44 protein-coding genes and 1 other annotated feature are annotated in these 55,895 nt (G+C 46.5%); of the genes, 35 read left to right on the top strand and 9 right to left on the bottom strand.

Annotated elements, in window-relative coordinates; translation table 11 throughout:
* Both PUQ60_RS05865 and PUQ60_RS05860 read left to right on the top strand, forming a co-directional pair.
* Positions 1-330 (top strand): RloB domain-containing protein (locus tag PUQ60_RS05865; RefSeq protein ID WP_273379123.1); only part of this gene is annotated, 330 nt, incomplete at its 5' end.
* Between the two features lie 155 nt (positions 331-485).
* Positions 486-1,079 carry a YHYH domain-containing protein gene (locus PUQ60_RS05860; RefSeq protein WP_337955625.1) on the top strand — a complete coding sequence of 198 codons (594 nt, stop codon included), beginning with the start codon at positions 486-488 and terminating at the stop codon, positions 1,077-1,079.
* A gap of 74 nt (positions 1,080-1,153) precedes the next feature.
* On the opposite strand, the gene PUQ60_RS05855 is transcribed toward PUQ60_RS05860, so the two are convergent.
* The gene (locus tag PUQ60_RS05855; RefSeq protein ID WP_273379125.1) at positions 1,154-5,917 is read right to left on the bottom strand and encodes a hypothetical protein; all 4,764 of its coding nucleotides are present in this window, start codon (positions 5,915-5,917) and stop codon (positions 1,154-1,156) included.
* A gap of 113 nt (positions 5,918-6,030) precedes the next feature.
* On the opposite strand from PUQ60_RS05855, the gene PUQ60_RS05850 reads away from it, so the two are divergent.
* The 17 genes from PUQ60_RS05850 (at position 6,031) to glf (ending at position 27,190) form a co-directional block, all read left to right on the top strand.
* Positions 6,031-6,318 (top strand): type II toxin-antitoxin system HicB family antitoxin, encoded by a 288-nt coding sequence (locus PUQ60_RS05850; RefSeq protein ID WP_273379127.1) that lies wholly within the window; start codon positions 6,031-6,033, stop codon positions 6,316-6,318.
* A gap of 245 nt (positions 6,319-6,563) precedes the next feature.
* Complete coding sequence (locus PUQ60_RS05845; protein WP_117796560.1) at positions 6,564-6,752, top strand: hypothetical protein; 189 nt, start codon at positions 6,564-6,566, stop codon at positions 6,750-6,752.
* A 364-nt stretch (positions 6,753-7,116) separates the two neighbouring features.
* Positions 7,117-7,629, top strand: coding sequence for a transcription termination/antitermination NusG family protein (locus PUQ60_RS05840; RefSeq protein WP_273379129.1), 513 nt, complete (start codon positions 7,117-7,119; stop codon positions 7,627-7,629).
* 25 nt (positions 7,630-7,654) lie between these two features.
* Positions 7,655-9,001 (top strand): exopolysaccharide biosynthesis polyprenyl glycosylphosphotransferase, encoded by a 1,347-nt coding sequence (locus tag PUQ60_RS05835; RefSeq protein WP_273379131.1) that lies wholly within the window; start codon positions 7,655-7,657, stop codon positions 8,999-9,001.
* A gap of 25 nt (positions 9,002-9,026) precedes the next feature.
* A complete protein-coding gene (locus tag PUQ60_RS05830) occupies positions 9,027-9,974 on the top strand; it encodes a DUF4422 domain-containing protein (RefSeq protein ID WP_273379133.1) in 948 nt (315 codons plus the stop codon).
* A gap of 28 nt (positions 9,975-10,002) precedes the next feature.
* Positions 10,003-10,791, top strand: a complete 789-nt coding sequence (locus PUQ60_RS05825; protein WP_273379135.1) for an ABC transporter permease — start codon at positions 10,003-10,005, stop codon at positions 10,789-10,791.
* 9 nt (positions 10,792-10,800) lie between these two features.
* Complete coding sequence (locus PUQ60_RS05820; RefSeq protein WP_273379137.1) at positions 10,801-11,562, top strand: ABC transporter ATP-binding protein; 762 nt, start codon at positions 10,801-10,803, stop codon at positions 11,560-11,562.
* A 39-nt stretch (positions 11,563-11,601) separates the two neighbouring features.
* Positions 11,602-13,491, top strand: coding sequence for a DUF4422 domain-containing protein (locus PUQ60_RS05815; RefSeq protein ID WP_273379138.1), 1,890 nt, complete (start codon positions 11,602-11,604; stop codon positions 13,489-13,491).
* 38 nt (positions 13,492-13,529) lie between these two features.
* Positions 13,530-16,265, top strand: coding sequence for a glycosyltransferase (locus PUQ60_RS05810; RefSeq protein WP_273379140.1), 2,736 nt, complete (start codon positions 13,530-13,532; stop codon positions 16,263-16,265).
* Between the two features lie 217 nt (positions 16,266-16,482).
* The gene (locus tag PUQ60_RS05805) at positions 16,483-18,894 is read left to right on the top strand and encodes a sulfatase-like hydrolase/transferase (protein WP_273482869.1); all 2,412 of its coding nucleotides are present in this window, start codon (positions 16,483-16,485) and stop codon (positions 18,892-18,894) included.
* A gap of 34 nt (positions 18,895-18,928) precedes the next feature.
* Complete coding sequence (locus tag PUQ60_RS05800) at positions 18,929-19,843, top strand: sugar phosphate nucleotidyltransferase (RefSeq protein ID WP_273417102.1); 915 nt, start codon at positions 18,929-18,931, stop codon at positions 19,841-19,843.
* Positions 19,844-19,880: 37 nt separating this feature from the next.
* Entirely contained in the window at positions 19,881-20,819 is a 939-nt protein-coding gene (locus PUQ60_RS05795) for a glycosyltransferase family 2 protein (RefSeq protein ID WP_273379146.1), read from the top strand.
* A gap of 13 nt (positions 20,820-20,832) precedes the next feature.
* Positions 20,833-22,644 carry a DUF6020 family protein gene (locus PUQ60_RS05790; RefSeq protein ID WP_273379147.1) on the top strand — a complete coding sequence of 604 codons (1,812 nt, stop codon included), beginning with the start codon at positions 20,833-20,835 and terminating at the stop codon, positions 22,642-22,644.
* 221 nt (positions 22,645-22,865) lie between these two features.
* On the top strand, positions 22,866-23,219 hold the full coding sequence (locus PUQ60_RS05785; protein ID WP_273400908.1) for a hypothetical protein: 354 nt from the start codon (positions 22,866-22,868) through the stop codon (positions 23,217-23,219).
* Positions 23,220-23,257: 38 nt separating this feature from the next.
* Positions 23,258-24,457: a glycosyltransferase family 4 protein gene (locus tag PUQ60_RS05780; RefSeq protein ID WP_273379149.1), complete on the top strand. Its 1,200-nt coding sequence runs from the start codon at positions 23,258-23,260 to the stop codon at positions 24,455-24,457.
* A 394-nt stretch (positions 24,458-24,851) separates the two neighbouring features.
* Positions 24,852-25,679 carry a hypothetical protein gene (locus PUQ60_RS05775; RefSeq protein WP_273379150.1) on the top strand — a complete coding sequence of 276 codons (828 nt, stop codon included), beginning with the start codon at positions 24,852-24,854 and terminating at the stop codon, positions 25,677-25,679.
* A 398-nt stretch (positions 25,680-26,077) separates the two neighbouring features.
* Positions 26,078-27,190 (top strand): UDP-galactopyranose mutase, encoded by a 1,113-nt coding sequence (gene glf, locus PUQ60_RS05770; protein WP_273379151.1) that lies wholly within the window; start codon positions 26,078-26,080, stop codon positions 27,188-27,190.
* A 536-nt stretch (positions 27,191-27,726) separates the two neighbouring features.
* Here the strand turns inward: glf and PUQ60_RS05765 are convergent.
* From PUQ60_RS05765 to PUQ60_RS05755, 3 genes are read right to left on the bottom strand one after another with little or no spacing between them, the layout of a single operon-like run.
* Positions 27,727-28,827: an alginate O-acetyltransferase gene (locus tag PUQ60_RS05765; RefSeq protein WP_273379152.1), complete on the bottom strand. Its 1,101-nt coding sequence runs from the start codon at positions 28,825-28,827 to the stop codon at positions 27,727-27,729.
* A gap of 27 nt (positions 28,828-28,854) precedes the next feature.
* Positions 28,855-31,398, bottom strand: a complete 2,544-nt coding sequence (locus PUQ60_RS05760) for a HAMP domain-containing sensor histidine kinase (RefSeq protein ID WP_273379154.1) — start codon at positions 31,396-31,398, stop codon at positions 28,855-28,857.
* A 45-nt stretch (positions 31,399-31,443) separates the two neighbouring features.
* Positions 31,444-32,139 carry a response regulator transcription factor gene (locus tag PUQ60_RS05755; protein WP_022360531.1) on the bottom strand — a complete coding sequence of 232 codons (696 nt, stop codon included), beginning with the start codon at positions 32,137-32,139 and terminating at the stop codon, positions 31,444-31,446.
* Positions 32,140-32,458: 319 nt separating this feature from the next.
* On the opposite strand from PUQ60_RS05755, the gene PUQ60_RS05750 reads away from it, so the two are divergent.
* The 9 genes from PUQ60_RS05750 (at position 32,459) to PUQ60_RS05710 (ending at position 41,334) form a co-directional block, all read left to right on the top strand.
* On the top strand, positions 32,459-33,421 hold the full coding sequence (locus PUQ60_RS05750) for a beta-ketoacyl-ACP synthase III (protein ID WP_107000854.1): 963 nt from the start codon (positions 32,459-32,461) through the stop codon (positions 33,419-33,421).
* Between the two features lie 131 nt (positions 33,422-33,552).
* Positions 33,553-33,786: an acyl carrier protein gene (acpP, locus tag PUQ60_RS05745; RefSeq protein ID WP_022360533.1), complete on the top strand. Its 234-nt coding sequence runs from the start codon at positions 33,553-33,555 to the stop codon at positions 33,784-33,786.
* Positions 33,786-34,712, top strand: a complete 927-nt coding sequence (gene fabK / locus PUQ60_RS05740) for an enoyl-[acyl-carrier-protein] reductase FabK (protein WP_022360534.1) — start codon at positions 33,786-33,788, stop codon at positions 34,710-34,712. The genes acpP and fabK overlap by 1 nt, the downstream gene beginning before the upstream one ends.
* A 17-nt stretch (positions 34,713-34,729) precedes the next feature.
* Positions 34,730-35,662 (top strand): ACP S-malonyltransferase, encoded by a 933-nt coding sequence (fabD, locus tag PUQ60_RS05735; RefSeq protein ID WP_022360535.1) that lies wholly within the window; start codon positions 34,730-34,732, stop codon positions 35,660-35,662.
* A complete protein-coding gene (gene fabG / locus PUQ60_RS05730; RefSeq protein ID WP_270497291.1) occupies positions 35,656-36,396 on the top strand; it encodes a 3-oxoacyl-[acyl-carrier-protein] reductase in 741 nt (246 codons plus the stop codon). Before fabD ends, fabG begins: the two co-directional genes overlap by 7 nt.
* A 159-nt stretch (positions 36,397-36,555) precedes the next feature.
* Positions 36,556-37,800, top strand: coding sequence for a beta-ketoacyl-ACP synthase II (gene fabF / locus PUQ60_RS05725; protein ID WP_270497292.1), 1,245 nt, complete (start codon positions 36,556-36,558; stop codon positions 37,798-37,800).
* A gap of 30 nt (positions 37,801-37,830) precedes the next feature.
* Complete coding sequence (fabZ, locus tag PUQ60_RS05720; protein WP_022359380.1) at positions 37,831-38,253, top strand: 3-hydroxyacyl-ACP dehydratase FabZ; 423 nt, start codon at positions 37,831-37,833, stop codon at positions 38,251-38,253.
* A gap of 20 nt (positions 38,254-38,273) precedes the next feature.
* Positions 38,274-40,166, top strand: coding sequence for an acetyl-CoA carboxylase, carboxyltransferase subunit beta (accD, locus tag PUQ60_RS05715; protein ID WP_118468872.1), 1,893 nt, complete (start codon positions 38,274-38,276; stop codon positions 40,164-40,166).
* A gap of 61 nt (positions 40,167-40,227) precedes the next feature.
* Positions 40,228-41,334: a nitronate monooxygenase family protein gene (locus PUQ60_RS05710; protein ID WP_107000849.1), complete on the top strand. Its 1,107-nt coding sequence runs from the start codon at positions 40,228-40,230 to the stop codon at positions 41,332-41,334.
* A 117-nt stretch (positions 41,335-41,451) separates the two neighbouring features.
* Here the strand turns inward: PUQ60_RS05710 and PUQ60_RS05705 are convergent, their stop codons facing one another.
* Positions 41,452-43,326, bottom strand: a complete 1,875-nt coding sequence (locus tag PUQ60_RS05705) for an ABC-ATPase domain-containing protein (RefSeq protein WP_270497293.1) — start codon at positions 43,324-43,326, stop codon at positions 41,452-41,454.
* A 421-nt stretch (positions 43,327-43,747) separates the two neighbouring features.
* Between PUQ60_RS05705 and PUQ60_RS05700 the strand changes: the two genes are divergently transcribed.
* From PUQ60_RS05700 to PUQ60_RS05685, 4 genes are all read left to right on the top strand, one after another.
* Positions 43,748-44,389, top strand: coding sequence for a nucleoside recognition domain-containing protein (locus PUQ60_RS05700; RefSeq protein ID WP_270497294.1), 642 nt, complete (start codon positions 43,748-43,750; stop codon positions 44,387-44,389).
* 165 nt (positions 44,390-44,554) lie between these two features.
* Positions 44,555-45,079, top strand: coding sequence for a spore maturation protein (locus PUQ60_RS05695; RefSeq protein ID WP_118749161.1), 525 nt, complete (start codon positions 44,555-44,557; stop codon positions 45,077-45,079).
* A gap of 88 nt (positions 45,080-45,167) precedes the next feature.
* Entirely contained in the window at positions 45,168-45,629 is a 462-nt protein-coding gene (locus PUQ60_RS05690; RefSeq protein WP_107000846.1) for a MarR family transcriptional regulator, read from the top strand.
* A 105-nt stretch (positions 45,630-45,734) separates the two neighbouring features.
* Positions 45,735-46,268 carry a GerMN domain-containing protein gene (locus PUQ60_RS05685; RefSeq protein WP_118749162.1) on the top strand — a complete coding sequence of 178 codons (534 nt, stop codon included), beginning with the start codon at positions 45,735-45,737 and terminating at the stop codon, positions 46,266-46,268.
* 73 nt (positions 46,269-46,341) lie between these two features.
* Here PUQ60_RS05685 and PUQ60_RS05680 read toward each other — a convergent pair whose 3' ends face one another.
* Positions 46,342-48,186 carry a DUF885 domain-containing protein gene (locus PUQ60_RS05680; RefSeq protein ID WP_273400906.1) on the bottom strand — a complete coding sequence of 615 codons (1,845 nt, stop codon included), beginning with the start codon at positions 48,184-48,186 and terminating at the stop codon, positions 46,342-46,344.
* Positions 48,187-48,408: 222 nt separating this feature from the next.
* On the opposite strand from PUQ60_RS05680, the gene metG reads away from it, so the two are divergent.
* Genes metG through rsmA form a run of 3 tightly spaced genes read left to right on the top strand, consistent with a single transcriptional unit; the run spans position 48,409 to position 52,085 of the window.
* Positions 48,409-50,400 carry a methionine--tRNA ligase gene (gene metG, locus PUQ60_RS05675; protein WP_273379164.1) on the top strand — a complete coding sequence of 664 codons (1,992 nt, stop codon included), beginning with the start codon at positions 48,409-48,411 and terminating at the stop codon, positions 50,398-50,400.
* A gap of 21 nt (positions 50,401-50,421) precedes the next feature.
* A complete protein-coding gene (locus PUQ60_RS05670) occupies positions 50,422-51,189 on the top strand; it encodes a TatD family hydrolase (RefSeq protein ID WP_107000843.1) in 768 nt (255 codons plus the stop codon).
* A 38-nt stretch (positions 51,190-51,227) separates the two neighbouring features.
* Positions 51,228-52,085, top strand: a complete 858-nt coding sequence (gene rsmA / locus PUQ60_RS05665) for a 16S rRNA (adenine(1518)-N(6)/adenine(1519)-N(6))-dimethyltransferase RsmA (RefSeq protein WP_118522242.1) — start codon at positions 51,228-51,230, stop codon at positions 52,083-52,085.
* 91 nt (positions 52,086-52,176) lie between these two features.
* On the opposite strand, the gene PUQ60_RS05660 is transcribed toward rsmA, so the two are convergent.
* The 3 genes from PUQ60_RS05660 to PUQ60_RS05650 all read right to left on the bottom strand — a co-directional run bounded on the left by PUQ60_RS05660 (position 52,177) and on the right by PUQ60_RS05650 (position 55,158).
* Complete coding sequence (locus tag PUQ60_RS05660; protein ID WP_022358462.1) at positions 52,177-52,977, bottom strand: ATP-binding cassette domain-containing protein; 801 nt, start codon at positions 52,975-52,977, stop codon at positions 52,177-52,179.
* A complete protein-coding gene (locus tag PUQ60_RS05655; protein WP_022358461.1) occupies positions 52,971-53,891 on the bottom strand; it encodes a branched-chain amino acid ABC transporter permease in 921 nt (306 codons plus the stop codon). The genes PUQ60_RS05660 and PUQ60_RS05655 overlap by 7 nt, the downstream gene beginning before the upstream one ends.
* Positions 53,892-54,111: 220 nt before the next feature.
* A complete protein-coding gene (locus PUQ60_RS05650; RefSeq protein WP_273379168.1) occupies positions 54,112-55,158 on the bottom strand; it encodes an ABC transporter substrate-binding protein in 1,047 nt (348 codons plus the stop codon).
* A 189-nt stretch (positions 55,159-55,347) separates the two neighbouring features.
* Positions 55,348-55,598: a binding site (T-box leader), on the bottom strand.
* Between the last annotated feature and the right edge of the window lie 297 nt (positions 55,599-55,895).

Below are 55,895 nucleotides of genomic sequence, written 5' to 3'. Positions count from 1 at the left end.
TTATACTATGAAATCCTTGAGAATAGGCTGTCAACTTTATTTATACACCATCATTTCAATTATGCGGATACTGCGCTTCATAGGGATGATTGGTGTGAAAAACTCAATGAGATATTCAAGCAATATAATTTGGGGGATGGAATCTACCATAAAAATTGCGAAGAGATTTTCGATTTAGTAAATCAATATGACGGCGTCAATACAGCGATCAAAAATGCTAAGAGACGTATGGATGGATTTCGTGAGGGGAAAGATGTGCCATCAGAGTATGATCCAGGGACGACGGTGTATAAGGTGGTTGAGGAGTTGATGGGGTATTTGGAGGAGTGAGGGACAAGCTGTGTGCCGACTGTGTAATATCAACTGCATTGTGTTGTATGGCGAAATAAACACGATATGAGGGTGATTTCCTTGTGTTTTCTGTATGGAAATGTTACAATCAAATTGGAGAGCATTTCATTTTACAGTTACAAGGGGGAGTTATTATGAAACGTTTTAAAAAGTTTGGAACTGCGCTTTTATCCTGCATGATGCTGACGGCATCGTTCGCGACTGTCTCAAACATGACGATGATTACAGCTGAGGCGCATCCGGGACGGACGGATGCACAGGGCGGACATCATGACTACAAGAATAAGAGAGGTCTGGGAAGTTATCATTATCATTGTGGCGACCATGAGGCACATCTTCATCCAAATGGAGTCTGCCCGTATAAGAATGGGGCGGTTTCGAATGAAAATACGTCCGGTCAGACACAGACGCAGACTCAGACACAGTCCGCAGGTAATCAGAATCAGGTAACGGAACAGATGAACACGTATCAGCCGGTGTTTGATGCAAATTATTATTATATGAATAATCCAGATTTGCAGTCGGTCGTTGGCTCTGATTCGCAGAAGTTATTTGAGCATTTCTATACATGTGGTATGGCAGAAGGACGTAGGGCATCGGAGAACTTCGATGTTAGTGTGTATAAGGCAAATAACCCGGATCTGGTGGCAGTGTTTGGAGATGATTTGAAGGCTTATTATACACATTATGTGCAGAGTGGGCAGTTGGAGAATCGGGTTTGTAAATAAAAATAGGTGATGGAAGAGAAAACCATGTATTAGTCTCACAAAGACAATTGCATGGTTTTTCTCGCCTCATCCTTCTAAATCAACTCCCGCAAGAAAAAAGCAATCTGCGATCCCCGATTTACCATATACTCCAGCACCGTCTGAGTCTTCATAGCCAGTTCCACATTGTTCCTGAAATCTATGCGATGGCGTGATACAAAAAGACCGACGTACTCTTCCATATAATACAAGGTTTGCTGATAAAGCGGTAACTGGCAGTCAGGATCACGCGTGACCAATTTATACATCCAATCAATTCCGTTCTCAATATAAGGTTCCCGCCCAACGGTATAGAGCAGCCGGGAAATCGCGTAGAACAAGGCTTTGGGACTTCCCGATTTGTCGATAAAATCGTCAAAGAAAGCCGCTTTTTCTTCTGGAAGGAAGGCGCATCGGTGAACGCCGGATCTCCAGGGAGAATTGCCAAATAAATAGCTGATAATCACTTTATCCAGTCCATAAGGATGGCGGTCATCAAAAGAACCCTGTGGTTTGCTGCTTAATGCAAGAAGGTAAGGTTTCAGTAATTCCCATACATTCCAGAAAGTATCTGTTTTCCCGTTGATATCCTGTATCCGGATGAGCTCGGTGAGCAGATATCCTGAGTTATCATTTCGAGTCAAATCTGCATATTGGAAAAATGCATCGATCAGACCTGCTTGTTCTGCCTGTTCACAATGAAGCAGAACATCTGCCAGCCAGGAAACATAGTTTATTGTATATCCAGAAAGTTCCCTGCGTTCGGCGCGTAAATCCCTGTTATCTGTAAAAACAAGTTCCATGACAAGAGCTTTCGTTGCGTCCGCGAATTTAAATGCCTCTGTTGCTTGGGGAGAGACCAAGGAAAGAAGCGTGAAAATCGTCATATTCTGGAGCTTGGAAAAATCAAGGTCGGTTATATCAACTGAGTCTTTCGTGAGCGCACGGGCAATTACACCCTCATTCTGTTTGAAAAAGTCATCGCTGGAAAAAGACTCATTTTTCAAAAGCGCGTCTTCATATGAATCGGCGAGGAGTGAAAACAGATATAGGAAACGCCACGCAGCATTCTGGCTGTGCGCCCAGATGGTTGACGCGATTCCGTTCGCGATACGGCTGTTGTAACTCCAGTCATTCAGTGCCAGTTTAAGAAGCAGGTACAGAGGATTTCCGTCATTTGCAGCTTTTATATTATCTTCATTGCTTAAAAGAACCAGTCCAACGGCAACCGCATCGATCCCATTGCCAGCCTGAACAATTTCAAAGTGAGAAGCGTGTGCAAATAAATCGCCAATAGAGAAAATGATACTTTCGCATAATGTCTGATCTTCATGTGACAATGTTTCCTTAAAATCCCGAAGTAAAACAGCACTGGTGTAAGATGCGATCGCGGTAAAGCGGTGCACGATCACAGATATATCGTCGGAAGGGAGTTCCTCATTGGCAACTTCGGTGTCCATATACGCCCAGATTTCGTTCAGCTCCGAGCAAATGGTGCGGACATTCTCATACTTTTTATATTCCCGGAATTTAACATCATGATGGAATTTATAATCACTCCATAACTGTAAATCCATATATTTCACATGAGGTTCATAGGCGGCAGCGCTCTTCTGGCTTAATGCTTTCATGTCTTCTGTAAAATCAGGGAGAACCGTACAGAGTGTCTGCCCGTGCTCATTTTCCTGAACATCAACAATTTCCTGATAACGCCGTAAATCCATCCGGTAATAGGCAAATTTGTCATTGGATGACCAGGTATCGATATCGGCAGCCGCTCGGTCAATCGCCTGATACAGCGTTTGATTCCGCAAGTCGAAGGCTTCTTTTGATAGACCGCTGGCGTTGGTTTGATACGATAAAATAACCTCTTCCAGCCGCTTTTTTCTGAAGGAAAGGCGGTTACTCTCCAGCCGTTCTTTTTCAAGAAGATCTTTTCCGGACAACAAAAAGGAAGCTGAGGATTCGGCAGTAAAGCGGTACGAATCCAGATGAAACAGCTCTTTTGTGCGCAGAAGATCGCAGACAATCTCGAATAGTTTATCTGGATAAGCTTCCGCGGCGCTGACGATCACGGAAGTTAACATAACATTGCGGGACTTTTGCAGGATATAGCGGCAATAATTAACAACAATATGAGTTTCTGAATGCTCGATAACCATAAGAAGCCATTTTTCAAACCCCATCAAGAGACTAATCAGAAGATTTGGACCAACCGAAGTTCCGCGGTACATTTTCCAGAGTCGGTCAGATGCAATTTGTTCTACAGGTATATCGTTTACATAAATAGTAATGTTTGTACATTCCCCATAATCCTCATTTAAAGATGAATGTGCGTAGGAATTACCAGCTTGATTGCAAAAATCAATTAACCAATCAGTTACAAGATTTTGTTCGGCTTGCAGCAATGGGATAATTGGTGTTGCATAAGCGCTTGCGGTTTGATACCAAAAGTCCAGATGAGGATTTAAACCGAAATCTTCTTCAACATCCGGATGGGCGTAATGGGTACGAAGAGTCATATTGGAGCGAACCCATAATTTTGCCATCAGATGAAGCGTGATTTCAGGCATTGCAGCTGGAACCATTCCATAATGATAAATATCCGATACAGCACATTTTGCCAGGTCCGTATACATACGGGGAAGAGGAGGATGATTTTCATCGCCTTTTTTTTCATCTATTACCATTTGAAAAAGGGATTTTAAGGGTTCCTGAATCATCCATGCAGAATTTACCAATACATCCTGCAGCTTTTCTGCCTGCCCTTTTTCAAAGGTATACCGCAGATCCTTGTCATTGGCTATTTTTTGAAACAAAAATACTCCGATTTCTCCCGCCATGCGGGTATTTTCTGATTTGGCATGAGCGAGGTGTTTGGTCCAGGAATCCAGTACCTCAATGATGGTGGAAATCAGACGTTCATCCCAGAGAATTGTCTCTTTCTGCTCTAACAAAAAAGCAAACAAAGCCTGCCAGGCATAGCCGGACGGCTTGGAAAGGCGAAACGGAATCAGATTTCCAGTACTCCAGTATTGTTCCCAGTCCTTTGCGGCGCGGCAGCAGGTGTTGATTAAAATGGCAAGTTTTCGTAACAGCTCATAGTTGTTTGCAGCCATCTTTTGTGTCAGCTTTTGATAAACTTCTTTTAAAGATTCCGTGCTGATAACCGTTAAGAGAATCTCATCTTTCCATATCCGCTCTACCTGTTCGCAGTCGAGAAGGTGGAAAATAAGCTCCTGATGGGTTGGAACAGCGGCAAAATCAGCCAGCCATCCGCGAAATAGCTTTCGGATGCGGAGAGAAGGGTGGAAATCGGCAAAAAACTGCTCATTCAGGGTATCATGCCGGTAGCGTTCAGTAAAAATATGACCGACAACCAACTCTTCAAATACATCATGGCTGTGCAAATATCTTCTGGCATCGTCGCTCTGGAACAGCACACCACTTTTCTCCAGCTCAGAAAGTGCCTCGGAATCATCCTCTGCGAGAATCTCATAATAATAAATCTCATTTTGAAGCATTTTCGTGGTCAAAGAAATAAGAGCCGTTTCCCTTCTGGTTGGCAGATTGTCCTTCCGCTTCCGGTTGTTACGGATGATATCATTCCAGATCTTTTCCTCGAATGCCTCACGGTTCAAAGAACGCATCGATTCATCTTCGAGGTTTCCCAGAGCCAGATATAAGCCCAGATAGAAAGGCGCACAGAGCAGATCCAGCAGCCGCTTGTCCTGTGGCAGCTGAAAACCATAGGTATGGGATAAAGTGGACAGTTTATCAGAGTCAACCGGTTCGACATGATAGGTCTGAACCTTGCTACCGTGTAATAGGGAGTTTTGAAAAGGATCCCGGTACGCAGTTCGGAGTGTCAGAATGATTTTCCATCCAGCCGCCATAAAGCGGTTCAGGATATCCTCAAACGTTTCCTGATATTCACAAATAAAAAACTTTTCGGCTGCATCGATATAGAGCACACGTGTGTCAGCCATTTTGTATACATCGATCACTTCATCCAAATTTAATTCGCCATAACGCGTCAAAAAATTTAGAATATCATTCACATCCAGATCGGTGCTTTTAAAGGCAAGGAACGCGTAGTCACCTGTAAGTTCATTTGTAAGCTGTTTTACCAGAGCCGATTTTCCGGAACCGGCAGCTCCGTCAATGAGCAAAACGGATATATCTGAATTTAGAAACGCTCTAAGGTTCAGCTGTGTATGTTCCAGCGTAATATCGTTTCCTTTATATCTTATACTGGTGTGAATATGATCAAATATTTCTCGTTTATGTTTTTCAAGATTTTCACAGCAGGTCTGTACGGCAGAGTCTACCTGAAAAAACACATTGCGGCAAATGGTAAGCTGCTTATCCTGCATCAGCTGCGCTTCCAGGTTGCTGGGAACCCGCCAGACAAGCTCAATGCCAAGCTCTTCAGCGACTGCTTCCACTTTTTTCTGATAGGAGGGCATGATATCGTCCTTTTTAGAACGGGGAGAAAACTCACGGCTGATATAAAAATAAAGTGTTGTAATACCCGGATATCTCTGTGCAGCTCCCTTGACAGCATCGATCAGCTCCTGTTCCTTGGAAGACATGGTAACACTGTCCGCATAGTATTTCGACTGGAAACCAATATAGCGATCGCCCACATGAATGGGATTTGTCTCAATATGGGGCTGGTTGAAATAGCGGAAAATACCGTAGGGATGCTGGAACTCATGGCAGAAGAGGTAGTAGGTGAGGGATTCGAAGGCGTGTTGGGGATTGGTGGAGTATTTGTAGTTAAATGCGGTCCAGTTGACGGATGTTTGTGGGATCATGGGTGAGAGCCTCCTTTGGGTAATGTGATAAGAGTATTGTAGCATAGGGGGGAGGGAAAGGGGAATGGGAAAAGCGGAGATTTGATGGAGTTATTGAAGGAATCAATGATTATGTGGATTTTCAAACAAGTAATATTGCGGATGTAGAAAAAGAATTTCATTGTGCAGTTGACGATTACCTTATATTTTGTAGTGAAGTTGGAAAGGAACCTGAAAAGGAATATAAAGGCACTTTTAATGTCAGGATTAAGCCAGAATTACATAAAAAACTGGCTTTTAAAGCGTTAGAAGATGGCGATTCTTTAAATAAAGCGGTAGAAAACGCAATTGCTGTTTATTTATCGGATGGCAGAGCAAATGATATAAATAAAGATATAAAAGAATTTGTGAAAATGCGATAAAAGAAAGCAATATTAATAATGCACAAAAATACCCAAACAAGATTATAGACTTTAAAAATTCTACTAGCATAAAGAAGGGATAGAAATGACAATGTTTAATGAATACTTTACTGGAAATTGTTCTATTTCGCTAGAAAATGTTAAGTATGAAAAGATAAATGAATTTGGGGGGAAATCAAATATATAATCGAATAGTAATCTCTTGCAAATAAAAAGAAGTTTATGTGTTAAAAAGGAGTATTGTAATGGCGGCTAATAAGAAAAATAATATTAATGTTGATAGACCAATAATTCAATCAAGTGGATACAATGGAAGTGAGCCTGTTCGTATTTGTCCGAATTGTAATAAGCCAAAACCAATCAGCGAATTTGGTTTCCGTAAAATGGGAAATGGTCAAATTAGAAACCAGTCCTGGTGCAAAGACTGTAGATAAAGCGGGATGAAAACTCCGCTTTTATCTTATTAAATTAATTTAAGAATTTCCTAAACATTCCTTCCCACAAACTTCTATTGAATCCCCCCACAAACCGTAGTATAATAAACTAGACTTCGCATAGGCACAAATCCTCTAAAATCAGGGCGTGCCGGATGCGGACGCATGAAAGCGCGTTAAGAGGCGCAGAATAAGAATCAAAAGCACGTGGAGTAAGCTGCCTGTGATCAATGTCATGGTCAGATGAAAGATGGAACATAGGATGGATCGAGATCGTATCCGGGCAGCCAGAAGGCGGCTCCGGGATGGCGAAGCATACCCATTGTGCACCTGAAAGCAGAGAAAATGCAAAGGAGAGTGCGATATGTGGTATGTGATCCAGACACAGACAGGCAGGGAACAGGAACTGACAGAAAGCATCGAACGCGTTTTGAAAGGAAATGGGTACCGCGCCTGTTTTGTGATCGAGCAGGAATGCGTCTGGCGCAATGCCGGGGAACTTTTGGAATACCAGAAACCGCTCTTTCCATCCTATGTCATCGCGGACACCGACACGCCGGAGGAATTCTTTCTGGTGTTAAAGCGGGTCCCGAAGCTTTCCAAACTCCTGCGGACGGACTGTGAATTCTGGTCGATTCGGGAAGAAGAGAAGAAACTGCTCTGCCAGATGATGGAGTTGGATGAATGTCTTGTCCGCCGCTCCTTTGTCACCCTCGACGAAGACGGCAACATCCTAACTGCCCAGGGACCATTATCCTTCTTTCTGGAAAAGATTGTACGCAAGCGCATCCGCAAGCGGATCGTGACGGTGGAGGTCGAGCTTCTGGGAGAAAAGCGCAGGATAGAACTGGGGATCCGTCTGCCGGAAGATAAGTAAAAGAAAGGAACCAAAACACAAAAGCATGAATCAATTTGAGCAATACAAGCGCCTGATCAAGCTGGGATTTGCCCTGATATTGGTTGCGCTTCTGACAGGACTCTATGGTGTCATCTGGATCAATTGGTACAACAAGATTATCTGGGCGCCGTTCTTCCGCAGGGGTAACTGGATGATGATATTCATCTATGGACTCCTGCTTATTTTCTTTATGCAGCTGTACGGCGGATTTAAGATAGCGCTCCTGAAACGGGGCAATCTGATCTACTCGCAGATACTGGCGGTGGTAGTCACCAATATCATTACGTATTTCCAGATCAGCGTGCAGGATAAGAAATTCACGGCACCGGCGCCACTGGTGGTCAATCTGATAGGGGCGGTTGTCATCATCCTCGCGTGGACGATGACATTTCTCTGGCTGTACCGGGGCATGTTCCCGCCGAGAGAGCTGCTGCTGATCTCCGGCGATCACTCGGATTATCATTTGATTGAAAAAATGAATGCGCGGGAAGATAAATACATAATCAGCCAGATTGTCAGCTACCACGAAGGACCGGAACGCATCAAAGCGGAGATCGCCAAATACGACAGTGTGATTGTCGGAGATATACCGGCGCATGAGCGAAACTATATCATCAAATATTGTTTCGGCCAGAATATCCGGACATACAGCGTCCCGAAAATATCGGACATTCTGCTTCGCAGCTCGGTGGAACTGAATCTGTTTGATTCGCCGCTACTTCTGTCGCGGAATAATCAGGGACTGCAGATAGAGCAGGAAATTATGAAACGGATCATCGACATCGTCGGATCACTCATCGGAATCGTTATCACGATTCCGATTTTTTTGATTGTAGGAATCTGTATTAAGATGACCGATGGCGGTCCGGTGATTTACCAGCAGACGCGCCTTACAAAAAACGGAAAGAAATTCCAGATATATAAATTTCGTACCATGGTGCAGAACGCGGAAGCAGATGGAAAGGCACGGCTGGCAAGCGAGGGAGATCCGAGAATCCTGCCGATTGGCCGGATACTGCGGGCAACCCGCCTGGATGAGCTGCCGCAGATCTACAATATCTTAAAAGGCGATATGTCCATCGTAGGTCCGCGCCCGGAACGCCCGGAGCTGGCGGCCGAATTGGAAAAAGAGATACCGGAATTTTCATTCCGCCTGCAGGTCAAAGCCGGTCTGACCGGCTACGCGCAGGTGTATGGAAAATATAACACAACCCCTTATGACAAGCTGAAACTGGACTTGACATATATACGCAACTATTCAGTGCTGGAAGATCTGAAGCTGATTATCATGACGCCGAAGATTATGCTGATGAAGGAAAGTACGGAAGGGGTTAAGGAAGAAACTCATTAAGAAGGAAATAAACAGGAAACCAGATATGGAAAAAAAACCAGATATACGTATATTTATTGCCTGCCATAAGCCGACCTATGTGCCGGAAAATTCATTGTTCTATCCGGTTCAGGTCGGAGCAGCTCTGACGAATAAACGGTTTGAGCATATGGCATATCGTGACAATGAGGGAGAACATATATCCGAAAAAAATCCGGATTACTGTGAATTGACGGCACAGTATTGGGCTTGGAAAAATATAGACTGTGATTATTATGGATTCTTTCATTACCGCCGCTATCTGACGTTTCACAGGGTATGTCCGGTGACGGAGAGTGGAAAAATCCTTGGAAAACGCCAGCATCCGTATATAGAGCTGGATTCCGTCTGGGACGATTTGACACCATATTGGATGGAAGCCGAGTGGATGGCGCAGCAGATCATGAAATACGATCTTCTGACCGTTTACCGAGAGCGGATCAATACGACGGTATACCGCCAGTACTGCCAGTATCATGAAGCAGAAGAACTGAATCATATGCTGGAGATTGTAAACCGGGTTTACCCGGAATATACAGATTCGGCAAAGGCATATATGAGTTCCAAAGATATTTATTATATGAATATGTATATCATGAAAAAAGAGCTGTTCCATACCTATATGGAATGGCTTTTTACACTTTTAGATACATTCGAGCAGGAGAGAAAAGAGATAAACAAACCGCAGGAACCAAGGCTGTATGGCTATCTTGCGGAGCGGTTGTTTGGTATCTTTTACTTTTACCAGAGGAAGAAAGGCATACAATGTGCCGAGCTTCCTTATCTTAAATTCTATCATACTGAACCGGGAAAGGAGGAAGAAGTATCGAATATACGGGAGTTTCGTTTAAAACCGACCAACTTAAAAATTAAAATAGATATGCGTAAGTTAAACCGTCTGTTTCCGGCAGGAAGTTTCTGGCGGGTATTGCTGCGCGGCTTTTTTTTGAAATAAAAGCAAAATCGAAGAAAGAGGAAAAGATATGAATTTGTTTTTAAAACGACTGGGCGGATTTTATAAGTACCGTTTCCTGATGCAGCAGCTTGTAACAAAAGATATTAAGCTGAAATACCGGAGAAGTTTTCTGGGATACCTGTGGAGTATCCTGAATCCTCTGATGGTTATGGTTATCATGGTGATCGTATTTTCCAATATGTTCCGGTCTGATATTGTCAATTTTCCGGTATACCTGATTATCGGACAGACGCTTTATAACTTTATGAGTGAATCAACCACACAGGCGATCTTCTCCATTATCGGAAATGCGTCATTGCTGAAAAAAACCTATGTGCCGAAATATGTATTTACCGTATCTAAAATTACAAGTTCCTTTGTAAATATGGTATTTGCACTGGGGGCGCTAGTGATCGTATTTGTAGTATGCCGGGTCGTTCCGAATGTTTTTTATCTATTTATTCCGGTAATTCTTCTGCAGGAATATCTGTTCTGCCTGGGACTGGGAATGCTCTTGGCGCAGGGGTGTGTATTCTTCCGCGATATACAGCATATTTATAACGCAGTATTGACCGCATGGATGTATCTGACTCCATTATTTTATCCGATTACCCTGCTTCCGGAGGCGCTGCGGAAACTGGTTATGACGTTAAATCCGATGTATTTCTATATCACGCAGTTCCGTCAGATCGTGCTGGAATGCCGGATGCCGGATCCGTACCTGATTCTGGCTGGATTTGTGGCAGCCGGAGTGGCACTTCTGGTTGGAGTGTGGGCATTCTTAAAGACGCAGGATAAATTTATCTTATATATCTAGGAGGCAGAAATGGCATCGGACAAAGACACAATCATAAAAGTAACAAATGCGGCGGTCCGTTTCAATATGGCTTCCGAGCGCATTGATAATTTGAAAGAATATTTTGTAAAACTGATCAAACGCGAGCTGATGTTTCAGGAATTTATGGCTCTGAAAGATATCAATTTTGAGGTAAAACGCGGCGAGGCATGGGGGCTCATCGGAACGAATGGTTCCGGTAAATCGACACTTTTAAAGCTGATCTGCGGTATTCTGAAACCGTACCGCGGCACGGTAGAAGTGAGAGGAAGCATTGCACCGCTGATTGAGCTGGGTGCCGGATTCGACGGGGAACTGACGGCGACGGAAAACATTTATTTAAATGGCGCCGTTCTCGGTTACAGCAAGGAATTTATGGATGCGCATTATGATGAGATCGTCGAATTTGCAGAACTCAAAGATTTCATGAATATGCCGATCAAGAACTATTCATCCGGTATGGCGGCGAGACTGGGATTTGCGATCGCGACGATCGTGCAGCCGGAGATCCTGATCGTCGATGAGGTGTTGGCTGTCGGAGATGCGGCATTCCAGGAAAAATGCCAGGAGCGCATGCATCATATGCTGGAAAATGGAACGACACTTCTCTTTGTCTCCCATACGATGGCAACCGTGCGGCAGCTCTGCGATCATGCGATCTGGCTGAATAAAGGTGATGTGGTGATGCAGGGAGAAGCGGAAGGCGTGTGCAATGCCTACATGGAAAGTCTGAACCTGCCGGACAACGCTTAAAACAACGCAGACGATACAGAGGAAAGGAATTTAAGATACATGGAAAAACAGGTAGGACAAACACCGGATATCAAGATATATGTGGTCTGCCACAAGCCATCCTATGTACCGGAGAATCCATATCTTTATCCGATACAGGTAGGAACCGCCCTGAATGGAACGAAACTTCCGGGCATGCGCCATGACGATGAAGGCGACAATATTTCCCAAAAAAATAAAACATACTGCGAACTGACTGCACAGTATTGGGCGTGGAAAAATGAAGATGCGGACTACTATGGATTCTTCCATTATCGCCGTTACCTGGCTTTCGATCCATCACTGAATAAAGATGACGGATGGGGAAATATCGCTTACGATCGCATCTCCGAAGAAGCAATTCAGGAGATGAAACTTCAGCCGGAAGTCATGCGGGCTCTTATTACCAAGTATGATGTGATTAGCGTCAGAGGCCGCCGCTATCCGCGGGTCAAGACAGAAGGAAAAGCGATGGATGTGTACCATGAGTATGGTATGGTGCCGTTCCAGCACCGGGAAGATCTCGATATAACCCTGCAGATCTTAAAAGAGAAATATCCGGAATACGCACAGACGGCAGATGAATATATGAAATCCGGAAGTGCCCATGAGTGCAACATGTTCATCATGAAAAAAGAGGTCTATCGGAAATATTGTGCCTGGCTTTTTGATATCCTGTTTGAGGCGGAAAAACAGATCGATACGACCTGGTACAGCGTAGAAGAATACCGCGTCATGGGATATCTGGCGGAACGGCTCTGCGGCATTTACTATGAATACTTAAAAAAACAGCCGGGAATCCGGGCGTGCGAACTTCCTAAAACACTGTTTAAAGATACAGCACCAAAAGCCGTATTAAGACCGGTATATCCAGCGGGTGTGCCGATTGTATTGTCGGCAAATGATAAATTTTCACCGTATCTTGACATTATGATTCGTTCCATGATTGCGAATACATCACCGGAACGGGAGTATGACATCATTATTCTGTATAACGACATTTCTGAGAAAAATCAGCATCTGATTTCCATGGCAGCAAGGGACAAACAGAATATATCCATCCGTTTCATCCGGGTATGTGAATACTTTGATGCAGGAAAACTCTTCGTCGATCAGCATTTGTCTGTGGAAACCTATTACCGCCTGATTATCCCGGAGATCATGCCTGATTATTACAAGATCCTCTATCTGGACTGTGATATGGTAGCCGATCACGATGTGGCAGAACTTTACGATCTGGATCTGAAAGGCGCTGTGATCGGTGCGGCGAAAGATATCGATGTGGCAGGACAGTTAAACTTAAATCAGAATAACTGGAAAAAATATGCCATCGAGACACTGGGCTTAGACAGTCCTTATGATTATTTTCAGGCAGGCGTCCTGATTTTGGATCTGGATGGACTGCGAAAAACGATGAGTTCTGAGGATATGATTCAGATAGCACTGACGCATTCGTACCGCTGCCATGATCAGGATATCCTGAATATCGTGTGTAAAAATAAAGTGACCTATCTGCCACAGCAGTGGAATACCCTGATGGACTGGCAGGAGATAGGCCGGAGCCGTATGGATATCCTGAAAATGGCGCCGAGAGAGCTGTATGAAGAATATACAAAAGCTAGAAAAAATCCATATTTGATTCATTTTGCAGGTTATCAGAAACCGTGGGATACCGTGGACTGCGACTTTGCGGAGTATTTCTGGGAGTATGCGAAGCTGTCGCCGTATTATCCGATGATTCTGCGGAAGATCAAGCGGTGCCTGATGGAAGAGCAGGAGGCAGAGTTGTCAAGGATTGTGAAGATGGAGCAGAACGCGGGGATTCGGAAGATAGCGAATAAGATCCTGCCGATTGGGAGTCGGAGGAGAGAGTGGGTTAAGCGTTGCATACAACAAGTTAAGAAAAAATAGAAACAATTATATTGACAATAGATGGAAAGGAAAGAAAAGTGATAAATTATAAAAATTTTCTTTTTGGGGAAGAAGAACAGACAATAGATAACTTGAGAGAACAAAATGAGCAGTTAAAAGAGATTCTTAGTATAAGAGAACAACAGTTATTAAGTTTAGTAAATGCAAATAGCTCGTATTCAGAACGAATGGAACATTATGTCGAACTGGCTAAAAAGGCTGATGCAGATAAAGAGATGATTCAAAATTCAGAGTTTTGGAAGATGACAAAGCCGGTGAGATTATTAACAGATATCTTAAAAAAAGATAAAGTGTCTCGATTTCCGGAAAAAATACAGTTTTCTGCTACAATTCAAACATTTGAGGATATTGTTAAGTATTTTGAAAGGGGCGATCGGAAAATCATAGGGAAAAAACAATTGATTGCTTATGGAAAAAAGGAAACAAAAAAAGTTTTATTAGTTACACATGAAATGATGTTAACGGGAGCACCGATAGCTCTTTTTTATTTTGCTAAAATGTTAAAAGAAGAGGAAATGTGTCCAGTTATTTTGGCACCAAGTGGAGGCATGTTAGAAGATGAGTGTAAGAGATATGGTATACCAGCTTTGATAGACCCTTCGCTTTATAAAGAAAAACGGTATAAACTTTATATTAATTTATTTGATATGGTAATTGCTAATACAATTGCAAGTGCACCAGTGATTAATGGATTGTCTGAGAGTAGGATTCCTGTTTTATGGTGGCTTCATGAAGCAGAAGCATCTTACCAAGATGAAAATTTTTTTAAAGCAATGCCACAGCACATCCCAGATAATGTGACAGTTTATACAGTTGGGGATTATGCTAAGAAGAGATTGCTTTACCATAGACCTTTATATAAATCTAAAGAATTATTATATTACGTTCCCCAAAATAATGTAGAAGGTAAAGATGTAACATTTAAACTTCCTAAAGAAGCTAAAGGAAAAACGGTTTTTGCATTAATAGGTGTCCAAGAGTATAGAAAAGGATTTGATATTTTAATTAATGCAATTCGGAATTTGAATGAGGAAGAAAGAAAAAAGAGTTACTTTGTATTCGTTGGAAAAAAATATTATAAAACAATATATGAAGACATTGATCAAATTTGCAAGGATTTTCCGGAAAATACATTATATATTGAAAAATTAGATCGAAAGGAAATTAACGATTTATATAAAGAAATTGATTGTTATATTTGTGCTTCAAGAGATGATCCAATGCCGATTGTAGTAACAGAAGCAATGCAAAATAATGTAGCAGTTATTGTTTCAGAAAACACAGGAACGGCGACGATTGTAAAAACAGAAAAGTGTGGGTTGACTTATAAAAATAACAATGTTGAAGAACTTACTGAAAAAATTATTTATATGCTCAATAATAGTGTCGACAGAAAAGAATTTGGGAAAAATGGATATAAAGCATATTTGAAATATTTTGCTAAAGAAGCGTTTTATGAAAATGCTAAAAAGGCGATAAAAGATACATATAAAAATGCAGAACAGAATAGACAAAAATCACAGTTCTATGATTGTCAGAAGCAAATATCGATTGTAATACCAACATATAATGCAGGAATTCAATTTGATCAAATGCTGGATAGATTAAGAAATCAAAGGTATATAAAGCCTGTTGAGATTGTAATAATTGATTCGGGAAGTACGGATAACACTTTGAAAATTGCTGAAAAACATAAAGCACATATATATAAAATTAAGCATGAAGACTTTTCACATTCATTTGCCAGAAATATGGGAGCACAAAAGGCAAGGGGCGAAATTATAATATTTATGACCCAGGACGCTTTACCAATGGGGGATTCTTGGATTTCAAAAATTGTAAAGCCACTTGATGAGTGCAAGGTTGCAGCTGTAAGCGTTGCAGAGTTATGTCCTGAAACAACTGAACTTTTCTATAAAGTGGCGACAAAAGAACACGCAGAGTTTTGTAGAACAGCAGAGGGAAATCAGTTTAATTGTCTAAATGATGATGATGATGCACTGGAGCTTAGAAAAAAAGCATCTTTGACAGATATCACTTGCGCAATACATGCAGAGATTTTTAAAAAATATGCTTATAGATTTAATTATGCGGAAGATTTGGATATGGGAATACGTTTATTGCGTGATGGATATCGAATAGCTTTATTAACAGATGTAAAGGTTCTTCATGGACATAACAGAAGTTGCGGATATTACATAAAAAGGGCTTTGGTAGAACAGATTTCTTTTGATAGTATATTACCGCAGTGTGCTACGAAGCCGGATGAAGTGAATAATGTAGCACTCCGCATTGTTTCAGCGGCGGAAGCTGTGGAAAAAACGTTGCAAATTGTAAGGCAGAAATTGGAAGTTGAAGAAAAGACAATAGCTGAATATTTAGATAGTATAATAGCTGAATTTGATAAGTATATGAATAATCAAAGATATTTTGCGGGGAGACCTTTAAAGAGTAAAGATGAGGTTGTTAACGATTGTGTACAAAGATGTCAAAAATATTGTATGGTTAATTATAAAGGAGATTATTCTATACTGGAAGGATTAAAAGAATATATAAGTACTAGTCTAAAAAATTATTTTGAAATTAATGAGTACACAAAAGGAAACAGTGACAAAATAGAAAAAGAACTTATTGAAAGTATCAATGATTGTATCGAAAAGCAAATGTCAGTTTGGTTTGGAGTTGAATTGTCAAGATTAAGATATAATATATGTTTATATAATGAGTTTGGAGATCTTTTAATGGGTGTTTGATGGGAAAATGAAATAAATATAAAAGAATATAAGAATAATAAGTGAAGTGGAGTTATAGAGTAAATAACAAGAATTTTAATGAAAACAGGTGAATTTAATTGTATTATAGTTAGATGTTTTGTTTAATATTGAAATAAGAAGTAAAACAAATTATGAAAATAAATGTAAATTTCAAAATGAATCTATATAAAAAAGAGTAAAGCTATTAATAGCGTTAATGATTACGTTTCTTTTTTCATGCACGATTTTTAACAATATATTTATAAGTGCTCTAAAAAAGGCAAACGTTGTGGTCACTGCCACAGCAGATCATAATATAAAATCCGGTGGTTCAGACATAAGAATCGTTCGCATCCTTTTGGATGGAGAAGAAATATCTTTTGATTCCATCCAAAAAGATGGAGATTGGTTGCATGCGGATGGGGTATGGATGGTGGTAAACCCGGACAAACCCTGTATTCTCACATTTTCTGCGAATGATGTGAAAAGTCTCCAGATCGATTTTCAGAAACATGATGGCTCAGGGATTGTAGAAGTAGCTGTAAATGGGAAAAAATTTCGGAAAATCGATTTATATTCGCCGCGTTGGGATACCTATCATTTTCAACGAGAGATTGGCCTGGTTTCTATATTCAACAATCCGGTGGCATTTGTATGTGTACTGATTGTAGTTATGTTTTCACTGCATGGGTTGATAAAACTGTATGAGGACATGGAGAAAAATGGATCTATTCAAAGAAACATAAAGATTTTGATAGTTGTGTACGCCATATTAGTGCTGATTTCTACTATGTATCATACGGAAAAATTAGGACTTCAATGTGGGGCAGTGGCGATTGTTGCGGGTTCGTCAGGAGCAAGTATAAATGCATGGGGAAGGCGCAAAAAGGATAAAAGAGATTATCGGATTTTTGTGGAAGGCGTCTGGCTGCTGTTAGCAGCCTTGGTTACATATTATCTGGTGGAATTGGTAGATCAGAACCTGGAAAATATAAAGTTTATATATGCGTGCGGAAATGTGGCAGTGTATTTTCTGATTTTGTTATTAGCATATATGCTGATACGAAGAGTTACCTATGCGGTATTTATAGTTATGCTGGTCATGTATCTTTTTGCAGTGGCAAATTCGTTTGTATCTTCATTCAGAGGCACACCGATTGTACCGGGAGATTTCTTTTCAGCAGGAACGGCAAAGAATGTATTTTTGAATTACCATTATAATTTGACAGGGACAATGCTTTTGGCGCTGTGGATGGCAGTGATGTTTTGTTTGTCAACGTTTTATTTTTATGGAAAAGAAAAACTGAATAAAAGTTATGTATTAATATGGTCACTTCCATCGGTAATTCTTCTTGGTTTTTTTATAGAAAGTATATTTTTTGCTCCGGATATGAATTTTTGGAATCAGAAATTAAATATACAACAATACGGAATTGCAGTCAGCTTTATTTCCAATATCCGTCATATGCGAATGGATCCACCGAAGGGATATTCTTCGAGGGATTCGGAGACGATGATTTTGGAGTTTGTGGAAACAGATCATTCTGATTCAGGAGTGCATCCAAATGTGATTGCGATTATGAATGAAAGTTTTTCGGATATCAGTGTGATATTTCCAGAACTGGATAATGAGACTTATATGTCAAATTTTAATTCCTTGCAGGGAAATGTTGTAAAAGGTTACATGCAGGTGTATCCGATAGGCGGAGGAACTGCGAATACAGAGTATGAGTTTTTAACAGGAAATTCAATGGCGTTTCTGCAAGGGACAGTTCCATACCAGCAATATATAACAAGAAATGGTACATATTCGATCGTCCAGATTTTGAAAGAAAGGGATTATCATACTGTTGCGATTCATCCGTATGATAAGACTGGATACAGCCGGTACCGGGTATATCCGAGACTGGGATTTGATGAGTTTTTGGATGTTTCGGATTTTGAAGATGCAGAATTGATTCGCGACCGTTATATATCTGATCGTGATTCTTATGAAAAAGTGATTGAAGAGTTTGAAAAGATAGAAGAAACAGGAAAACAGGCTTTTATTTTTAATGTTACAATGCAGAATCACAGTGGATATGATACAGAATATTTCAACGAAGATGCGATTCGGATTCTGGGACATGAAGGAGAATTTCCGAATGCAGAAGAATATTTAACTTTGATTTGCGAGTCGGATGCGGCAATTCCTGTTTTGATTGATTATTTCAGTCAGGTAGAAGAACCGACCGTGATTGCTTTTTTTGGAGATCACCAGCCGATGTTAGAAGAATCTTTTTATGAAACATTGTCGGGAAAGCCGCTGTCAGAGTGGACGCTTGCGGAAGTGCAGAGCCGTTATATTGTGCCGTTTTTCATTTGGGCGAATTATGAGATTGAGGCGGAGAACAATGTATTTACCAGCGCCAATTATCTTTCTGAGCTGTTATTTGAAAAGGCAGGAATGAAGCTGCTTCCGTACCAGGATTTTTTGAAAGGATTGCGGGAAGAGATTCCGGCGATAGATGGAAACGCCTGGCGTGATAAGGACGGAAACTGGGAAGCCTTGGATAAAGAACAGCCGATCTTGCAGGAATATTGGCAGTTACAGTATCGGAATATGTTTGATAAAAAGATTCATTATTAAATGATGAAACAAAAGACATTTTAGGGAGGAAAATATGGATACAACCCTTATCATTATGGCTGCCGGCATCGGTTCCCGTTTTGGAACAGGTATTAAGCAGCTGGCGAAAATGGCTTCAAATGGAGAGATTATCATGGATTTTTCAATCTATGATGCGAAAGAAGCTGGATTTACAAAAGTTGTTTTTGTAATTCGAAAGGCGATTGAGAAAGAATTTAAAGAGGTGATCGGTGACCGATTATCTCAGGTCATGCCGATTGAATATGTCTATCAGGAATTAGACAATCTGCCGGAAGGTTATGAAGTCCCTACTGGACGTGTAAAGCCATGGGGAACCGGACAAGCGATTTTAGCTTGTAAAGACATTGTCAAAGAACCATTTGTGATTATCAATGCGGATGATTACTATGGTAAAGAGGCATTTGTAAAGTTGCATGATTTCCTGGTTTCTGGAAAGAAAGAGGGGGAAAACATTCATCTTGCAATGGCTGGATTTTCTTTGAAAAATACGTTGAGTGAAAATGGTGCTGTTACCAGAGGGGTATGTGTAGCAGATGAAGCTGGGTGTTTGAAAAAGGTAATTGAGACAACTGGGATTCAGGCAGTCGGTGATAAGATTCAGTGCGATAATGCAGAGGTAGAGAAATGGATTACGCCGGATACAATGGTTTCGATGAATATGTGGGCCGGTTATCCGGATTTTCTGCGATACATTGATGAAGGCTTTTCAAGATTCCTGGATCATCTGGGAGATAATCAAGAAAAGAAGGAATACCTGCTTCCGAATATTGTGGCGGAACTACTGGAAAAGGATGCCGCTTCGGTTAAGGTTTTGGAGACATCGGATCGTTGGATTGGGATTACGTATAAGGAGGATATAGAACCGGCACAGGAGAAGTTTCGGGAAATGATGGAAGAAGGGATATATCCGAAAGTTTTATGGAATTGATTTTATATCTATTTAAGGAAAGGGTGATAAAGTATAGATGGATAAGATTGCGGTTTTAATTCCTTGTTATAATGAGGAAAAGACGATTGAAAAAGTAGTGCGTGACTGGAAAAAGGAACTTCCGGAAGCAGTTATTTATGTTTATGATAATAACTCAAAAGATCGTACAGTTGAACTGGCAGAAAAAACAGGCGCGGTTGTACGTCATGAGTATGCACAGGGAAAAGGAAATGTAATTCGGCGGATGTTTCGCGAAATAGATGCAGAGTGTTATATTATGGTAGATGGAGATGATACATATCCTGCGGAGTATGGGAAACAGATGGCAGAGCTTGTACTTCAGAAAAAGACGGATATGGTGGTAGGTGATCGATTGTCTTCTACTTATTTTGAGGAAAATAAAAGGCCGTTTCATAATTTTGGAAACAGTTTGGTAAGAGGTTCGATTAACCATTTGTTTCATACCAATATTCGGGATATCATGACCGGATACCGGGCGTTTAGTTTCTTGTTCGCAAAAAGCTTTCCAGTTTTGTCAAAAGGGTTTGAGATTGAAACAGAGATGACAATTCATGCGGTTGAAAAGAATATGCGAATTGAAAATGTGATTATTGAGTACCGTGACAGACCATCTGGAAGCGAATCGAAGCTCAATACATATTCAGATGGATTGAAAGTGTTAAAAACAATAGGACGTTTATATAAAAATTATCGACCAATTGGATTTTTTGGAGGAGTTTCTTTGATGCTGATTTTAATATCGGCAGTAATGTTTATCCCAGTTTTGTTTGATTTTTTGCACACGGGAATGGTGCCACATTTTCCGACCTTGATTGTTTCTGGTTTTATTGCATTAGCAGCGATTATTTCTTTCTTTTCAGGTCTTATATTGGCAACGATTGTTGAAAAAGACAGACAGGCATATGAATTTCGACTTCAATTAATAGAAAAATTAAAATTGAAAGATAGAATTTAAAAAGGAGAAAAATATGAAAACTGTTATAAAAGCTATTTTCAGCGTGCTATTTTCATATATTTTTTTGCTATATATGAAAATACCTATAAATGGTATGATTATAATTGGAGTTGGAATTGCTTTTTATAAAATCTGGATGACAAAAAAAGATTTTGATAGAATAGACGATAAATTGAGTTATATTGCATTTTCATTATTGCTTTCAATAAGTATTGTATTGTCTAAGCATATTCATCCAGATGAATGTAATCCATTTGCAACAATCGACGAAGTTTTTATCGACAAATTTTCAATTGTGGATTTGATTGGATGCTTGATTTGTCTTTTTGTAATTGTAAATATATTAAATTGGTTGATTAAAAAAATACAAAAGTTAAAATTCAATAAGGGAGAATTAGCTAATGCTAAAAAAGAATTAAAAAAGAAAAACCAGTTCATGATATTTGGTTTGATATTTTTGTCTTGGATGCCATATTTTCTAATATATTATCCTGGATTGATATATGGAGATTCGATGGGGTCTATATATCAGACGGTTTATCATTTGAATTTATCGAATCATCACCCGGTTTTTTATACTATTTTTATTGCGATATGCTTGAAGATAGGATATATATTTTCTGATATAAATGCAGGTTGTGCAATCTACACACTGATACAAATGCTTTATATTAGTGGACTATTAACGTATATAGTTTCATGGATGTATAATAAAGGAATTTCCAAAATATTATGTTGTTTTACAGTTATATTTTTTGCTGGAACAGCAACTTTCCCACAACATGCTATAAGTATGTGGAAAGACCCTATTTTTTCGATTACACTTGTGTACTATAGCTTAAAATTATACGATTATATTATTAGTGACGGAAAAATAGAAGAAAAAGAAAGGCTTTATTGGGTTAAACTCACTATATCGATGTTAATCATATCGTTAACTAGAAATAATGGGATTTATATTTTAATGTTATCTTTTTTGTCATTAGTAATTTTAACTATTAAAAATATAAAATTATCGAAAAAAATATATTTTACGCATATTTTGTCAATTGTATTTATAATACTTTTAACGGGTCCTGGATATGATATTCTGGGGATACAGAAAGATAAAGTGGAGAGTTATGGAATACCACTTCAGCAAGTAGCGAGAGTAATTGCTTATGATGGGAACATTAATAATGTAGAAGAAGAATTTGTTAATGATATAATTCCTGTTGAAAAACTAAAAACAGTGTATACTCCACAATTGGTGGATTCAATTAAATGGAATGAAGATTTTAATGATAACTTTTTTGAAAATCATAAAAAGGAGTTTTTGAAAGTTTGGTTTTCTCTATTTAAAAAAAATCCAAGAATATATTTAGAATCTTGGTGTTTGAGTACATATGGATACTGGAGTCTAAATACCTGGTCTTTGAACTATTTTCAAGCTAATATTAGTCAAGGTAATTTAGAATACATTAAAGATAATGATAACTGTGGTGTTTATAATACGAATCTTTTAGAAAATCCTAAAATTGATTTAAAAAAGGCGTTTTCGCTTTTTACACCTACGCCTTCAATTGCCATATGCATATGGATTGCACTGTTTATGCTTTTTTATATGTGGGTTAATAAAAGACGGAAGTATATAATTTTGCTAATTCCTGTTTTAGGAAATTGGTTAACATTATTGATTGCAACGCCTATAGCGTATTGGCCTAGATATGCATTATCAATACTTTATATGTTTCCGGTAATTTTAAGTATACCAATGCTTTGTTTATATGGAAAAGAAAAGCAAGATAACTCAGACAATTTCTCTTTTGTAAATAGTGAAAAATGAGATTATTTGTAGAGTGGTATCGACATTATAGAGAAGCATTTTCCTATAGATTGCGGTATTGGTATTATTTATAAAGAGGATATAGAGTTGCCTCAGGAGAAGCTTTTGGAGGTGATAGAAGAAGAGGTATATCCGAATCATTTATGAAAATAGAATAGTAAATTAACATAAGTCAAGGCGGCTGCAATCCTGCAGCCGCTATTTTTAGTTGGGTGGAAATGATGGCAAAAACAATGAAATATGTAATAGGCTGTATCCTTTTATGTATTGTGCTCATGTGCATAGGAACAATGATACCTCCTCGATGGGTAAAACCGCAGTTGAGAAAATCGATCGATAATTTTTCGAAACAGGTATCATATCCGAATGTGATAAAGGAGTATGAATCGTCGAAGCTGGATGATTATACGGATGCTCTTTTACTCGCGATGGCCGGATATGATGGGAATGAATCGTTTCTTTATAAAGCAGCGGCAAATATATTTTACGTACCGGGAATTATCGGTCAGCGTGCTGGCTGTCTTTGCCTGGATGGGCGTGAGAGGCAGGAGATATTTGGAGGATGCTTCATATGAATACAAAGATGCAACATGATATAAAAGGGGAAAATAAAATGCCTAGAAAGGCACTTCTTGTAACCCATGTCAGCGGTTTTGTGCCCCAGTTTGAGATGAACAACGTCCGTATTTTACAGCGGCTTGGATATGAGGTTCATTATGCTTCGAATTTCCATACACCGTCGTATGGAACGGATAATCACCGGCTGGATGGCACGGGGATCATCTGCCATCAGATTGATTTTGTGCGGAGTCCGTTTGACAAGCGGAATTTTCAGGTGTATCGTCAGATGGTTGAGCTGATGCGCAGGGAAGATTTTTCGCTGGTGCACTGCCACACGCCGATGGGAGGGGTGATGGCGCGTCTGGCGGCACATGTGACGGGGACAGGCCCGGTGATTTATACGGCCCATGGATTCCATTTTTTTAAAGGGGCGTCATGGAAGAACTGGCTGTTTTATTATCCGATGGAAAAGTTTTTATCGAGGTATACGGATCAGCAGATCTGTATTAACCGGGAGGATTATGAACTGGCGAAGCGGAAATTCCATGCGAAGTATGTAGATTATGTGCCGGGAGTGGGGATAGATCGTTCTCAATTTCGCCTTCTTGGGGATAAAGAAAGGCAGAGGAAGAGAGAAAGCCTGGGGGTGCGGCCTGATCAGGTGGTGCTTCTGACATCCGGGGAGATGATACCCAGGAAGAATCAGGAGGTTCTGTTCCGGATGCTTACCAGAATGAAGGATGAGCCGGATCGTAGTGCATATGAAAAGCTGCATCTGCTTTTGTGCGGACATGGAGAATTGAACGAGCATCTTCATGGGTTGGCGGACAGGCTTGGAATTGCAGATCATATATCGTTTTTAGGATACAGGGAAGATATGCTGGAGATCTTTGGAGCTTCGGATATCTTCCTTTTTCCATCCTTTCAGGAAGGGCTGCCGCGGGCGATGCTGGAGGCGATGGCAAGTGGGCTTCCGGTGATCTGTTCGGAGATTCGGGGCAATACGGATCTGATGGGAGATAGCTGGACCCTGTCGGCGGATCGGAAAAGAAAGCTTTGCCCGGGCGGGATCATGCTTAGCCAGCTTCAGGATGCGGATGTCTGGGCGGAAGCTCTTGAGGATATGCTGTCCAGGAAGAATTGCTGGAAAGAGATGGGTGAAGCCTGCATCCAGCGAAGCCAGGAATTTAGTCTGGATACAGTGGAAAAGAAGATGAGGGAGATCTATGGACGTTTTGCAGAAATGGAATAGAAGTATACCGGATGGAAATGGGACGGCAGCGGCGGTCTTATTTTTTTTGCTTTTTATATTTTTGAAACAATTTTATTTATTCCCTTCTGGGGGGATGGAGGCGGCGGATGTATGTCTGTTCGCCTCTTTTTTTATGCTGTTATGTGACTGTATGAGAAGAAGACCGGAACGTCTTTTTCAGCTGAAGACAGAAGGACTGTTTTATGTGTTTCTGGCATTTGTTTTGGTGATTAATACATATTATGGGATTCGTCTTGGTCGTGGTGAATTTTCTAAGTATACTTGCTTTTGGATCTTCAATGCCTGTGCTATCTGGAGTTTCTGCTATCTGGCGGAATATGGCGGAAAAGCTTTTTTGACCGGGATTAATCGTGTGGTTAAGGTGAATATCGGAGTGCAGCTGCTGATATATCTGACGGGGCGCGGACGTATCTTCCGGGAATACTGGGGTGCGGTTCGCTATCAGGGAACCTTTAATGATCCGAATCAGCTGGCGTTTTTCCTGTTTATGATGATATTGCTTTTGTATCTGTACCGGTGCCGGTTTGGGGATCGGAGCTTTCCTGTGTTTTATGTGCTGGCACTGCCGGTGATTGCGGCATCGAAGTCTACGGGAATTTTGCTGGGAGTTTTGATTTTTACGGTTCTGGCTGTTTTGCATGCCCTGTACCGGGTGGGATGCAGAAAAGGTGTGTCTATGAAAGTGTGGACTCTGGGAATCGTCATCGGAGTGGTTCTGTTTGGCCTGTTTTTGTGGTGGATATGGCCTGCAGCGGATTTTGATGTGAAGACGGTGGATTATAACATGTTGACGCGGATTCAGGAGAAGATATGGAAGGTGGCTCATGGCGGTCTGCTGGGACTTTTTCTGGATCGCGGAATGGAGAAGCTTGTGCTGTATCCGCAGTATCTCCTGTATGGAGCCGGGGAAGGCGGATTTGACCGGTTTACACTGGCTAGTCAGGTGAATGAGATTCATTGCTGCTTGTTCAGCGTGATGTTTTGTTATGGTCTGATTCCGACTCTATGCCTGCTAGTCTGGCTTGGGCGGAAACTGCGGTACGCAGATGCGGCCATGGCTTGTGCAGTGATGGGGCTTCTGGCGGAGAGCTTTTTCCTTGTGAATTACCGACAGCCGATGTTTTGGATGATACTGTTGTATGGGAGTGTGGTGCGTATGGATGGGGATGGAGAACGAACATCCATTCCTGTTGCAGAATAAACTGTGAAAATTAGTAGAAGGATGACTGCGGGGTCATCCCTCTATATTACGTTTACATATTTTGGTAGTAATGTAAGTGCAACCTTGAAAGTTTTCTGGTAAAGAACCGAACGGAGACGATAGAAGTGAGTATATTTGATATATAAAGGCGATGGCAGGAATAACAACAGATACAAGAGGACCCCGAATAACAAAGGATCCTTTTTTAAAACCAAATGATTGGTTCATTTTAAGTTTGCCTCATAGAGTGCAATGGAGTATTAATAAGGTATTGTGTCCAAATTGAGAGTTTGTTTTGGGGAATACTTGAAGCTGACGGGATATTCTTGTTTAAATTGTCGTTGTATGTTATAAATAAATCACAAGAATAACAACACGTGACAAGGAGAAAAACCAACATGTACGATTATTTAATAGTAGGCGCCGGTCTCTACGGTGCCGTATTCGCCCATGAGGCGAAGAAAGCGGGCAAGAAGGTTCTGGTGATTGACCGCCGCCCGAATATTGCAGGAAATGTGTATACAGAGCCGATGGAGGGCATCCAGGTTCACAAGTATGGCGCGCATATTTTCCATACGAATAATAAGGAGGTCTGGAATTATGTAAACCAGTTCGCGGAGTTTAACCGTTTTACAAACTCCCCGGTGGCGAATTACCACGGCGAGCTGTATTCCCTGCCGTTCAATATGTATACGTTCAACAAGATGTGGGGTGTCGTGACTCCGCAGGAGGCAGCGGCGAAGATCGAGGAACAGCGCAAGGCAGCAGGCATCACCGAGCCGAAGAACCTGGAAGAGCAGGCGATCAGCCTGGTTGGCACGGATATTTATGAGAAGCTGATCAAGGGCTATACACAGAAGCAGTGGGGAAGAGAGTGCAAGGATCTTCCATCCTTCATCATCAAGCGTCTTCCGGTTCGTCTGACCTTTGACAACAATTATTTCAACGCCCTGTATCAGGGAATCCCGGTTGGCGGCTATACGAAGATGGTTGCCAATATGCTGGACAGCATCGAGGTTCGCCTGGAAGAGGATTATTTTGAGAATAAGGCCGAGTGGGATGCGATGGCAAAGAAAGTAGTTTACACCGGCGCGATCGATGCGTATTTTGAGTATTCGTTGGGCGTTCTGGAGTATCGTTCTGTGCGCTTTGATACCGAAGTGCTGGATATCCCGAATTTCCAGGGCAATGCGGCAGTGAACTATACGGATGCGGAGACTCCGTGGACGCGTATTATCGAGCATAAATGGTTTGAGTTTGGCAAGGATGCCGATGGCAAGGATCTGCCGAAGACGGTCATCAGCCGTGAGTACAGTTCGGAGTGGAAGTTAGGCGATGAGCCGTACTATCCGGTCAATGATGCGAAGAATGGCGCGCTGTATGAGAAGTACAAAGAGCTGGCGGAGAAAGAAGATAAAGTGATCTTTGGTGGCCGTCTGGGCGAGTACAAGTATTATGATATGGATGCGGTGATTGCTTCGGCGTTGGAGCTGGTGAAGAAGGAGCTGTAGGAGAATTTTTGATTTTTATCCGGATCGGCGGATGGTTTCGGAATTATGGATTAGATGAGAAGCTACCTGCTGATTCAGATAAAATGGTGAAATAAAAATTGCAAATTTTTAAATTGCTAAAAAATTGCAATTTCGCTTGAATCTTACGGATTATAATGTTATATTATATATAAAGGATGCCACCGATAGACGGTGTGGTTCCCTAGTGATTAAGACAAGAAAATAGCCGCAATCGTGTCAGGATGGGCGGCTATTTTTTTGCGCTTTTTTCTACATCTTTGCCAAGTGAATATCCGGCTTTGAAGCAAGTTGCGCCGAAACTCAAAATCGCTAGTACAATTCCAATGATTTCCATATGGCATCCCTCCTCTCAGGTAGATTCCCTTGCAGGTATCTATGTAATCAGAGGGTACGCAGCCCTCTGAAAGAGGACCAAGCCGCCTACCGTGTTATGGTGGCATCCATAGATTGATTGTATCACATTTCTTTTAAATTCGAAAGTTTTTTTGCACTGTTTAAATAAAAAAATGCACATATTATTTTTGCGTGGGCATCAATTTCTCCAAATCCTCCATCATTCTCCCCAAATCCCGTTCCACCACCTCATACACCAGCACATCCGGCTTATTTTCGTTCAAAAATTCCGGCTCAAATACCTGCCAATGGTAAAAATCGGTATACGCAAAGTATTTTGGCAGTCCTGCCAGCAGGGCGGTTCCGAAGGAGTCACGGTAAATCGCGATGCGGCGCGGGTCGGGCGCCTGGACTGCTGAGATGTGGGCGATGTTGCCATCGTCGGTGGCACTGTCGTAGTGGATGGTTACATTGTTTCGGTAACCGGATACATCTGCTTTGGTATCGTCGCACATGGATTCTGGCATGTGGAACAGGTTTGCCAGATCGCCCGGATCGCGCGGCTCATAGGTGACAGTGACGTCCTCGATCGGCGTGGAGGTGCCGCCAGCGGCATCGATGATCTGCCCGGAGACGAGAAATCCGGCAGCATCGTTCCAGTGGGTGTCGGTTTTGAAATACCACTGATACTCCCGGCGGTTTTTGAGCTCCGGGTATGGATTGACAACTGGGACATTTGTGTGCATTTCCAGATAATTGAGCAGTTCACTGCGGCGGGTAGATCCGTCCGGTGCGGTGAAGCCATCCGGGAGGAATTCGCTGTATACGCCTTCTTTATTGGGAGCACACAGGAAGATAAATTCGGTGCCTTTTTCTTTCCAGGCGTCGTGGACGGTCTGGAGTTTGTGTGCCAGCATCTGGAGTTCCCCGGCGGAAAAACGGTTGGTGCCGAGAAAGTCCTCGACAGAGCTTCCGAGCGTGTAAAAGTACCAGCCATCTTTTCCGGTGATGACGTCCTGCGAGTCTCCGAACTGGAATAAGGAGAGGTTTAAGCGGGCGTTCAGGCTTAAGAAGCGGTTGCGGAACGCCGCGTGGTCGTTGAGCCAGTCCTCAACACCGGATGGAAAGGTATCGATGGTTTCCAGCGACAGAGTTGGAAATGCCGCCAGACTGCGGTTTTCACCGGTGCCCTCATCGGCTGTGGTTTTCAGGATAGGAAACAGCAGGTTGGGGGAGAGGATGCAGGCGAAGAAGACTGCGATCATGATATGAGTGCGTTTCATAGGATAAAGTCCTCAATTCATAAATTTTTATTCATTTCTTGAATTTTCCGTAGTGTTTATGGTTTCATTGATAGCATTTTCGGAAGGTTCGCCGTTTACCTCTTTTTGAATAGTAGCTTCTTCCGGTATATTTGTTTTTTTCAGTTCATCGTCCTTTTTCGGCTTTTCAGCCGCTTCGGCAGCATCGGTTTCTTCTATTATTTCTGCGTCCTCCACCGCCTTCTCCGTCGTTTTCTCCACCAAATCAAACGCCACCTGTGCCTTAAACAGATCCCCATCGATATACAAACTAAACTGCCCTTTCTGCAGTTCCGTCAGATCTTTGGCGATCGATAGTCCCAGTCCGCTTCCCTCGGTGGTGCGGGCGACATCGCCGCGCACGAAACGTTCGGTCAGCTCGTCAGCACGGATGTTGAGCGGATTGGCAGATATATTTTTGATGGTGAAGACTGCCTGGCCAGCAGTACCGGTTTCTGGATTTCCGGGAACGCGGGCGAGGTCTACGTAGACGCGGCTGCCCTCCATCGCATATTTGCAGACGTTGTTGTACAGGTTTTCAAGCACGCGCCACAGGCGGCGTCCATCGGCGCGGATCATCAGCGGTTCCCGCGGGGCATTGATGATGAGCTGCAGATGTCTGACATCCAGTTTTTCTTCAAATTCGCCGTTGGTCTGAAATGCCATCTGGACGAGGTCAATGTCGGTAAATTCAAGCTTCACATTGCCGGAGCTTGCCTTGGATGCCTCGACGAGGTCTTCAATCAGTGTTTTGAGACGCTGTGATTTCTGGTCAAGCACATCGAGATAGGCATTGATCCGCGCATCTTCAATATGTTCCCGTTTCATTAGGTTTACATAATTTATAATCGAGGTCAGCGGTGTTTTGATGTCGTGTGAGACGTTGGTAATCAGGTTGGTTTTGAGACGTTCGCTCTTCATTTTCTCCTGAAGCGCGGTTTCAAGACCGGAACTGATGTTGTTGAGTCCCTCTGCCAGCGTGAGCTCCGGTCCGTCAAAATCATCGAGGTTAAGCTGGTAGCTGGTTTCTCCGGTGGATAGCTGCTGGACGGCGTCGCGGATGGATTCCTGTTCGATTGCCTGCCGGAACAGTATGTAAAAGATCCACAGGTTAAACAGCAGAAATACCAGCACAGTCAGACCTGTCAGCAGGTAAACAACGTATAAACTTGCATACACGCGGTCCCAGAAATACCAGGCAAGGCTGATAAGCGCTGTGTTGATTGCAAGATAGAGAACAAATCCGATGCCGAGACGGCTGCGGAAGTTCTGGCGTGTTTTGAGGAACGCCATTTTTTTCTGGAACCGGCAGATCAGGCTGGAGGTCCACAGGGTACCGGCGCGGTAGCGGCGCAGGAGGCTGAAAAAGAGCAGCAGTCCGCCCAGATACAGGACCAGCGCCTGCAGGCTGTGATCGGAGAAGTACCAATACTGCGATGGAATGACCAGATGCAGGATGCGGACGAGAATCAGGTCGCTCACAATCAGGGCGATCGCGGTCATGGCGGCAAAAAAAACGATGCCGGTTTCGGTGCCGCTCTTGTCGAAGCCGTGCAGTGTCACGTCGAAGCTGCGATAACTCTGGTAGCCGGACACCCGGAACAGAAACAGGAAGCTCAAAAGCAGTCCGATCGTTGCAAAGATCGTCAGTGCAAATCCGGTCAGATACAGGTGCTGCCGGTGCAGGTATGCGGTATGCGCCCGTGCGTAAAGGTCAGTGACTGGATAATTTGTATCGATTCCGACCAGCAGATAATAGTCGCTGCCGGTGTACGGGTTATTGGATGCCAGTGCGGAAATGCTGCTGAGCGGGATCGCTTTCATGTTGGTATCGTAGAAAACGGAATTGCCCGGCAGATACGCGTAGCGCCCGTATTCCTTGACATTTTCCGGCGTCAGGGAATCGGTGTTTGTAAACTGGGTTGTTTCGTTCTGATCCGAATCCGGCTCCGTGTACTGAATTTTAAAATGCAGGTTGGACGGATTGGCGACGAAACGGTTATACACTGTGTAATAACGATGCAGTGTGTCCATGATCTCGACCGCCGCGTCCTCCAATGTGCTGCGCTTTTGGCTGGCAGAACGGTAGCTGTAGATCCGCTGCGGCTCCTGAACCGACCATTCGACGTAGCCTTCGCGGCTCTTGATGCCGTCTTCCGGTTCGGAAACCTTCTGGCAGTTAAAGTCGTCGTCGAGCTGGTACCCCATGGATTCCAGATAGGAAATCAGGGAGGACAGGGAGAAATTTTCGGTCTCGCTTGGTCCAAAGGTCATTTTGAGCATCCGGCGCGAGAGGTCAATCGAGCTGTCGGCGCCGAAGACGTCCTGATAGTCCATATATAGGAAGATATCGTTCAGATCGCTATTAAATTGTGTGTTAAATTCCGCGGTGTCCTCATAAGGAACCGAGCCAATGCCGGTCAGCCCCAGACCGAAATTTCCGTGAATATACATGAGGCAGATACCAGTCAGCCCCAGAATCAGGAAAAACAGATGCGTGAGGCTGGCGATCCATTTCTGGATCTGCATCGGAATATGTGAGAGTTTTGTCATAAATTTTGCAACTCCTAACTTCTGTTAGATGGATGATTCACATTTTTACTGTTTCTCAATTTTATATCCAACACCCCAGACAACCTTCAGATAGCGCGGCTCTCTCGGGTTAATTTCGATCTTTTCGCGGATATGGCGGATATGAACCGCAACTGTATTGTCCGCGCCGATCGCCTCCTCATTCCAGATCGCCTCGTAGATCTGGTCGATGGAGAAGACTTTTCCGGCGTTTTTAACGAGCAGAAGCAGGATATTGTACTCGATCGGTGTCAGCTTGATGAGTTCGCCGTCCACGGTTACTTCCTTATTTTCATCGTTGATCTGCAGGCCGCCGCATTTGAATACGTGGTTGCCCATCTGATTGTTCATATTTCCCAGCTGCGTGTAGCGGCGGAGCTGCGATTTCACGCGGGCGACCAGTTCCAGCGGGTTGAATGGCTTCGTGATATAATCATCCGCCCCTATATTTAAGCCCAGAATCTTGTCCGCATCCTCAGACTTCGCGGAAAGGATAATGATCGGGATACTGCTGGTTTCACGCACCTTCAGCGTCGTCCGGATCCCGTCTAACCCCGGCATCATAACGTCCAGAATCATCAAATTCACGGTGTGCGTTTTTAAAAGCTCCAGCGCCTCTGCGCCGTCATACGCCTTGATAACCTCAAATCCCTCACCGGTTAAGTATATGTCAATCGCTTCTACGATCTGTTTATCATCGTCACATACAAGAATACTCTGCATAGCAACTCCTCCTTTTAATAGGGTAATATATAGATAATATAGTATACAAATTTCTGTATAGATACAATAAAGATACCTATATCTTATAATTATACAACGAAAAAGAAAACCATGGAATCTTATTTTTGCGTATTTCAGGAGAAGATTGGGGGCGGCTCTTCTCTGTCCGGGTTGCGTCTTCTCACCAGAATCCTGCTGTTCATTTACAAGTTACCCTTGACAAACCCCACATTCTCCGCTACACTCTAAATTAATTTGAATATCAAACCATTTGAAATTAAAACTATCTTTTATAGAAGAAGCGGAGTTAAACGAGAAAATGACAGCTAGAATCATTGGAATTGGCGCGTATGCGCCGGAGCAGGTTGTGACGAATCAGGATTTGACGAAATTTCTTGATACAAATGATGCCTGGATCCGGGAACGGACGGGTATTGGAGCCAGACATGTCTCGACGAGCGAGGGAACCTCGGCGTTGGCGACAGAGGCGGCGAAGCGCGCGATCGCGGACGCGGGCATTTCTCCGGAGGAGATTGAGATCGTGATCGTGGCGACTTCTTCCCCGGATCGGGCGTTCCCGAGTGCGGCGGCGGATGTACAGGGAGCTATCGGGGCGAAACATGCGGTGGCGTTTGACATCACGGCGGCATGTTCCGGATTTATTTACGCCTTACATATTGTGCAGGGATTTATTCAGGCGGGCATCTATAAGACGGCGCTGATCATCGGTGCGGAGACACTGAGCAAGGTGTTAGACTGGACGGACCGCAGTTCCTGCATCCTGTTTGGCGATGGAGCGGGCGCGGCGGTTGTCCGGGCGGACGAGACGGGTGTGGTGAAGACGCTGGTCGGCAGCGACGGAACGAAGAACGACGTTCTGTACTGCCAGGCGAGAAGTCTTGAAAACTGCCTGACGGGCGGCAAGCCGGAGCTTGGTTTTATGCAGATGGACGGTCAGGAAGTCTTTAAGTTTGCGGTGAAGAAGGTACCGGAGATTGTGAATGCGATTCTGGAGGAGACCGGAACGGACCGCGAGGCGGTACAGCATTATCTGCTGCATCAGGCGAATATCCGGATTCTGGAAGCGGCGTCGCGCCGTCTGAAGGTTCCGATGGACAAGATTCCGGTCAATATCGAGCGCTACGGCAATACGTCGGCGGCTTCGATTCCGATTCTTCTGGATGAAATGCACCGGGACGGACGCTTAAAACGCGGCGATACGCTGGTGATGGCAGGTTTTGGCGCGGGTCTTACCTGGGGTGCGGCATTGATGACCTGGTAGGTGTCTGGAGAGGCAAAAAAATATATAGCAAAACTAATGTACATTATCCCATTTTTTGATAAAATATAAGAACAGTGATTGCATTTTTGCGGTCACAAAAAGAAAATTCATTTAAAAAGGAGATTGAAACGATGTTAGAGAAAATGAAAGAAATTATTGCAGAGCAGCTGAGCGTAGACGCAGATTCCATTACCGAGGCTTCCTCTTTCAAGGATGATCTGGGTGCTGATTCTCTGGATCTGTTTGAGCTGGTTATGGCTCTGGAGGACGAGTACTCCGTAGAGATCCCGGCTGAGGATCTGCAGAACCTGGCAACTGTAGGCGATGTTATGAACTACTTAAAAGAAAAAGGTGTAGAGGCATAATGAAAACAAAGATCACAGAAATGTTGGGGATTGAATACCCGATTATTCAGGGCGGCATGGCATGGGTGGCAGAACATCATCTGGCAGCAGCCGTTTCTGAAGCTGGCGGTCTGGGCTTAATTGGCGGCGCCAATGCACCAGGTGAGGTTGTCCGCGAGGAGATCCGCAAGGCGAGAGAGCTGACAAAGAAGCCGTTTGGTGTCAATGTCATGCTGATGAGCCCGTATGCGGATGACGTGGCAAAGGTAGTTGTGGAAGAAGGCATCAAGGTCGTAACGACCGGCGCCGGTATTCCAGGCAAATACATGGGCATGTGGAAGGAAGCCGGCATTAAGGTAATTCCGGTTGTCGCTTCGGTTGCACAGGCACGTCTGATGGAGAAAAGCGGCGCAGATGCAGTCGTTGCAGAAGGCATGGAGTCCGGCGGACACATCGGCGAGGCGACGACGATGACACTTGTTCCGCAGGTAGTTGATGCGGTTTCGATTCCGGTGATTGCAGCCGGAGGTATCGCAGATGGACGCGGCATTGCGGCGGCATTTATGCTGGGCGCAGAGGCAGTCCAGATGGGAACCCGCTTCGTCGTATCGAAGGAATCTATCGTAAGCCAGGCTTACAAGGACAGAGTCATCAAGGCGAAAGACATTGATTCGACCGTAACCGGTATGAGTCACGGACATCCGATCCGCTGTCTTAGAAATAAGATGACGAGAGAGTATCTGAAGCTGGAAAAAGAGGGACGCCCGTTCGAGGAACTGGAGTATTTAACACTTGGAACGCTTCGGAAGGCAGTCATGGAAGGTGACGTGGACAACGGAACCGTGATGGCTGGACAGATTGCAGGTATGGTGAAGAAAGAGCAGACCTGTAAGGAAATGATTGAAGAAATGATGGCCCAGGCGGAGGCGCTTTTGGGCAGAAAGTAGAGAGTGAGTGTAACGCTATGAGCAAAATTGCATTTATTTTTCCGGGTCAGGGCGCACAGACCACTGGCATGGGACAGGATTTTTATCAGGAAACGGAAACGGGACGCGAGATGTTTGAGAAAGCAAGCGAGATCCTTGGGTTTTCAATGACCGATCTTTGCTTTGATCCGGCGCAGACGGACCGTCTGAATATCACGGAGTATACGCAGCCGGCGATGGTAACCGCCAGCCTTGCGATGATGCGTGTATTTATGGAACGTACCGGAATCCGCCCGGATGTGGCTGCGGGCCTGAGCCTGGGAGAGTATCCTGCAATGGCGGCTGCAGGCGTTATGTCTGACGAAGATGCCATCCGTACCGTGCGGCAGAGAGGTATCCTGATGCAGGGCGAAGTCCCGGTTGGTCAGGGCGCCATGTCTGCCGTACTGGCGATGGATGCAGAGAAGATAGAAGAGGTGATCGCGCCGATCGAGGGCGTGCAGATTGCCAACTATAACTGCCCGGGACAGATTGTTATCTCTGGTAAGACAGAGGCGGTTGCCGAGGCAGGAGAGAAATTGAAGGAAGCGGGCGCAAAACGCGTTCTTCCGTTAAAGGTAAGCGGACCGTTCCATTCCAAGATGTTAGTGGGAGCTGGCGAGAAGCTTGGAAAGGTACTCGATACCGTTGAGATTCATACGCCGGAGATTCCGTATATCGCGAATGTGACGGCAGATTATGTGACCGATGCAGCCGATGTAAAGCCGCTTCTGATGAAGCAGGTTTCTTCCTCCGTCCGCTGGGAGCAGACGATCCGGAAGATGTTAGCAGACGGTGTGGACACATTTATTGAGATCGGACCGGGCAAGACCCTGACTGGTTTCATGCGTAAAATCGACAAAAACGCGAAGGCGTTCAATATAGAGAAACTGGAAGATATCGACAAAGTAAAGGAGGCGCTTGGATGTTAAATGGAAAAGTAGCAGTTGTGACAGGTGCCAGCCGCGGCATTGGCCGTCAGATCGCTATTTCGATGGCGAAAGAGGGCGCTGTGGTGATCGTCAATTATAATGGTTCTGCGGCAAAGGCAGAGGAAGTCGTAAAGGAAATTACCGAGGCAGGCGGACAGGCGGAAGCCGTTCAGTGTAATGTTTCGGATTACAGCGCGGCGGAGGCGTTCTTAAAGGACATTATCAGCCGCTATAAGAGAATTGATATTTTAGTCAACAACGCGGGCATCACCCGTGACAATCTTCTGATGAAGATGAGTGAGGAAGAGTTTGACGCCGTTATCGATACGAACTTAAAGGGCGCATTTAACTGCATTAAGCACGTATCCCGCCAGATGTTAAAGCAGAAGAGCGGACGCATCATCAATATTTCCTCTGTTTCCGGCGTGATGGGAAATGCGGGACAGGCAAATTACTGTGCGTCCAAGGCGGGCGTGATCGGACTGACCAAATCCGTGGCAAGGGAGATTGGAAGCCGTGGTATCACGGTCAACGCGATTGCACCGGGATTTATTGATACGGAAATGACCGCCGTTCTTCCGGACGATGTGAAGAAGGCGATGGGCGAGCAGATTCCGTTAAAACGTTTCGGTACGACCGAGGATGTAGCGCAGGCAGCCGTATTTCTGGCTTCTGACCGCGCAGCCTACATCACAGGACAGGTTCTGTGCGTGGACGGCGGAATGGCGATGTAGGGAAAAGGTGCTTTACAGATAGGCACTTTTGGAACCGAAAGTGGCGTACGATAACGTAGTGGCAGCAGATTTTGCCGATTTGGAATGCGAAGCATCGGCAAAATCGTGTCGCAGTTTGCACAACGTGTGAATTGTGACGATAGAAAGGCAGGTTTTTAGATGGAAAATAAGACACGTGTAGTAGTAACCGGTCTGGGAGCGATCACTCCGGTTGGAAATGACGTAGCAAGCTTCTGGCAGGGATTAAAGGATAAAAAAGTCGGTATCGCGCCGATCACATATTTTGATACAACCGATTATAAGGCAAAGCTGGCAGGCGAGGTGAAGGATTTTGATCCGAAGAAATACATGGATCCGAAGGCAGCGAGACGTATGGAGCCGTTTTCCCAGTATGCGGTAGCGGCAGCCGGTGAGGCGATCGCACAGGCGGGTCTGGATATGGAAAAAGAGGATCCGTTCCGCGTGGGAACCAGCATCGGTTCCGGTATCGGAAGCTTACAGGCGATGGAACGTGAGCACAAAAAAATGCTGGAAAAAGGACCGAACCGTGTGAACCCGCTGCTCGTTCCGATGATGATCAGCAACATGGCAGTCGGCAATGTGGCAATGCATTATGGTTTAAAGGGTAAATCCATCAACGTGGTAACTGCCTGTGCGACCGGTACGAACTCTATCGGTGAGGCGTTCCGCTCGATCCAGTACGGCGAGGCAGACGTGATGGTAGCCGGTGGTACCGAGTCTGCGATCACACCGCTCGGTATGGCAGGTTTCGCGGCTCTGACGGCTCTTTCTACCAATGATGACCCGGAGACGGCATCCCGTCCGTTTGATAAGGACCGCGATGGTTTCGTCATGGGCGAGGGCGCTGGTATCGTAGTTCTGGAGTCCTTAGAGCACGCGCAGAAGCGCGGCGCAAAGATTCTGGCAGAGGTAGTCGGCTACGGCGGAAGCAACGATGCATTCCACATCACTTCCCCGGCAGAGGATGGAAGCGGCGCAGCGTATGCGATGGAGATGGCGCTCAAGGATGCAGGTATCGCACCGGAGAAGATTGATTACATCAATGCACATGGAACCAGTACACACCATAACGATCTCTTCGAGACGATGGCAGTGAAAAAAGCGCTGGGAGACCACGCTTACAAGGTAAAAATTAACTCCACTAAGTCGATGATTGGACATCTTTTAGGTGCAGCGGGCGGTGTTGAGTTTATCGCCTGCGTGAAATCCATTGAGGATGGATTTGTACACGCAACCGCAGGTTTAAAAGAGGCAGGCGAGGGCTGCGATCTGGATTACACGATGGGCGAGGGTGTTCCGATGGATATCCACTATGCCCTGACCAACTCCCTGGGATTTGGTGGTGTCAATGCCAGCCTGGTAATCAAGAAATTTGAGGACTAAATTGGGAAAGCGAAAGAGGTAACTGAAATTATGATGGGAATTAAAGAGATCCAGGAGATCATCCCGCACCGTCATCCGTTTCTTTTGATCGACTGTATCGAGGAAGTGACACCGGGCGAGGGCGCGGTTGGATATAAAAATGTAACATACAACGAGCCGTGGTTTGCAGGTCATTTTCCGCAGGAGCCGGTCATGCCGGGCGTCCTGATCGTGGAGGCGCTGGCGCAGGTCGGCGCGGTTGCGATTTTAAGTGAAGAAGGAAATAAGGGTAGGACGGCATATTTCGGGGCAATCAACAACGCAAAATTCAAGAAAAAGGTAGTTCCGGGCGACAAGTTAAAGCTGGAGTGCCATATCATCAAGAGAAAAGGACCGGTCGGCATCGGAAGTGCGACGGCAACCGTCGATGGCAAGCTGGCTGTTTCCGCAGAGCTGACGTTTATGATTGGCTAATAAGTGAGGTTGAATAAGAGATGTTTAAAAATCTGTTTAAGAAATCGTATACTTCGATCAATACAAACGACCACGGTTCTGCCGGCGTAAGCCGTGCGGAGAGTGCGAAAGCAGATAAAAGGGCGGCAGAGGCAGCACAGGAAAAACCGGAGAAGATTCCGAGCCGTCCGACGGCGATGACGCCGGAAAGCCTGCGTTCTTTATGGCGTAAGTGTAATAAATGTGAGAAACCGATTCTGGTGCAGGATGTCAAGGACAACCTGTATGTGTGCCCGCGCTGCGGCGGATATTTCCGGATGCATGCGTACCGCCGGATTGAGATGTTGATCGATGAAGGTACCTTTGAAGAGTGGGATAAGGAGATGTCTGTGGTCAATCCGCTTGCATTTCCGGGCTATGAGGGCAAGGTTGAGGCAGCCAGAGAGAAAACCGAGTTAAATGAGGCGGTTGTCACTGGTAAAGGAAAGATTCACGGTTATGAGACTGTGATCGCGGTCTGCGACTCCCGTTTCCTGATGAGCAGCATGGGTCACAACATGGGAGAGAAGATTGCCCGTGCGGTAGAGCGTGCGACCGAGGAACGGCTTCCGGTTATCATCTACGCGGCTTCCGGCGGCGCGAGAATGCAGGAGGGCATGATCTCCCTGATGCAGATGGCGAAAACTTCCGCAGCCTTAAAACGTCATTCCGAGGCGGGACTTCTTTACATAAGCTTTATGACGGATCCGACCACCGGCGGCGTAACGGCAAGCTTTGCGTCCCTGGGCGATATCATCCTGGCAGAGCCGGGAGCGCTGATTGGATTTGCGGGTCCGCGTGTCATCGAGCAGACGATCGGTCAGAAGCTCCCGGAGGGCTTCCAGAGAGCCGAGTTCCAGCTGACACACGGTTTTGTGGATCAGATCGTGGAAAGAAAAGATCAGAAGCGTGTTCTGGGACAGATTTTGAAGCTTCACAGCCAGGAGCATGGCTGGGAGAAATGGAACGACGAGGCGGAGAACCACACAGAAGCAGCATCTGCATCCAGGGCAGAAAAAGCAGCTTCTGTGGAGGAAGGCAAGTTAAAGAGCCGGAAAGCACCGTTCTCCGGTATCATGCGCCAGAAGACCTTAAATAAGATCGCAGGCCGAGAGAGAGACGCCTGGGAGGCAGTACGCCAGTCCCGTAGCGCCGGACGTCTGAACGCCAGCGATTATATCCGGATCCTGTTTGACGATTTTACCGAGTTCCACGGCGACCGGTATTATGGCGATGATATGGCGGTCATCGGCGGTGTGGCATCCTTCTATGGAATGCCGGTCACGGTCATTGGACAGGAGAGAGGTAAATCCCCGAAAGACAGCATGAAGCACAACTTCGGCATGCCGTCTCCGGAAGGATACAGAAAGGCGCTCCGTCTGATGAAACAGGCGGCGAAATTTAACCGTCCGATCATCTGTTTTGTCGATACGCCAGGTGCATTCCCGGGTATGGAGGCAGAGGAGAGAGGCCAGGGCGAGGCGATTGCCCGCAACCTCTTTGAAATGTCGGATATGAAGGTGCCGATTCTGGCGATTATCACCGGTCAGGGCGGCAGCGGCGGCGCACTGGCGCTGGCGGTTTCCAACGAGGTATGGATGATGGAGAATGCGACCTACTCGATCCTTTCTCCGGAGGGCTTTGCTTCGATTCTGTGGAAAGATGCCAAGAGAGCCAGCGAGGCGGCGAAGGTCATGAAGATGACGGCAGAGGATCTGTATGAGCTTGGCATGATCGAGCGTATTATCTGCGAGGATGAGCCGGCAACCGATGACAACATCGAGGAGATCGGACGCATCATCGACCGCCATATGCGCGAGTTCTTCCAGTCCTGCGCGGAAAAGACACCGGATGAGATCGCGGAGCAGCGGTATGAACGTTTTAGAAAAATCTAAAAAATAGATATTGAAAGGGGGTTGCCGCGCGGCGGTCCCCTTTGTGAATATAGGAGATCGTATGAGTACAATTTTATCACAGTTAAAACCGCTGAAAATTGGTGATCTGACGGCGAAGCTTCCGATCATCCAGGGCGGTATGGGGGTTGGCATCAGCCTGTCCTCGCTGGCAGGAGCCGTGGCGGGGGCCGGCGGCATCGGCATTATTTCCACTGCCCAGATCGGTTTCCGGGAGCCGGATTTTGCCGAGCATCCGCAGGAGGCAAACCTACGCGCGATCGGTTCAGAGTTGCAGAAGGCGCGCGCGATCGCGAAGGGCGGCATCGTGGGCTTTAATATCATGGTGGCGACGAAAAACTATGCGGAGTACGTTAAAACGGCGGTCAAGGCGGGCGCTGACCTGATCATATCGGGCGCAGGACTTCCTGTTTCCCTGCCGGAGTATGTGAAAGGGACGGCGACGAAGATTGCGCCGATCGTTTCCTCCGTTAAGGCGGCGACGGTCATCTGCCGGATGTGGGACCGCAAGTACCAGACCGCACCGGATCTGGTGGTCGTTGAGGGACCGCTGGCGGGCGGACATCTGGGATTTGACCGTGAGAAGCTGACCGAGCTGGAGGTAGACACGCCGCACGCAGCCGAGACATTCCATCAGGCGGAATATGACGAGGAAGTGCGGGGAATTATCGCGCTGGTTAAAAAATACGCGCAGAAATATGGCAAATCGATTCCGGTTGTGACGGCTGGCGGCATCTATGACCATGCGGATGTGATGCACCAGATGGAGCTTGGCGCGGACGGCGTGCAGGTGGCAACCCGTTTTGTGACAACCGAGGAATGCGATGCACCGATGGCATATAAGCAGGCATATCTGGATGCGAAGGAAGAGGACATCGTGATTGTCAAAAGTCCGGTCGGCATGCCGGGACGTGCGATCAAGAATGCGTTCTTAAAAGAACTGGAAAAAGGAAGACAGGCAGTGACACACTGTTACCAGTGTCTGGAACACTGTGATCCGGCGAAGATCCCGTACTGCATCACACAGGCACTTGTCAATGCCGCCCGCGGTGATGAGGATCATGCTCTGATTTTCTGCGGCGGAAACGCGTGGAGAGCAGAGAAAATCGAGACGGTTGAGGGCGTGATGCGGGCGCTGTGCGAAGGGTAGGATAGATTTTGGCAGGGTTCAGGGATGAGCCAAGATGAAATTTGCAAATAGTTCAGTGAAAAATGCAAAAATATAAAGAGAGGGCTTGCAAAATGCAGCCCTCTTTTGTGTATCCAATCATCCCCTAAAACGATTCAAACAAGCATAAATTTCCTGCACGCGCGGCATTGCCAGTCCCATGGCGGCATATGAAGCATCGCTGAACACAGAGAGCCCGTCTGCTTCATAGGCTTTTAAGAGTGTGGCAACCGTTTCCTGTACGGTGCAGCGCTCCAGAAGGCCTTTTTCCAGGCAGTAGCGCACCATCTGGGCGAGTGCGGCGGTCTGCTCGCTGTCGGCAAGCTGTTCGACGAAGCGCAGATCGACCGGCTCTTTGGCAACCTGGAAAGAGTGTTTGTCGTGGACACGGACTTTGATACGCGTGTTCCGGTCGGAATTTCGGTCAGCTTCGCGGCGTCCTCCGCGACCGCGTTCAAAACGTCCTGCATCGGAGGCGCTGCCGCCGCGATTGCCAAACCGTCCAGAACGACCGCTGTTTTCGCCCTCTTCCTGAGATTCACCTCCAGCTTCTGCGCGGCTGTCGCCAAAATCCAGCGCCATCGCGCCCACAGCCCGTCCTGTTCCGCCAGCCGCCAGCTTCCGTCCAGCCGTCGGGAGCTTGAACCCAGGCGCCTGGATGGCGGGTTTGGAAGCCTCCTGTTCGCATGCATTTTTTACCATCTCCGTGATATCAAACGGGCGGTATGCATCCATCTGGATAATAGTGTCTGCGATGAAGAAGTAGGCGCCGGAGCTTCCGGCTACGAGGACGGTGGAGATGCCTGCCTGCTTGTAGAGATCGCGGGCGCGTTCGATGAACGGGGTGATCGGCTCTTTATCGCGGCTGACGATGCGCTGCATCAGGTCGTCCCGCAGCATGAAGTTGGTAGCGGAGGTGTCCTCGTCGATCAGGAAAGCGCGGGTTCCCGCTTCAATGCTTTCGATCACAGCTGCCGCCTGGGAGGTACTGCCGCTGGCATCGGCGGTGGAAAAGCAGGTGGTGTCTTTTTTGTTCGGCAGATCCCGGATAAAGAGGGAAATATCAACGTGGTTGATGCTGCGCCCATCCTCGGCGCGCAGCTTGACTGCGGTTTCATCGGTGATGACATATTCACGTCCATCCCCTGGAATATGGTTGTAGACGCCGGATTCCAGCGCTTTTAGCAGTGTGGATTTGCCGTGGTAGCCGCCGCCTACGATCAGGGTGATGCCGCGGTGGATTGCCATGCCGGAGATCGGACCGTGTCCCGGAAGATTCAGAGTGATTCTTAAGGAATCCGGGGAATGGAACGCAACACTGCCCTTCATCGGACGGTCGGAGACGCCGGTTTCACGCGGCAGGATTGAGCCGTCTGCGACGAAGGAGACGAGATCTAAGCGTTTCAGCTCATTGCGGATAAATTGCTGGTCGTCTGCCAGCGTGATGCGTTTTTTGATTTCAGCGGTGTTCTGGCGGCGGTAGAAAAAGACGTTTTCGACACAGCCTGGAAGAAAATCAAAGAAAATCCGGATCAGTTCACCGGAGTTGATGGTGCGCCCGAATGCCGGGAAACCAACCTCAAAACGGGCTGTAATCTCATTTCTCCCGATCTCGCAGGCGGTCCGGGAGAGAACCTCCTGACCGGGGCGGCTGGTGGCGATCAGACCACTTTTTCCAGAACCTTTTGCCTTGAAAGAAAGACGACCGATTTCACGGGAAAAACAGCGGAGCAGGTAATCTTCAAGCGCTGTTTTTTTCCACGGCGTATCAAAGAGTTCTGCCGGAAATCCGGCTTTCGCGTGGCGGACCTGGATACTGACCTTGGAAGGAGACGCAAACGGGTCACCCTGTACATGGTCGATGGATAAAATATACGTATTAAAATCATAAGCGCCGCGCACGTCCTTGTAAGCCGGATAGCTTTTGTGATCGATGGAGGTGAGGAGACGCTTTAAATCTGCGGATTGTTTCATTCTGAATACCTCGTTTTCATAATATTAAATCATATTTCAATGTCTTCACGGTTTTTGGCAGGAGAATCCATATAAAATGGCCTTTTTCAAAGAATATCTGTCATGTGAAGGAGATGATAGTTCTTATTTTAAAGATCCAAATTCTGAAATGCAAGCGGAATGGACGAAAAGAAACGATATAATTGTATCTATTGTTACTGTACACGGGTAGGCACTTTTGGAACCGAAAGTGCCGTAAGAAAACGTGGTGGCAGCAGGAATTTGCCGTATTTAAATGCGGAGCCACGGCAAATTCTGTTACTGGGCACGTATGCGTGAACAGTAACTATCTATTTATGATGGTGTATATTTGACGTCTTTTTATACTTGTCTGAGTATAAAATGTTCTGAGCGTACCATATGACAGTAGGGAGGTAGATGCATGTTAAATGCACTCTGGGCGTTTATGATGCTTACGGGGCTTGGCTGGGCGGCGGTGCATGGGACGCTGGGGGCGGTGACGGAGGGAATGCTTGCAGCGGCGGGGGATGCAGTCTCGCTGGGAATCACGATGCTGGGGGTGATGGCGTTTTGGACGGGAATTTTGGAGATCGGACGGCGGGCGGGGCTGATTGAGCAGTTGTCGGCGGGGATGCGGCCGGTGCTTCATTTCCTCTTTCCGCGCATTCCAGCGGGTCATCCGGCGCTTTCTTCGATGGCCGCCAATATGATTGCCAATATGCTGGGGCTTGGCTGGGCGGCGACCCCGGCGGGGCTTACGGCGATGAAGGAGCTGGAAGAACTGGAGGAGGAACGGAGAGCGGCGGGGGATCCGGCGGCGGTCACACAGGGAACGGCGAGCGATGAAATGTGTACGTTTCTGGTCGTAAATATTTCATCGCTGCAGCTCATTCCTATCAATATGATTGCCTACCGGAGCCAGTACGGATCGACGCACCCGCTGGCAGTGGCCGGCCCGGCGTTCCTGGCGACCTGTATCAGCACTCTGGCAGGAGTGGCGGTGTGCCGCGTGATGTGCAGGAGAAAGCAATATAAATCAATAAAAAAGGATGGCTGGAAATAGAAAACGCAATTTGGCGTCATGTAGGGGGGGAAATTTCACACAAAAAACAAATTTATCCCCTATAATGCCCTTGTTAAAATAAGGGGCGCTGGAAACAGATCCGTTATCATAGAACGCGGATTCAAACCATACATATAAAACAAGTATAGACACGGGAGCCGTCAAATGCGCTGCATCAATTACCTCTCTGAATACCTGGTTCCGGTTGTTTTGTTTTATATCGTTGGGTTTGCGGTGCTTCAGAAACGCCCGGTTTTTGATGATTTTATCGAAGGGGCGCTTGCGGGGCTTAAAACGGTGGCTGGAATCCTGCCGACGCTGGTGGGACTGATGGCGGCGGTCGGCGTGCTTCGGACCTCCGGTTTTCTCGATTTCCTCTCCGGGGTGCTGGCGGGACCGGCGGCATTTCTGCATATACCGGCACAGGTGGTTCCGCTGCTTCTGGTGCGTCTGGTGTCCAGTTCGGCGGCGACGGGGCTGCTCTTAGATATTTTTAAAACGTATGGACCCGATTCGCGGCTCGGCATGATGGTGTCGGTTCTTGAGAGCTGCACGGAGACGGTTTTTTATACGATGAGTGTCTACTATCTGACCGTGCGGATCTCAAAGACGCGATGGACGCTTGCGGGGGCGCTGATTGCAACGTTCGCGGGGCTTGTGGCGAGTATCTTATGTAGTGCCATGGTATGAAGATGTAAGAAATTTGCTAGTTGTCTTGCCGCACAGAATATTGTATAATCGGTAGGGTAAATTGCCGTTTTGCGCGCTGAAACCAAGGATGAGAGGGAAAACTGTGGGAAATTATGAGACGCTGAATGAGCTTCTGGTGACGCTGTTCCGCGATGTGATGGACATAGAACAGAAGGTAATCATTACGCCGGAGTTTAAAGACATCACGAATAACGATATGCATGTGATCGAAGCGATCGGGATTGGTGAACCGAAAAATATGTCATCGATTGCCAGAGAACTGTCCGTTACGGTGGGAACGCTCACGATTGCCATGAACAGCCTGGTCAAAAAAGGCTATGTGGAACGAAGCCGGGGACTCGAGGATCGGCGGGTCGTATATATTTCTCTTTCAGAGCGGGGCAGAAAAGCGTATGGGCATCACGCCCGGTTCCACCGGGAGATGATCGAGAGCCTGACAAGCGATCTGTCGGAAGATGAGATGCAGACGTTGGTAAAGGCGCTGATGAAGCTGAATCAGTGGTTTAGGAGTAAGGATGGGCAGCGGTAAAAAGAAGGGATGTAGTCTGCACTGGATGGAAACAGGTGTGAAAGACAAAAACGGTTGCGAAAACCGTGAAGCAACTGCTGCGAGGAGAATACAAGGAGGTACATTATGAAGAAATTTATGGTAATGGCAGCTGGTCTTATGATGGCAGCTGTTCTGGGCGCATGTGCGCCGACGGCAAGAAATACAGGAGAAACCAGCGAACATGGAACTGCCCCGGCAGGTGCGGCGCAGCAGGAGACTGTAGATGGCGTGGCTGAGAAAGAAAGCATGGTGGTAACGGATGCAGATCCGACGGTAACGGTTTGCGTATATTCTGTAAAATCTGATAAGAGCGGCTTAAAACAGAATATGGATGGCATTGACGGCGATGAGCTGGATGCACAGGAACTGCTTGATAAGATGGCAGAGATGGGCGTCATTGAAGAGGGAATCACCGTGGATAAATTTGAGCAGAAGGACGGCGCACTGACGCTGGATCTCTCCTCCTTAAAGGAGTCCTCTGACAAGCTGGTTGTCATGGCGATTGCCAATACATTTATCCAGAACTACGAGGCAAAGACGCTGGAGTTGAGCGTAGCAGGCGAGAAGATCGGCGACGGTCCGATGAGCTTTGAGAAGAATTACAAGAAAGTAAATTAAAGCATGAAAATGCGAAAAGAGCGGGATCTCTGAAGTATGCGGATGCATACAGGGAGACTCCGCTCTTTTTCTCTTATACGTGTAATTTCTCCGTCATCAGCCATGTTTGAAAATACGGTTTGATGACCCGGAAGGAAGCGCCGTCCATGTTCAGGATGAACTGGTGGAAGCTCTTGGCGTTGAATTTGTTTTCAAGCACCTCCTCGGCTTCCTGGCGCATGGTCAGGATTTCCAGATAGCCGGTATAGTATTTCAGGTAATTGCCCGGATTATCAATGATTGCTAGGTATATCTCGCGCGCGGATTCCGGATCCGTAAATCCGTAGGAATTTTCCAGATAACTGGTGGTTGTGGCGAGATCCCAGCCATCATAGTGGATGCAGATGTCGAGAAGCGCGTACAGCCCGTAGCTGCTGGCTTCGCTGCAGCGCATCAGCGGTTTGACCGCTTCCGGCAGTCCGTTGTCGAAGGAGTAGGCGTACAGTTCGCTGTAGAGTCCCCAGCCTTCGTTGTAGCCGCCGCAGGCAAGAAGCCGCCGTACCGGAACCGGCTCCCGGTCATTGAAATAAGCCGACTGGTAGAGATGCCCCGGATAGCCCTCGTGCGCCAGCATGGTGTAGAGGTTCTGCTCAGTGCTTGCTTTTTCGTTGATGTAAATGGTGTTGGAACCGTCGGAATCGATCGGCGGTACGAGGAAAAAGGCCGGGGACAGGGAAGATTCCAGCGCTTCCGGGACGTATTTGAGCGTGTAGGAGGTATCTGTAAGCGCCGGGAAATCATCCTGAATCTGCACCTGTAAATTCTGAAGGATCTCATCCGGATCGGAGAGTGTGATGGCAGAGTCGGTCATCTGACGGACGAGTTCCGGATGTTCCTTTAAGCGGACGCGGATTTCGGATAAATCTGCCTGCATCTGCTTCTCAATCCGCGTTTTGAGCGCATCGACCGAAGAATCTGTGCCGGTCAGCGCCGCCGCAAGATAGGCATAATACTCCCTGCCGTGTTCGTAGGTGCTAAGTCCTCCTGTCTCCGGATGGGAGCCCTTGAGCGATTCCAGTGCTTTAGAGAGGTTTGTATATGCCGGGATAAAGTGTTCCTTTAAAATGGTCAGATGTTTTGCTTTGTAGGACGCCTTTTCTGCATCGCTTAAGCCCTCAACCGCATTTAAGCGGGAGGCAAATGTTTCCGTCAGCAGGCTGTTTTCCGGGCGGATGAGGTAGCTTTTACAGGATTTTAAAATCCGGTCGATGGTGTCGTCGGACGGTGCGAGACCGGCGTCTGCCTGCGCCTGTTCATACGCTGCGAGCTGCTTGTAATATGTGTCGATCTGAGAAAGCAGTGCCAGGTAATGGTCGATGTCGGCACGGTTGTAAAATGTGTATTCGGCTAATAAGGTCGGAAGTTCCGCCTGCGTGCCGATCAGGGCGCTTAACGGCTGATTGTAGAGTTCCAGTCCCCTCGAGCCGGCTTCCGTCTCCAGTGTGTCCTTCATCATCCGGTAGGTGAAAAGCTGGTCGGAGGTCAAGAGAGAGGTATCGAAGGAAGAAAGTTCCTCAAGAACGGCCGCGTTTTCCTCGGAATCCTTTTGAAGCTGTTCCAGGGAATATTCTGGAAATTTCATCTCCGGTTCGGTGATACCGTAATTTTCCGGATTCCGGACAAGAAAATGAAGGGAGAGCGGATCGTCCTGCACGCTTTCTTGAAACTGGTGTGCCAGAAACGCATCAAAACGCGCCTGTTCGCTGGCAGCATCGGACGATGCATTGGAAGGAGAACCAGTCTGCCCGGAAGCGGCGTAGGATTCGGCGGGGGTTCCTGAGCCGGAAGAACCAGCGCATCCGGAGAGCGCCAGGGCAGCAGCTGCAGCGATCGCGAGCGCTGTGCGCGGCAGGGGCGGGAAGGAAAAGCGTTTCTGCATAATATAATACCTCCAAAACAAATATATATGTCTGCAAGTATACCATACTTGACAAAGGGATGCAAAACAGATAGACTTAATCTATATATTTATATATGAAGAAAAGGCAGAGAAAAGAAGGTGGCTTGCCTTTAATCGCAGATGGAAGACCATGGGCGGTTAGAGGCTTTTTTTGTGAAGAACACAATTTAAAGCGCAATTTTAATAAGGAGGGCATGATAAATGTGTCAGAACTGTAAGAAACCTTACTATATAACAACTGCGATTGCCTATACATCGGGCAAACCGCATATCGGAAATACCTATGAGATCGTGCTGGCGGACAGCATTGCTCGCTACAAGAGAGCGCAGGGCTACGATGTGCGTTTCCAGACGGGCACCGATGAGCATGGTCAGAAGATCGAGTTAAAGGCAGATGAGGCTGGCATCACGCCGAAGCAGTTTGTCGATAACGTGGCGGGTGAGATCAAGACGATCTGGGATCTGATGAATACATCCTACGACAAATTTATCCGCACCACCGACGAGGATCATGAGGCGCAGGTAAAGAAGATTTTCAAGAAGCTCTATGATCAGGGCGATATTTACAAGAGCTGCTACGAGGGACTTTACTGTACCCCGTGCGAGTCCTTCTGGACCCAGTCCCAGATCGTAGACGGCAAATGCCCGGACTGCGGACGCCCGGTACAGCCGGCGAAGGAAGAGGCATATTTCTTCCGTATGAGCAAATATGCGCAGAGACTTATCGATTATATCAATGAGCACCCGGAGTTCATCCAGCCGGTTTCCCGTAAAAATGAGATGATGAACAACTTCCTGCTTCCGGGCCTGCAGGATCTGTGTGTTTCCCGTACTTCCTTTAAATGGGGGATTCCGGTTGATTTCGACCCAAAGCACGTTGTATATGTATGGCTGGATGCACTGACCAACTATATCACCGGTCTTGGATATGACTGCGACGGCGAGAGCGGCGAGCTGTTCAAGAAATACTGGCCGGCAGACCTGCATCTGATTGGTAAGGATATTATCCGTTTCCATACCATTTACTGGCCGATCTTTTTGATGGCACTCGACCTGCCGCTTCCAAAGCAGGTATTTGGTCATCCGTGGCTGTTACAGGGCGACGGCAAGATGAGTAAATCCAAGGGAAATGTGATTTACGCCGATACACTGGTTGATTTCTTTGGCGTGGATGCAGTCCGCTACTTCGTTCTGCATGAGATGCCGTTTGAGAACGACGGCGTTATTACCTGGGAGCTGATGGTAGAGAGACTGAACTCGGATCTGGCAAATATCCTCGGCAACCTCGTAAAGAGAACGGTATCGATGACGAACCAGTACTTTGGCGGCGTGGTAGCCGACAAGGGCGTGACGGAGCCGGTGGACGAGGATCTGAAGAAGGTAGTGCTGGAAGCAGTCCGCAAGGTCGATGAGAAGATGGATAAGCTGCGCGTTGCCGATGCGATCACCGAGATCTTCAATATTTTCCGCCGCAGCAACAAATACATTGACGAGACAACCCCGTGGATTCTGGCAAAGGAAGAGGACAAGCAGGATCGTCTTGCGACTGTTCTCTACAACCTGGTTGAGTCTATCACGATCGGTGCGTCCCTGCTTGAATCCTTCATGCCGGAGACCTCGGAGAAGATCTTAAAAGAATTAAATACCGTAAAACGTGAACTGCCACAGATGGATGAATTTGGCCGTTATCCGTCCGGAAATAAGGTGACTGAGGAGCCGGAGGTTCTCTTTGCCCGCCTGAAACTCGACGATGTGATGAAGAAAGTCAAAGTTATCCAGGAAGAGCAGAAGAAGGCAGTTGCTGCAAAGGCAGAGCCGGAGAAGGAAGAGGACGAGAAAGCCGAGGGCATCGATATCGAGCCGAAAGCAGAGATTACCTACGATGATTTTGCAAAACTGCAGTTCCAGGTTGGCGTGATCCTCTCCTGCGAGGCTGTTCCGAAGTCCAAGAAGCTTCTCTGCTCCCAGGTTCAGGTCGGAAGCAAAGTGCGCCAGATCATCAGCGGCATCAAGCATTCCTACTCCCCGGAGGAGATGGTCGGCAAGAGAGTCATGGTTGTGACCAACTTAAAACCGGCGAAATTGGCAGGTCTGCTCTCCGAGGGCATGATTTTGTGTGCTGAGGATGCAGACGGAAAGCTGTCCCTGATGACAACGGAGAAAGAGATGCCGGCGGGTGCGGAGATCTGCTAAGAAAAAAGGAATATAACTTATATGATATTTGATACACACGCTCATTACGATGATGAGGCGTTTGACGGGGACCGGGAAGAACTGCTTTCCGGTCTGGCAGCAGGCGGGATCGGCACGGTCGTTAATGTCGGCGCGGATATGGAAAGCACGAAGACGACGATTGCCCTGACGGAAAAATATCCGTTTATCTATGGGGCAGCAGGTGTCCATCCGAGCAGCACGGCGGAGCTTGACGAGGAAAAATTTGCCGAACTCCGTGTGCTGGCACAGTCCGGGAAGATCGTGGCGATCGGCGAGATCGGTCTCGACTATTACTGGGAAGAGCCGGATCATGAGACCCAGAAGAAATGGTTCCACCGCCAGTTAAATCTGGCGCGGGAATTAAAACTTCCAGTCATCATCCACAGCCGCGACGCGGCGAAGGATACGCTCGATATCATGAAGGAAGAGCACTCCGGGGAGATAGGCGGTGTGATTCATTGCTTCTCCTATGGAAAAGAGATGGCGGCAGAGTATTTAAAGATGGGCTTTTACTTAGGCATCGGCGGCGTACTGACCTTCAAGAACGCGAAAAAGCTTCTGGAAGTAGCCGAGATGGCGCCGCTCGACCGTCTGGTACTCGAAACCGACTGCCCCTACCTCGCTCCGGTTCCCAACCGCGGCAAACGCAACTCCTCACTGAACCTGCCATATGTGGCGGAAAAGCTGGCAGAAATCAAGAAATGTACACCGGAAGAGATCGTCCGTGCGACTGAAGAGAATGCGCGGAGGCTGTACCGGTTACCGTAAAAAGGGGTGTCCCGGACACCCGGGAAAGGATTTTCGGAATGGATCTTGGAAACCCGAAGAATACAATCGAAGTAATACAGAAATACAATTTTGCCTTCCAGAAAAAATTCGGTCAGAATTTTCTGATTGATACGCACGTGCTGGACAAGATTATCTCAGCGGCGGGCATGACCAAGGAGGACACCGTCCTGGAAGTCGGTCCTGGCATCGGTACGATGACACAGCGCCTTTCACAGGCGGCAGGACAGGTCATCGCCGTGGAGATCGACACAAATCTGATTCCGATCTTAAAAGATACGCTTCAGGACTGCGAAAATGTAACTGTTATCAATGAAGATATTTTAAAGATTGACATTAAAAAAATGGCGGAAGAAAAAGGCGGCGGACGTCCGGTTAAGGTCGTGGCGAACCTGCCGTACTATATCACGACCCCGATCATCATGGGGCTGTTTGAGAGCGGCGCGCCGATCGACAATATTACGGTTATGGTGCAGAAAGAGGTCGCAGACCGGATGCAGGTTGGTCCTGGCTCGAAGGATTACGGCGCGCTGTCGCTGGCGGTTCAGTATTATGCCGAGCCATACATCGTGGCAAATGTGCCGCCGAACTGTTTCATTCCGCGTCCGAATGTGGGCTCAGCGGTCATCCGTCTGACCCGCCATGCGAAGCCGCCGGTGGAGGTAAAGGATAAAGATTTAATGTTCCGTCTCATCCGCGCGTCCTTCAACCAGCGCCGGAAAACCCTGCAGAACGGGCTTTCCAACGCGCAGGATCTCTCCTTTAGCAAGGAAGAGATCGCAGCCGCAATCGAGTCGCTGGGACTTTCCCCGTCCGTGCGCGGCGAGACGCTGACGCTGGCGCAGTTTGCAGCGCTTTCGGATGTGCTTGGAAAATAGAAATTGATAAGAGAAATATAAAAAAGTCCCATCCTTATGCAGATTCAAATCTGAAAGGATGGGACTTTTTGAATTTTTTGCTTTTTTAAAATTATTCCGACAATAAGATCCGGTCATTATCCAGCGCGTGGCCTGCGCCGGTCTTGAAGCGGGCGATCAGATCCTCGACAGTCATGGAAGCGCGCTCTGCGCCGCCGACGTCGAGCACGATATTTCCGTTTGCCATCATGAGCGTGCGGTTTCCGAGCTCCAGAGCCTGATTCATATTGTGGGTGATCATCAGGCAGGTGATTTTCTCCTCAGCAACGATATTTTTCGTCAGCTCCAGTACTTTTTCAGCTGTTCCCGGATCGAGGGCGGCAGTGTGCTCATCGAGCAGCAGAAGCTTCGGCGTGATGAGGGTTGCCATGAGCAGGGTGAGCGCCTGGCGCTGACCGCCGGAGAGAAGTCCGACCGGCTGGGTCATCCGGTCTTCAAGCCCCATATTTAAGAGGGAGAGGCGTTCGCGGAACGCATCTTTATCTTTCTTGGAAATGCGGGAAAATGGCGATTTTCCCTTTGCAGTCCGCAGATAGGCGAGGGCAAGATTCTCTTCGATCGTCATGCCCGGCGCCGTTCCCTTTAACGGGTCCTGGAAGAGGCGGCCGACCATCAGGCTGCGCTTGTGCTCCGGCATATAGGTGATGTCCTCGCCGTCCAGCTCGATAAAGCCGTCATCGACGTAGAAGCTGCCGGCAATCGCATTGAACAGGGTCGATTTTCCGGCGCCGTTGGAACCGATGATTGTCACGAAATCTCCGTGATCCAGATGCAGGGACAGCCCGGAGAGCGCCTGTTTGGCGTTGACAGTTCCCGGATTAAAGGTTTTTGATATCGACTGAATATTTAACATGCTCCGTGTCCTCCCTTCCGGCGTGCCGCTGCATTTTTACGTGTCTGGAATGCCGCCCATTTCCGGATCGTCGGAAATGCGATTGCCAGCGCTACGATCACAGCGGTGACCAGTTTCAGCCCCTGTACAGGCATGATTTTTGTATACAGGACGATAGCGTAGATAAAACGGTAAATAATCGAACCGATGACGGTGGCGATGACACCTCTTGCCACGCCGCGGCGTCCGAGGACGGTTTCACCGATGATCAGGCAGGCAAGACCGATCACGACGATACCCGTGCCGCCGTTGATGTCGGCGGTATTCTGATACTGACCGACCATTGCGCCGGAGAGTGCGGTCAGCGCATTGGCGATGCATAAGCCGACTGTAATGGTAAATGTCGGGTTGATCGAGGAGGCGCGCACCATGTCAATGTTGTTGCCGGTTGCCCGGATGGAGAGTCCCAGACGGGTACCGAGAAAATAGACGAGCAGTGCGCCCGCAAGCACAGTTACGCAGATTGCCAGAAGTGCTTCATACCAGTCACCCCCGATACCGGTTTTCTGAAGCAGGGAAAAGATGGTCTCTGTCTTTAAAAGACTCACGTTGGCACTCCAGCCCATTACCATCAGATTGATGGTGTAGAGTCCCATATTGGTGATGATACCGGCGAGAATGGACGGCACGCCGAGACGGGTCTGCTGAAATGCGGTGACAAATCCGGCGCAGATGCCTGCAAGCATGGCAGCCGGAACCGCGAGAAATGGATGCCCTGCCGCAGCCATTGTGACGGATACCGCTGTGCCGAGGACGAAACAGCCGTCCGTCGTCATATCCGCGATGTCCAGTATGCGGAAACTCAAGAACAGCGCCATCGGCACCAGCGCATACAGAAATCCCAGTTCCAGAGCGGTTTGTAAAATATGAAGCATGGGAAATTACCTCCGTAGAATGATCGGTACTCCCAGAGCGTTCATAAGGCAGATGCGCCAGCCGCGTGGTAAGCGGGGGGATGCGGCTGGCGTCTGGTCTGTCTTACGGCTCTGAGAGTACATGAAAGTCAGTCAAACATTATAATATGTAAAAATTGGTGGATCGGTTATGAAACAAATCTCAGGCAAATGAAAAACAAAGTGCCATCGGATGAGGATGTTAGTCCTCGGTGGTTGTAACCTCTACAACATCGCCAAAGTCTTTGAATACAGCTGTGTCAATATTCAGGGCTTCTGCAGTCTCGGTATTTACGGTTACGATGCCGCCTTCTGCGGTGTAGTAGTCTTCCATGCCGTCCATGCCTTCGGTGATTGCCTGATAAGCAAGGTCAGCGGTCTGTGTACCAAGAGCCGTGTAGTTGACGCCGCAGGTGGCAAATGCGCCATTGCGGACGAAAGAATCAGCGCCGGCATAGTGCGGGATGCCTGCATCGGCCAGATCCTTGAAGATAGCCAGCTCAGCTGCCATGATGACATTGTCGGTAGGAGTGAAGACAGCGTCTACTTTGTCAGCAACCAGGGAGGAGGCAGCGGTAATTACTTCGTCGTTGGTATTTGCAGTCTGCTCGGTGTAGGAGATGCCTTTTTCATCTAAGTATGCCTTTGCATCCGCGATCGGTTTGGTTGAGTTTGCCTCAGATAAGGAATATAAAAGCCCCACATTTTTAACATCTGGGTTTGCGGCAAAAATCATATCCATGATTTTCTCGGTGTTCAGCGCATCGCTGGTACCGGTTACATAGTCGATGCCGGTCAGCTCAGCGGCTTCCGGATCGGAAACAGCGGCGTAGACAACCGGTGTCTGGGTCTGCTGTGCGGATACGGTCGCTACCTGTGCAGCCAGGGTTGCAATCGGGATGATGGCGTCAACACCGTCAGCAACCGCCTGATCACCAATCTGCTTTAAGGTTGTCTGGTCATTCTGGCCGGAGTACAGTTCGTAGTAAATGGCTACATTGTTATCCTCGGCGATTTTATCTAACTCTGCCTCGACTGCATTTGCAATCTCATCGAGGGAAGCGTGGTCGAGCTGTTTGACAATCGCTACATTATAAATTTTTTTGTCCGCGGAAGCTTCCTGAGAGGTTTCGGCGGTGGTGTCTGCTTCGGAAGCGTTGCTGGATGTGCTGGAAGAGCATCCTGCGGTTGTCAGTGTCAGGGCTGCGGTGCATCCAAGTGCAAATAATTTTTTCAGATTCTTTTTCATAGTCATTTTCTCCATTCTTTATTCTTATTTTGATATTTGTTTTGGATGGCAGATGTATCAGTCTGCCTTGCCGGAGCAGAGTAAAGAATGTGTCTGGAAAGAAGATTCTCTTTGGTTTGGCGCCGCGCGCCGTGATGAAAGATTTTACTGAGAATGTTTCCAGAAACTAAAAAACGCCTCTGTCCCCATACATGGGACAAAAGCGTAAACTTCTGCGATACCACCCAAATTGACATTTGTGAAAATGTCCACTCGCTTACACGTACCATCATACGTGCCCCGATGGATAACGGGTGGGGTCCCGTCAGCCCCTACTGAAGCAATCGTTCAAGGCTGCCCTCGGAAGTCCATTCACTGACGGTAAGGCGTTCCGTTTCCACCATCCGGAACTCTCTGTGGCGATACATAGGTCAGATACTCCTCTTCCTCATCGGTTTCTCTGTGTTTTCGTTATCTGAATTATAAACACAACGGAGTAGATTTGTCAACTCTAAAATTTGGATGATTTTGCATTAAGTTTACATAATGTGTGAACTGTAACTGCCAGGTAGTGAAGCTTAAAAAGTTTTTGCAAAAGTTTTTGCAAAAGTTCAAAAAAATCCTTGACAATCGCAGTCCCCTTTAGTATAATAATGCATGTCGCTGAACAAGAGCGAACATGAGAATCACAGGATTCCTCAGGATGCCCAGATAGCTCAGTTGGTAGAGCAGAGGACTGAAAATCCTCGTGTCACTGG

This window comes from Clostridium sp. AF02-29 (assembly GCF_934835585.1).
In the GTDB taxonomy this organism is placed as follows: domain Bacteria; phylum Bacillota; class Clostridia; order Lachnospirales; family Lachnospiraceae; genus Otoolea; species Otoolea fessa.
This window is presented reverse-complemented; position numbering and strand designations above follow the sequence as displayed.

Bases quoted from the DNA above. Each gene is read 5' to 3' on its own strand.
- PUQ60_RS05785 (WP_273400908.1), top strand. From the start codon at position 22,866: ATGGCAAAAACAATGAAATATGTAATAGGCTGTATCCTTTTATGTATT.
- PUQ60_RS05705 (WP_270497293.1), bottom strand. From the start codon at position 43,326: ATGAAACAATCCGCAGATTTAAAGCGTCTCCTCACCTCCATCGATCAC.
- PUQ60_RS05820 (WP_273379137.1), top strand. From the start codon at position 10,801: ATGGCATCGGACAAAGACACAATCATAAAAGTAACAAATGCGGCGGTC.
- PUQ60_RS05650 (WP_273379168.1), bottom strand. From the start codon at position 55,158: ATGAAAAAGAATCTGAAAAAATTATTTGCACTTGGATGCACCGCAGCC.
- PUQ60_RS05765 (WP_273379152.1), bottom strand. From the start codon at position 28,827: ATGAAACGCACTCATATCATGATCGCAGTCTTCTTCGCCTGCATCCTC.
- PUQ60_RS05750 (WP_107000854.1), top strand. From the start codon at position 32,459: ATGACAGCTAGAATCATTGGAATTGGCGCGTATGCGCCGGAGCAGGTT.
- PUQ60_RS05795 (WP_273379146.1), top strand. From the start codon at position 19,881: ATGGATAAGATTGCGGTTTTAATTCCTTGTTATAATGAGGAAAAGACG.
- PUQ60_RS05760 (WP_273379154.1), bottom strand. From the start codon at position 31,398: ATGACAAAACTCTCACATATTCCGATGCAGATCCAGAAATGGATCGCC.
- PUQ60_RS05690 (WP_107000846.1), top strand. From the start codon at position 45,168: ATGAGAGGGAAAACTGTGGGAAATTATGAGACGCTGAATGAGCTTCTG.
- PUQ60_RS05815 (WP_273379138.1), top strand. From the start codon at position 11,602: ATGGAAAAACAGGTAGGACAAACACCGGATATCAAGATATATGTGGTC.
- PUQ60_RS05800 (WP_273417102.1), top strand. From the start codon at position 18,929: ATGGATACAACCCTTATCATTATGGCTGCCGGCATCGGTTCCCGTTTT.
- fabF (WP_270497292.1), top strand. From the start codon at position 36,556: ATGGAAAATAAGACACGTGTAGTAGTAACCGGTCTGGGAGCGATCACT.
- fabZ (WP_022359380.1), top strand. From the start codon at position 37,831: ATGATGGGAATTAAAGAGATCCAGGAGATCATCCCGCACCGTCATCCG.
- glf (WP_273379151.1), top strand. From the start codon at position 26,078: ATGTACGATTATTTAATAGTAGGCGCCGGTCTCTACGGTGCCGTATTC.
- PUQ60_RS05655 (WP_022358461.1), bottom strand. From the start codon at position 53,891: ATGCTTCATATTTTACAAACCGCTCTGGAACTGGGATTTCTGTATGCG.
- fabK (WP_022360534.1), top strand. From the start codon at position 33,786: ATGAAAACAAAGATCACAGAAATGTTGGGGATTGAATACCCGATTATT.
- PUQ60_RS05710 (WP_107000849.1), top strand. From the start codon at position 40,228: ATGAGTACAATTTTATCACAGTTAAAACCGCTGAAAATTGGTGATCTG.
- PUQ60_RS05660 (WP_022358462.1), bottom strand. From the start codon at position 52,977: ATGTTAAATATTCAGTCGATATCAAAAACCTTTAATCCGGGAACTGTC.
- PUQ60_RS05805 (WP_273482869.1), top strand. From the start codon at position 16,483: ATGATTACGTTTCTTTTTTCATGCACGATTTTTAACAATATATTTATA.
- fabD (WP_022360535.1), top strand. From the start codon at position 34,730: ATGAGCAAAATTGCATTTATTTTTCCGGGTCAGGGCGCACAGACCACT.
- fabG (WP_270497291.1), top strand. From the start codon at position 35,656: ATGTTAAATGGAAAAGTAGCAGTTGTGACAGGTGCCAGCCGCGGCATT.
- PUQ60_RS05825 (WP_273379135.1), top strand. From the start codon at position 10,003: ATGAATTTGTTTTTAAAACGACTGGGCGGATTTTATAAGTACCGTTTC.
- PUQ60_RS05700 (WP_270497294.1), top strand. From the start codon at position 43,748: ATGTTAAATGCACTCTGGGCGTTTATGATGCTTACGGGGCTTGGCTGG.
- PUQ60_RS05685 (WP_118749162.1), top strand. From the start codon at position 45,735: ATGAAGAAATTTATGGTAATGGCAGCTGGTCTTATGATGGCAGCTGTT.
- rsmA (WP_118522242.1), top strand. From the start codon at position 51,228: ATGGATCTTGGAAACCCGAAGAATACAATCGAAGTAATACAGAAATAC.
- PUQ60_RS05670 (WP_107000843.1), top strand. From the start codon at position 50,422: ATGATATTTGATACACACGCTCATTACGATGATGAGGCGTTTGACGGG.
- PUQ60_RS05840 (WP_273379129.1), top strand. From the start codon at position 7,117: ATGTGGTATGTGATCCAGACACAGACAGGCAGGGAACAGGAACTGACA.
- accD (WP_118468872.1), top strand. From the start codon at position 38,274: ATGTTTAAAAATCTGTTTAAGAAATCGTATACTTCGATCAATACAAAC.
- PUQ60_RS05830 (WP_273379133.1), top strand. From the start codon at position 9,027: ATGGAAAAAAAACCAGATATACGTATATTTATTGCCTGCCATAAGCCG.
- PUQ60_RS05860 (WP_337955625.1), top strand. From the start codon at position 486: ATGAAACGTTTTAAAAAGTTTGGAACTGCGCTTTTATCCTGCATGATG.
- PUQ60_RS05790 (WP_273379147.1), top strand. From the start codon at position 20,833: ATGAAAACTGTTATAAAAGCTATTTTCAGCGTGCTATTTTCATATATT.
- metG (WP_273379164.1), top strand. From the start codon at position 48,409: ATGTGTCAGAACTGTAAGAAACCTTACTATATAACAACTGCGATTGCC.
- acpP (WP_022360533.1), top strand. From the start codon at position 33,553: ATGTTAGAGAAAATGAAAGAAATTATTGCAGAGCAGCTGAGCGTAGAC.
- PUQ60_RS05755 (WP_022360531.1), bottom strand. From the start codon at position 32,139: ATGCAGAGTATTCTTGTATGTGACGATGATAAACAGATCGTAGAAGCG.
- PUQ60_RS05845 (WP_117796560.1), top strand. From the start codon at position 6,564: ATGGCGGCTAATAAGAAAAATAATATTAATGTTGATAGACCAATAATT.
- PUQ60_RS05835 (WP_273379131.1), top strand. From the start codon at position 7,655: ATGAATCAATTTGAGCAATACAAGCGCCTGATCAAGCTGGGATTTGCC.
- PUQ60_RS05780 (WP_273379149.1), top strand. From the start codon at position 23,258: ATGCCTAGAAAGGCACTTCTTGTAACCCATGTCAGCGGTTTTGTGCCC.
- PUQ60_RS05695 (WP_118749161.1), top strand. From the start codon at position 44,555: ATGCGCTGCATCAATTACCTCTCTGAATACCTGGTTCCGGTTGTTTTG.
- PUQ60_RS05680 (WP_273400906.1), bottom strand. From the start codon at position 48,186: ATGCAGAAACGCTTTTCCTTCCCGCCCCTGCCGCGCACAGCGCTCGCG.
- PUQ60_RS05855 (WP_273379125.1), bottom strand. From the start codon at position 5,917: ATGATCCCACAAACATCCGTCAACTGGACCGCATTTAACTACAAATAC.